At 67.7% G+C, this 55,379-nt stretch carries 55 protein-coding genes, 6 tRNA genes and 1 riboswitch (1 of these 62 running past the window's edge); of the genes, 23 read left to right on the top strand and 38 right to left on the bottom strand.

Annotated elements, in window-relative coordinates; genetic code table 11:
• From trpB to hisI, 6 genes are all read right to left on the bottom strand, one after another.
• Nucleotides 1-759, bottom strand: partial view of a tryptophan synthase subunit beta gene (trpB, locus tag AC5RU7_RS15370; RefSeq protein ID WP_494052956.1) — the 5' portion only. Its footprint begins 561 nt before the window's first position; 759 of the gene's 1,320 nt are visible here — the first part of the coding sequence; it begins with the start codon at nucleotides 757-759; the stop codon falls past the left edge of the window.
• A 122-nt stretch (nucleotides 760-881) separates the two neighbouring features.
• Nucleotides 882-1,703 (bottom strand): indole-3-glycerol phosphate synthase TrpC, encoded by an 822-nt coding sequence (gene trpC / locus AC5RU7_RS15365; protein WP_494052955.1) that lies wholly within the window; start codon nucleotides 1,701-1,703, stop codon nucleotides 882-884.
• Nucleotides 1,703-1,990 carry an HGxxPAAW family protein gene (locus AC5RU7_RS15360; protein WP_494052954.1) on the bottom strand — a complete coding sequence of 96 codons (288 nt, stop codon included), beginning with the start codon at nucleotides 1,988-1,990 and terminating at the stop codon, nucleotides 1,703-1,705. Before AC5RU7_RS15360 ends, trpC begins: the two co-directional genes overlap by 1 nt.
• Before the next feature lie 106 nt (nucleotides 1,991-2,096).
• Entirely contained in the window at nucleotides 2,097-2,735 is a 639-nt protein-coding gene (locus AC5RU7_RS15355; RefSeq protein ID WP_494052953.1) for a Trp biosynthesis-associated membrane protein, read from the bottom strand.
• On the bottom strand, nucleotides 2,735-4,297 hold the full coding sequence (locus AC5RU7_RS15350) for an anthranilate synthase component I (protein WP_494052952.1): 1,563 nt from the start codon (nucleotides 4,295-4,297) through the stop codon (nucleotides 2,735-2,737). Before AC5RU7_RS15350 ends, AC5RU7_RS15355 begins: the two co-directional genes overlap by 1 nt.
• Nucleotides 4,298-4,413: 116 nt before the next feature.
• Nucleotides 4,414-4,842 carry a phosphoribosyl-AMP cyclohydrolase gene (gene hisI / locus AC5RU7_RS15345; protein WP_494052951.1) on the bottom strand — a complete coding sequence of 143 codons (429 nt, stop codon included), beginning with the start codon at nucleotides 4,840-4,842 and terminating at the stop codon, nucleotides 4,414-4,416.
• A 111-nt stretch (nucleotides 4,843-4,953) separates the two neighbouring features.
• On the opposite strand from hisI, the gene AC5RU7_RS15340 reads away from it, so the two are divergent.
• Nucleotides 4,954-5,598 (top strand): TIGR03085 family metal-binding protein, encoded by a 645-nt coding sequence (locus AC5RU7_RS15340; protein ID WP_494052950.1) that lies wholly within the window; start codon nucleotides 4,954-4,956, stop codon nucleotides 5,596-5,598.
• Nucleotides 5,599-5,612: 14 nt separating this feature from the next.
• Here the strand turns inward: AC5RU7_RS15340 and hisF are convergent, their stop codons facing one another.
• The 14 genes from hisF to AC5RU7_RS15270 all read right to left on the bottom strand — a co-directional run bounded on the left by hisF (nucleotide 5,613) and on the right by AC5RU7_RS15270 (nucleotide 16,973).
• Entirely contained in the window at nucleotides 5,613-6,389 is a 777-nt protein-coding gene (gene hisF, locus AC5RU7_RS15335; protein ID WP_494052949.1) for an imidazole glycerol phosphate synthase subunit HisF, read from the bottom strand.
• A gap of 51 nt (nucleotides 6,390-6,440) precedes the next feature.
• Nucleotides 6,441-7,301 carry an ATP phosphoribosyltransferase gene (gene hisG / locus AC5RU7_RS15330; RefSeq protein ID WP_133350834.1) on the bottom strand — a complete coding sequence of 287 codons (861 nt, stop codon included), beginning with the start codon at nucleotides 7,299-7,301 and terminating at the stop codon, nucleotides 6,441-6,443.
• A 90-nt stretch (nucleotides 7,302-7,391) separates the two neighbouring features.
• Nucleotides 7,392-7,655, bottom strand: a complete 264-nt coding sequence (locus AC5RU7_RS15325; protein ID WP_009358176.1) for a phosphoribosyl-ATP diphosphatase — start codon at nucleotides 7,653-7,655, stop codon at nucleotides 7,392-7,394.
• Nucleotides 7,656-7,757: 102 nt separating this feature from the next.
• Nucleotides 7,758-8,246: a 6,7-dimethyl-8-ribityllumazine synthase gene (gene ribH, locus AC5RU7_RS15320; RefSeq protein WP_494052948.1), complete on the bottom strand. Its 489-nt coding sequence runs from the start codon at nucleotides 8,244-8,246 to the stop codon at nucleotides 7,758-7,760.
• Nucleotides 8,247-8,263: 17 nt separating this feature from the next.
• Entirely contained in the window at nucleotides 8,264-9,010 is a 747-nt protein-coding gene (gene ribA / locus AC5RU7_RS15315) for a GTP cyclohydrolase II (RefSeq protein WP_494052947.1), read from the bottom strand.
• Nucleotides 9,007-9,765, bottom strand: coding sequence for a 3,4-dihydroxy-2-butanone-4-phosphate synthase (gene ribB, locus AC5RU7_RS15310; RefSeq protein WP_494052946.1), 759 nt, complete (start codon nucleotides 9,763-9,765; stop codon nucleotides 9,007-9,009). Before ribB ends, ribA begins: the two co-directional genes overlap by 4 nt.
• Nucleotides 9,762-10,400 carry a riboflavin synthase gene (locus tag AC5RU7_RS15305; protein WP_494052945.1) on the bottom strand — a complete coding sequence of 213 codons (639 nt, stop codon included), beginning with the start codon at nucleotides 10,398-10,400 and terminating at the stop codon, nucleotides 9,762-9,764. The genes ribB and AC5RU7_RS15305 overlap by 4 nt, the downstream gene beginning before the upstream one ends.
• Nucleotides 10,400-11,539 carry a bifunctional diaminohydroxyphosphoribosylaminopyrimidine deaminase/5-amino-6-(5-phosphoribosylamino)uracil reductase RibD gene (ribD, locus tag AC5RU7_RS15300; RefSeq protein ID WP_494053009.1) on the bottom strand — a complete coding sequence of 380 codons (1,140 nt, stop codon included), beginning with the start codon at nucleotides 11,537-11,539 and terminating at the stop codon, nucleotides 10,400-10,402. The genes AC5RU7_RS15305 and ribD overlap by 1 nt, the downstream gene beginning before the upstream one ends.
• Before the next feature lie 260 nt (nucleotides 11,540-11,799).
• Nucleotides 11,800-11,950: riboswitch (FMN riboswitch) on the bottom strand.
• Between the two features lie 38 nt (nucleotides 11,951-11,988).
• Nucleotides 11,989-12,666: a ribulose-phosphate 3-epimerase gene (rpe, locus tag AC5RU7_RS15295; RefSeq protein WP_494052944.1), complete on the bottom strand. Its 678-nt coding sequence runs from the start codon at nucleotides 12,664-12,666 to the stop codon at nucleotides 11,989-11,991.
• Nucleotides 12,667-12,752: 86 nt separating this feature from the next.
• The gene (locus AC5RU7_RS15290; protein WP_494052943.1) at nucleotides 12,753-14,354 is read right to left on the bottom strand and encodes an RsmB/NOP family class I SAM-dependent RNA methyltransferase; all 1,602 of its coding nucleotides are present in this window, start codon (nucleotides 14,352-14,354) and stop codon (nucleotides 12,753-12,755) included.
• Entirely contained in the window at nucleotides 14,351-15,271 is a 921-nt protein-coding gene (fmt, locus tag AC5RU7_RS15285; protein WP_494052942.1) for a methionyl-tRNA formyltransferase, read from the bottom strand. The genes AC5RU7_RS15290 and fmt overlap by 4 nt, the downstream gene beginning before the upstream one ends.
• The gene (def, locus tag AC5RU7_RS15280) at nucleotides 15,268-15,870 is read right to left on the bottom strand and encodes a peptide deformylase (RefSeq protein ID WP_494052941.1); all 603 of its coding nucleotides are present in this window, start codon (nucleotides 15,868-15,870) and stop codon (nucleotides 15,268-15,270) included. The genes fmt and def overlap by 4 nt, the downstream gene beginning before the upstream one ends.
• 64 nt (nucleotides 15,871-15,934) lie before the next feature.
• Entirely contained in the window at nucleotides 15,935-16,795 is an 861-nt protein-coding gene (locus AC5RU7_RS15275; protein WP_494052940.1) for a cytochrome, read from the bottom strand.
• 103 nt (nucleotides 16,796-16,898) lie between these two features.
• A tRNA-Val gene (locus AC5RU7_RS15270) sits at nucleotides 16,899-16,973 on the bottom strand.
• 305 nt (nucleotides 16,974-17,278) lie between these two features.
• Here AC5RU7_RS15270 and AC5RU7_RS15265 point away from each other — a divergent pair.
• The 7 genes from AC5RU7_RS15265 to AC5RU7_RS15235 all read left to right on the top strand — a co-directional run bounded on the left by AC5RU7_RS15265 (nucleotide 17,279) and on the right by AC5RU7_RS15235 (nucleotide 19,642).
• Nucleotides 17,279-17,351 (top strand) — tRNA-Gly (locus AC5RU7_RS15265).
• A 47-nt stretch (nucleotides 17,352-17,398) separates the two neighbouring features.
• Nucleotides 17,399-17,469 (top strand) — tRNA-Cys (locus AC5RU7_RS15260).
• A 39-nt stretch (nucleotides 17,470-17,508) separates the two neighbouring features.
• Nucleotides 17,509-17,580 (top strand) — tRNA-Val (locus AC5RU7_RS15255).
• 52 nt (nucleotides 17,581-17,632) lie between these two features.
• Nucleotides 17,633-17,705 (top strand) — tRNA-Gly (locus tag AC5RU7_RS15250).
• Between the two features lie 42 nt (nucleotides 17,706-17,747).
• Nucleotides 17,748-17,819: transfer RNA gene (locus AC5RU7_RS15245), tRNA-Val, on the top strand.
• A gap of 174 nt (nucleotides 17,820-17,993) precedes the next feature.
• Nucleotides 17,994-18,257, top strand: coding sequence for an antitoxin (locus AC5RU7_RS15240; protein ID WP_494052939.1), 264 nt, complete (start codon nucleotides 17,994-17,996; stop codon nucleotides 18,255-18,257).
• 161 nt (nucleotides 18,258-18,418) lie between these two features.
• Nucleotides 18,419-19,642: a benzoate/H(+) symporter BenE family transporter gene (locus AC5RU7_RS15235; protein ID WP_494052938.1), complete on the top strand. Its 1,224-nt coding sequence runs from the start codon at nucleotides 18,419-18,421 to the stop codon at nucleotides 19,640-19,642.
• Between the two features lie 3 nt (nucleotides 19,643-19,645).
• Here the strand turns inward: AC5RU7_RS15235 and zapE are convergent, their stop codons facing one another.
• A complete protein-coding gene (zapE, locus tag AC5RU7_RS15230) occupies nucleotides 19,646-20,686 on the bottom strand; it encodes a cell division protein ZapE (RefSeq protein WP_494052937.1) in 1,041 nt (346 codons plus the stop codon).
• Nucleotides 20,687-20,915: 229 nt separating this feature from the next.
• Here zapE and AC5RU7_RS15225 point away from each other — a divergent pair, with 229 nt between their 5' ends.
• Genes AC5RU7_RS15225 through ybaK form a run of 3 tightly spaced genes read left to right on the top strand, consistent with a single transcriptional unit; the run spans nucleotide 20,916 to nucleotide 22,841 of the window.
• Nucleotides 20,916-21,842: a sulfurtransferase gene (locus tag AC5RU7_RS15225; protein WP_494052936.1), complete on the top strand. Its 927-nt coding sequence runs from the start codon at nucleotides 20,916-20,918 to the stop codon at nucleotides 21,840-21,842.
• Nucleotides 21,843-21,873: 31 nt separating this feature from the next.
• Complete coding sequence (locus tag AC5RU7_RS15220) at nucleotides 21,874-22,335, top strand: SufE family protein (protein WP_494052935.1); 462 nt, start codon at nucleotides 21,874-21,876, stop codon at nucleotides 22,333-22,335.
• Nucleotides 22,336-22,346: 11 nt separating this feature from the next.
• Nucleotides 22,347-22,841 (top strand): Cys-tRNA(Pro) deacylase, encoded by a 495-nt coding sequence (gene ybaK / locus AC5RU7_RS15215; protein WP_494052934.1) that lies wholly within the window; start codon nucleotides 22,347-22,349, stop codon nucleotides 22,839-22,841.
• A 34-nt stretch (nucleotides 22,842-22,875) separates the two neighbouring features.
• Here ybaK and AC5RU7_RS15210 read toward each other — a convergent pair whose 3' ends face one another.
• Nucleotides 22,876-24,135 (bottom strand): alpha/beta hydrolase family protein, encoded by a 1,260-nt coding sequence (locus tag AC5RU7_RS15210; protein WP_494052933.1) that lies wholly within the window; start codon nucleotides 24,133-24,135, stop codon nucleotides 22,876-22,878.
• 113 nt (nucleotides 24,136-24,248) lie between these two features.
• Here AC5RU7_RS15210 and AC5RU7_RS15205 point away from each other — a divergent pair, with 113 nt between their 5' ends.
• The 8 genes from AC5RU7_RS15205 to AC5RU7_RS15170 all read left to right on the top strand — a co-directional run bounded on the left by AC5RU7_RS15205 (nucleotide 24,249) and on the right by AC5RU7_RS15170 (nucleotide 33,022).
• On the top strand, nucleotides 24,249-24,740 hold the full coding sequence (locus AC5RU7_RS15205; RefSeq protein WP_494011046.1) for a hypothetical protein: 492 nt from the start codon (nucleotides 24,249-24,251) through the stop codon (nucleotides 24,738-24,740).
• 14 nt (nucleotides 24,741-24,754) lie between these two features.
• Nucleotides 24,755-25,303, top strand: a complete 549-nt coding sequence (msrB, locus tag AC5RU7_RS15200) for a peptide-methionine (R)-S-oxide reductase MsrB (protein ID WP_494052932.1) — start codon at nucleotides 24,755-24,757, stop codon at nucleotides 25,301-25,303.
• Nucleotides 25,304-25,446: 143 nt separating this feature from the next.
• Nucleotides 25,447-26,814, top strand: a complete 1,368-nt coding sequence (locus tag AC5RU7_RS15195; RefSeq protein ID WP_494052931.1) for a DUF6421 family protein — start codon at nucleotides 25,447-25,449, stop codon at nucleotides 26,812-26,814.
• A complete protein-coding gene (locus tag AC5RU7_RS15190; RefSeq protein WP_494052930.1) occupies nucleotides 26,811-27,545 on the top strand; it encodes an SDR family NAD(P)-dependent oxidoreductase in 735 nt (244 codons plus the stop codon). Before AC5RU7_RS15195 ends, AC5RU7_RS15190 begins: the two co-directional genes overlap by 4 nt.
• Before the next feature lie 31 nt (nucleotides 27,546-27,576).
• Complete coding sequence (locus tag AC5RU7_RS15185) at nucleotides 27,577-28,677, top strand: threonine aldolase family protein (RefSeq protein WP_494053008.1); 1,101 nt, start codon at nucleotides 27,577-27,579, stop codon at nucleotides 28,675-28,677.
• Nucleotides 28,678-28,735: 58 nt separating this feature from the next.
• Entirely contained in the window at nucleotides 28,736-29,386 is a 651-nt protein-coding gene (locus AC5RU7_RS15180; protein WP_494052929.1) for a DUF3000 domain-containing protein, read from the top strand.
• Nucleotides 29,387-29,455: 69 nt separating this feature from the next.
• Nucleotides 29,456-30,790 (top strand): HRDC domain-containing protein, encoded by a 1,335-nt coding sequence (locus AC5RU7_RS15175; RefSeq protein WP_494052928.1) that lies wholly within the window; start codon nucleotides 29,456-29,458, stop codon nucleotides 30,788-30,790.
• Between the two features lie 78 nt (nucleotides 30,791-30,868).
• Nucleotides 30,869-33,022 carry a 3-hydroxyacyl-CoA dehydrogenase NAD-binding domain-containing protein gene (locus AC5RU7_RS15170; RefSeq protein ID WP_494052927.1) on the top strand — a complete coding sequence of 718 codons (2,154 nt, stop codon included), beginning with the start codon at nucleotides 30,869-30,871 and terminating at the stop codon, nucleotides 33,020-33,022.
• 8 nt (nucleotides 33,023-33,030) lie between these two features.
• Here the strand turns inward: AC5RU7_RS15170 and AC5RU7_RS15165 are convergent, their stop codons facing one another.
• The 11 genes from AC5RU7_RS15165 to AC5RU7_RS15115 form a co-directional block, all read right to left on the bottom strand.
• Nucleotides 33,031-34,572: an ABC transporter ATP-binding protein gene (locus AC5RU7_RS15165; RefSeq protein WP_494052926.1), complete on the bottom strand. Its 1,542-nt coding sequence runs from the start codon at nucleotides 34,570-34,572 to the stop codon at nucleotides 33,031-33,033.
• Nucleotide 34,573: 1 nt separating this feature from the next.
• Nucleotides 34,574-35,317, bottom strand: a complete 744-nt coding sequence (locus tag AC5RU7_RS15160; protein ID WP_494052925.1) for an energy-coupling factor transporter transmembrane component T — start codon at nucleotides 35,315-35,317, stop codon at nucleotides 34,574-34,576.
• Nucleotides 35,318-35,325: 8 nt separating this feature from the next.
• Nucleotides 35,326-36,186 (bottom strand): ECF transporter S component, encoded by an 861-nt coding sequence (locus AC5RU7_RS15155; RefSeq protein WP_494011037.1) that lies wholly within the window; start codon nucleotides 36,184-36,186, stop codon nucleotides 35,326-35,328.
• Between the two features lie 211 nt (nucleotides 36,187-36,397).
• Nucleotides 36,398-37,423 carry a nucleoside hydrolase gene (locus AC5RU7_RS15150; protein ID WP_494052924.1) on the bottom strand — a complete coding sequence of 342 codons (1,026 nt, stop codon included), beginning with the start codon at nucleotides 37,421-37,423 and terminating at the stop codon, nucleotides 36,398-36,400.
• A gap of 6 nt (nucleotides 37,424-37,429) precedes the next feature.
• The gene (locus AC5RU7_RS15145) at nucleotides 37,430-38,407 is read right to left on the bottom strand and encodes an aldo/keto reductase (RefSeq protein ID WP_494052923.1); all 978 of its coding nucleotides are present in this window, start codon (nucleotides 38,405-38,407) and stop codon (nucleotides 37,430-37,432) included.
• An 8-nt stretch (nucleotides 38,408-38,415) separates the two neighbouring features.
• Entirely contained in the window at nucleotides 38,416-38,976 is a 561-nt protein-coding gene (locus AC5RU7_RS15140) for a hypothetical protein (RefSeq protein WP_494052922.1), read from the bottom strand.
• Nucleotides 38,973-39,590: a DUF402 domain-containing protein gene (locus tag AC5RU7_RS15135; protein WP_494052921.1), complete on the bottom strand. Its 618-nt coding sequence runs from the start codon at nucleotides 39,588-39,590 to the stop codon at nucleotides 38,973-38,975. The genes AC5RU7_RS15140 and AC5RU7_RS15135 overlap by 4 nt, the downstream gene beginning before the upstream one ends.
• Nucleotides 39,587-41,560, bottom strand: a complete 1,974-nt coding sequence (gene dxs, locus AC5RU7_RS15130) for a 1-deoxy-D-xylulose-5-phosphate synthase (protein ID WP_494052920.1) — start codon at nucleotides 41,558-41,560, stop codon at nucleotides 39,587-39,589. Before dxs ends, AC5RU7_RS15135 begins: the two co-directional genes overlap by 4 nt.
• A 142-nt stretch (nucleotides 41,561-41,702) precedes the next feature.
• On the bottom strand, nucleotides 41,703-44,528 hold the full coding sequence (locus tag AC5RU7_RS15125) for an aconitate hydratase (RefSeq protein ID WP_494052919.1): 2,826 nt from the start codon (nucleotides 44,526-44,528) through the stop codon (nucleotides 41,703-41,705).
• 164 nt (nucleotides 44,529-44,692) lie between these two features.
• The gene (locus AC5RU7_RS15120) at nucleotides 44,693-46,087 is read right to left on the bottom strand and encodes a class I SAM-dependent RNA methyltransferase (protein WP_494052918.1); all 1,395 of its coding nucleotides are present in this window, start codon (nucleotides 46,085-46,087) and stop codon (nucleotides 44,693-44,695) included.
• Nucleotides 46,084-48,060, bottom strand: a complete 1,977-nt coding sequence (locus tag AC5RU7_RS15115; protein ID WP_494052917.1) for an APC family permease — start codon at nucleotides 48,058-48,060, stop codon at nucleotides 46,084-46,086. The genes AC5RU7_RS15120 and AC5RU7_RS15115 overlap by 4 nt, the downstream gene beginning before the upstream one ends.
• Nucleotides 48,061-48,179: 119 nt before the next feature.
• On the opposite strand from AC5RU7_RS15115, the gene AC5RU7_RS15110 reads away from it, so the two are divergent.
• Nucleotides 48,180-48,854, top strand: coding sequence for a potassium channel family protein (locus AC5RU7_RS15110; RefSeq protein ID WP_494011028.1), 675 nt, complete (start codon nucleotides 48,180-48,182; stop codon nucleotides 48,852-48,854).
• Nucleotides 48,851-49,603, top strand: coding sequence for a potassium channel family protein (locus AC5RU7_RS15105; RefSeq protein WP_494052916.1), 753 nt, complete (start codon nucleotides 48,851-48,853; stop codon nucleotides 49,601-49,603). Before AC5RU7_RS15110 ends, AC5RU7_RS15105 begins: the two co-directional genes overlap by 4 nt.
• A 15-nt stretch (nucleotides 49,604-49,618) precedes the next feature.
• Here AC5RU7_RS15105 and AC5RU7_RS15100 read toward each other — a convergent pair whose 3' ends face one another.
• The 4 genes from AC5RU7_RS15100 to dut form a co-directional block, all read right to left on the bottom strand.
• On the bottom strand, nucleotides 49,619-50,398 hold the full coding sequence (locus tag AC5RU7_RS15100; protein ID WP_494052915.1) for a DUF3159 domain-containing protein: 780 nt from the start codon (nucleotides 50,396-50,398) through the stop codon (nucleotides 49,619-49,621).
• The gene (locus AC5RU7_RS15095; protein ID WP_494052914.1) at nucleotides 50,395-50,739 is read right to left on the bottom strand and encodes a single stranded DNA-binding domain-containing protein; all 345 of its coding nucleotides are present in this window, start codon (nucleotides 50,737-50,739) and stop codon (nucleotides 50,395-50,397) included. Before AC5RU7_RS15095 ends, AC5RU7_RS15100 begins: the two co-directional genes overlap by 4 nt.
• 4 nt (nucleotides 50,740-50,743) lie before the next feature.
• Entirely contained in the window at nucleotides 50,744-51,448 is a 705-nt protein-coding gene (locus tag AC5RU7_RS15090) for a DUF3710 domain-containing protein (RefSeq protein ID WP_494011024.1), read from the bottom strand.
• Between the two features lie 100 nt (nucleotides 51,449-51,548).
• The gene (gene dut, locus AC5RU7_RS15085) at nucleotides 51,549-52,073 is read right to left on the bottom strand and encodes a dUTP diphosphatase (protein WP_494052913.1); all 525 of its coding nucleotides are present in this window, start codon (nucleotides 52,071-52,073) and stop codon (nucleotides 51,549-51,551) included.
• A gap of 148 nt (nucleotides 52,074-52,221) precedes the next feature.
• Between dut and AC5RU7_RS15080 the strand changes: the two genes are divergently transcribed.
• Both AC5RU7_RS15080 and sepH read left to right on the top strand, forming a co-directional pair.
• Nucleotides 52,222-52,710, top strand: a complete 489-nt coding sequence (locus tag AC5RU7_RS15080) for a DUF3093 domain-containing protein (RefSeq protein WP_494052912.1) — start codon at nucleotides 52,222-52,224, stop codon at nucleotides 52,708-52,710.
• Between the two features lie 179 nt (nucleotides 52,711-52,889).
• On the top strand, nucleotides 52,890-54,287 hold the full coding sequence (sepH, locus tag AC5RU7_RS15075; RefSeq protein WP_494052911.1) for a septation protein SepH: 1,398 nt from the start codon (nucleotides 52,890-52,892) through the stop codon (nucleotides 54,285-54,287).
• Nucleotides 54,288-54,295: 8 nt separating this feature from the next.
• On the opposite strand, the gene AC5RU7_RS15070 is transcribed toward sepH, so the two are convergent.
• Nucleotides 54,296-55,379 (bottom strand): HNH endonuclease signature motif containing protein (locus tag AC5RU7_RS15070; RefSeq protein ID WP_494052910.1); only part of this gene is annotated, 1,084 nt, incomplete at its 5' end.

The raw sequence follows: 55,379 nt of genomic DNA, 5'->3' as shown, positions 1-55,379 counted from the left end.
GCAGGCACACACCGCGTCCGGGAGGCGCCCTTCCTGCTCCAGGATCTGCGCGCGCGCCTCTTCGCCGATGACCTCGTGGAAGTAGCGGACCATGGCGGGGAACGGGTGGGCCCCGGCAGCGGTGCCCAGCAGGTAGTGGGTGTTGTGCACGTTCGCCACCCAGTCGCGCAGGGCCTCGTTGATGGCGTCCTTGAGGGTCTGTGAGCCGCTGGTGACGGGAATGACGGTGGCCCCCAGCAGCTCCATCCGGGCCACGTTCAGCGCCTGGCGGCGGCAGTCCTCGGCGCCCATGTAGACCACGCACTCCAGCCCCATCAGGGCGGCGGCCGTTGCGCTGGCGACGCCGTGCTGGCCGGCGCCGGTTTCGGCGATGACGCGGGTCTTGCCCATGCGCTTGGCGAGCAGGGCCTGGCCCAGCACGTTGTTGATCTTGTGCGATCCGGTGTGGTTGAGGTCCTCGCGCTTGAGGAAAACCCGCACTCCCCCGGCGTGTTCGGAGAACCGCTTGGCTTCGGTCAGCAGCGAGGGGCGGCCCGAGTAGTTCTTGTTCAGGTCTGCGATCTGGGCCCGGAATTCGGGATCGTTCTTCGCCTTGTCGAAGGTCTCCTCGAGTTCGTCCAGGGCTGCGATCAGGGACTCGGGCATCCAGCGTCCGCCGTAGCTGCCGAAGTACGGTCCCGGGGCGTGCCGGAGGGAGCCTTCCGCCAGGAATGCGTCCGCGGCCTTGTTGTCAGCGTTTCCTGAGGGTGCGTCGGCCATCAGTCCCGTCCTGTTCGAAGTTGATCGGTCAAAAGTTTGGTCCGGCCGGGGCCGGGATGAGTGCCGGGCATCGCTGCCGTTCGTCCACGGCCGTGCAGCCGCGAGGAGGACAGCGCAGCAGGTCAGCCGCGGGCGGCGATGGCGGCCGCGCCAGCGGCCGTGAACTCCGCGATCCGCTCCCGCGGGGTGGAGTGGCTTACCAGCGCCTCCCCCACCAGCACCGCGTTGGCGCCGCTGGCGGCGTAGTGCGTGACATCGTCGGCGTCCCGGACGCCCGATTCCGCCACTACCAGCGCCCCGGACGGAATGCGTCCGGCGAGCGATGCGAACAGGGAACGGTCGACGTCGAGGGTCTTCAGGTTCCGCACGTTGACGCCGATGATGCGGGCGTTGGCCGCGGCGGCGCGGTCGATTTCCTCTTCGGTGTGCGTTTCCACCAGCACGTTCATGCCGAGCTCGGCGCTGAGGGCGCTGAAGTCGTTGAGCTGGGCGTCGGAAAGCGCCGCGACAATGAGCAGGATGAGGTCCGCGCCGTGGGCGCGGGCTTCCCAGATCTGGTACTCGTCCAGCGTGAAGTCCTTGCGCAGCAGGGGGACGTCGACGGCGGCACGAACGGCATCGAGGTCCGCCAGGGACCCGTTGAAGCGGCGCTGCTCGGTGAGGACGCTGATGACGGAAGCCCCGCCGTCGGCATACTGCCGGGCGAGGGACGCGGGATCGCCGATGCTGGCGAGGTCGCCCTTGGAGGGGCTGCGCCGTTTGATTTCCGCAATGACCTTGAGCTCTTTGCGGTCCGGCGACGGACCGCCCAGGGCGCCCCAGGCGTCGCGGGCAGGCGCAGCGGATTCGGCCAGGTCCTTTAGTTCAGCCAGCGAAACGAGGCGCTTCCTGGCCTCCATGTCCTCCCGGACACCGGCGTTGATGTCGTCGAGAACAGTTGCCATCAGTGGCCGGAGTTCTTCAGCTTGCTGCCTTCGACTCCGTAGCCTGCCTTGCGCATGACGTAACCGACGATGAGGCCAACCACCATCACGCCGGCCCCGGCGATGAAGATGGGGGTGCTGGCGATGACGAACGCGATCGATGCGATGAGCGCGCCCACCAGCATGGTGATGACACAGGTCCAGGCTGCCGGGCTGTTGCCGTGGCCGAGTTCCTGGCTGTGGTCGATGGCGCCGGGGGCTACCGTGCGGGTGCCGGACTTGGAAACGGACGCAGGTGCTTTGCTCATGGAAAATCTCCTCAGGATGAATACTGCTTACATTCTGCCATTTTTTGGGCCGTGACCGTTTATCGGCGGCTGCCCGTCCCGTCACCCGCTGCGAGGCTCGGCCGGGTCAGGTGGGATCGTCTCCGCGGGAGAGCCGGTCCCAGCTGTCGATCTCGTCCACCGGCCCCGCCGCAGGGGCGCTGCCCGCCGCCCCCGGCGCGTCATATTTGGTCCGCGTCTTCCAGTGCCGGCCTGCGGGAATGACGAGCAGGGCGGCCAGTGCCAGCAGGCAGCCGGCGGCGACGGCGAGGGTGGGGAAGGCGGTCAAGTCCACCTCAGCCTGGCTGCCGCTCACGCCTGTTGCGGCTGCGATGGAGCCCTGTGCTGCCGCAAGGGGGTCCGCGAGTACGGTAGCAGCCGCGGCGATGATGCCTGCCGAGGCAAGGACGATGATGGCGGTGATGACCCACCTGGCGATCCTGCCCGCGATCGCTGCTGCCAGTCCCCCGGCCAGCGCCACCAGGGCCAGCGCCGTCACTGTGGTGGCGGCATCACTGCCCTGGACCGTGAGCGGTTCCTGCCCGGCACCTGCCTGGCCCACCTCGTTGGGATCCAGGGTGACGGACATCCAGGTCTGGGTGGTGGTGCCGAAAACCGCTAGCGCCAGGACCGCGATGAGCAGCACCAGCGTTGACTTCCGTGCCCAGGCGGGGGCAGCCCTCTTTTCGCTGCCGGCCTGCCCGGACGCCGTTCCCTGCTGGGGCATCAGGCGTCAGTCCCGCCGGGAAGTGACTCCGCGGAAATGTTCTGCAGGGAGCCGGCCGTGTGGACTGCACGAAGCGGTGCCGCGGCCTTGTTCACGGTTTCGAGCGCCTCGGTGGGGTTCACCGAGTCGGCCACGATGCCGCCGCCGGCCTGGACGTAGGCACGGCCGTCGCGGAGCAGCGCCGAGCGGATGGCGATGGCCATGTCCATGTCACCAGCGAAATCGAGGTAACCCACCACGCCGCCGTAGATGCCGCGGCGATGGGGTTCCAGTTCATCGAGCAGGCGCAGCGCCCGGGGTTTCGGGGCACCGGACAGCGTGCCGGCAGGGAAAGTCGCCTTGAGGACGTCGTAGGCCTTGGCCTGTGGCGACAGCTGGCCCACCACCGTGGACACCAGGTGCATGATGTGGCTGAAGCGCTCCACCTCCATGAACTGCGTGACGTCCACCGTTCCGGCAACGCAAACCTTGGAGAGGTCGTTCCGGGACAGGTCAACCAGCATCAGGTGCTCGGCGCGTTCCTTCTGGTCGGCCAGCAGTTCCTCGGCGAGGGCCTTGTCCGCCTCCACGGTCTTCCCGCGGGGCCGCGAGCCGGCGATGGGGTGCGTGATGACCTCCCCGCCCGTGACGGTGACCAGGGCCTCGGGTGACGAGCCCACGATGGAGTACTCCCGGCCGTCGGCGTCCGCCAGGCTAAAGATGTACATGTAGGGGCTGGGGTTGGTGTTGCGCAGCACCCGGTAAACGTCCAGCGCGGAGGCCTTGCACTCCATCTCGAACCGGCGGGAGATGACCACCTGGAAGACCTCGCCGTCGACGATTGCTTCCTTGCCCCGGTCCAGGGCGGCCAGGTATTCGTTCTCGTCCCAGCGCTCCTGGACGCTGGAGGCAAAGTCCAGGGCAGCCGGAGCCAGGACCGATACGGGCTGCGCCACGGGGCTGCTGACCTTTGCCAGGAGGGCCTTGACCCGGGCCACGGCGTCATGCCAGGCCTCGTCAACGCGTTCGGAGCTGTTGTCGAAATTGATGGCGTTGGCGATCAGCAGCACCGTGCCGTCCACGTTGTCGTGGACCGCCATGTCGGTGACCAGGTTCAAGGCCATTTCGGGCAGGTGCAGGTCATCCTCGGGAGGGCTGACCAGCCGCTCCCAGTGCCGGACGGTTTCCCAGCCCAGGAACCCCACCAGGCCGGAGGTGAACGGCGGGAGCCCCTCGAAGCGGTCGGTGCGCAGGGCTTCGATGGTGTCGCGGATGGCGTCCACCGGGCTGCCGTCCACCGGCACTCCGGCCGGGGGCTCGCCCAGCCAGTGTGCGTTGCCGTCCTTGGTGGTCAGCGTGGCGCGAGACCTTGCGCCGATGAACGAATAGCGGGACCAGGCGCCGCCCACTGCCGCTGACTCCATGAGGAATGTCCCGGGCTGGCCCTGGGCCAGCTTGCGGTACAGGCCGATGGGGGTCTCGGCGTCGGCAAGCACCTTGAGCCGGACGGGGATAACGCGGCTGTGGCCGGCGAGTTCCCGGAACTCCTCCAGGCTCGGGCTGATGGTTCCAAGGTCCTGCATGGCTATGGTTTTCCGCCTGTTCTCGTGAGGGCCGGCAGCGCCGGACGCCTAAATTTTCCTGCATCGGGCCGTGGCTGCCGCTGTCTTGCGGGCGCCGGTAGGGCCGCCGGTGCGGTTCAGACCGCCTGGGCCGTGGTGACGTTCAGTTCCCTGCCGTCGAAGCAGGTGCGGGTGCCGGTGTGGCAGGCGGCACCCACCTGGTCCACGCGCACCAGCAGTGCGTCGCCGTCGCAATCCATGGCGACGGACTTCACCCACTGGACGTGCCCGGACGTGTCCCCCTTGCGCCAGTACTCCTGACGGGAGCGCGAGTAGAACGTGACACGGCCCGTGGTCATGGTGCGGTGGAGGGCTTCGTCGTCCATCCAGCCGAGCATCAGTACCTCGTTCGTGTCGTACTGCTGCACCACGGCGGCCACCAGGCCTGCGCTGTCCAGCTTCAGGGCGGCTGCCAGCTCGGCGGGGAGCGGGCCTGTTTCAGCGGCGGCGGGGCTTCCGGGCACGGCGGAACCGGAGGCTTGGACGGGGGCGGGCTGCTCAGACATCAGGTCAAGTCTAGTGCCTTCGGTGGAGCCGTTCCGGATGTGAACAACGGCACGCCAGCAGCGCCACGGAAGGTGCCCAACTTCGCGGCTGTCGTGCTAGTTTTCCAAGTGATGCATTTCGTCGAACCGTCCCGAGAAGTCCTGGCCGAGACCCTGCTTGCGGCCGGTCCTGATGCGCCCACGCTATGCAGGGGCTGGCGCACCAGGGATCTCGCCGCGCACCTTTACCTGCGTGAGCGGAAAGCTGCCGTGGGGCTGGGCCTGATCATCAAGCGCCTGGCCAAAGCCTCGGACCAGGCCACGGCAAAGCTCGCTGCCAAGCTGACCGCTCCCGAGGACTACGCCGGACTGGTGAACACGTTCCGCGCGGGCCCGCCGGCATTCTCGCCGATGAACATCAAGGCCCTGGACGAAAGCTCCAACCTCATCGAATACTTCGTGCACACGGAGGATGTCCGCCGGGCCGTTGACCGCTGGGCTCCCCGGGCCCTGGACGAGGCATACTCGGACGCCCTTTGGCATGAACTGGTCAAGCGTGCCGCCATCCTTTACCGCGGCGTGGACCTCGGCATCGTCCTGGTGCGCCCGTCGGGCCCCCGGCACGTCGCCAGGCGTGCTCCGGTTTCCGTGGCCATCGTCGGTGACCCGGGGGAACTGCTGATGCACGCCCACGGCCGCACGCGCCACGCCCTGGTTACGTTCGAGGGCCAGCCGGACGCCGTCGCGCTTCTCCAGTCAGCCGAAGTGGGGCTGTAACCGGCAGCATCCGGTCAGCGGACTTCGAAGCCGGCCGCCCTGATGGCGTCCTTGACCTGGTGCATCATGTCGTTCGGGCCCCAGTGGAAGATCGAGGCAGCCAATACGGCATCGGCACCCGCGGCGACTGCCGGCGGGAAATGTGCCGGCTCGCCTGCCCCGCCGGAGGCGATCAGCGGAACCTTCACGGCGGCGCGGACAGCGCGGATCATCTCCAGGTCGAAACCGTCCTTGGTGCCGTCGGCGTCGATGGAGTTGAGCAGGATCTCCCCCACGCCACGGTCGGCTGCTTCCTTGGCCCATTCAATGGCATCGATGCCAGTGCCGGTGCGGCCGCCGTGGGTGGTCACTTCGAAGCCCGACGGCGTGGGCTCTGACCCCGGGCGGGTGCGCCGGGCGTCCACGGACAGGACGAGGACCTGGGAGCCGAAGTGCCGGGTGATTTCATCGATCACGTCCGGACGGGCCACGGCCGCGGTGTTGATGGCAGCCTTGTCCGCGCCGTAGCGCAGCAGCTTGTCCACTTCAGCCACGCCGCGGACGCCGCCGCCCACGCACAGCGGGATGAACACTTCCTCGGCGGTGCGGCGCACCACGTCGAAGGTGGTTTCGCGGTTGCCGGATGAGGCGGTGACGTCAAGGAACGTCAGTTCGTCGGCACCGGCATTGTCGTAACGGTGCGCCAGCTCCACGGGGTCGCCGGCATCGCGGAGGCCCTCGAAGTTGACACCTTTGACGACGCGCCCGGCGTCCACGTCAAGGCAGGGAATGACGCGTACTGCTACTGCCATGGGAAACTCCTGGGAATCTTTGGTGGTCCTGCTGCGCTGGGGAGAAAGGGCTCAGATGCGGCAGGCGTGGATGCTGCTGACCAGGATGGCACGGGCGCCAAGGTCGTACAGCTCATCCATAATCCGGTTGGTTTCCTTCTTGGGCACCATGGACCGGACGGCAACCCAGTCCGAATCCCGCAGCGGGGACACCGTGGGCGACTCCAGGCCGGGGGTCAGCGCCGCGGCCTTCTCCACGAGTTCCTTGCGGATGTCGTAATCCATGAGGACGTACTGCCGCGCCACCAGGACGCCCTGGAGGCGGCGGATGAGTACGTCGATTTCCCGGGCGGTGCCGTTGGCGGCGCCGCCTTCACCGGTACGGCGGATCAGGACGGCCTCGGACTTGAGGATGGGTTCGCCGAAGATTTCCATTCCGGCAGCCTTCAGGGTGTTGCCCGTCTCCACGACGTCGGCGATGGCGTCGGCCACGCCCAGGCGGACGGAGGATTCCACGGCGCCGTCCAGCCGGACCACCTTGGCGTTGATGCCGCGTTCGGCCAGGTAGCCGCGGAGGAGTCCGTCATAGCTGGTGGCCAGGCGCTTGCCCTCAAGTTCCTCGGCGGCCGAAAAATCGCCCACCGGACCGGCGAAGCGGAACGTGGACGCAGCAAATCCCAGGGGAAGGAGTTCTTCGGCTTCCACCTCGGCGTCCAGCAGCAGGTCCCGGCCGGTGATGCCGACATCGAGCGTTCCCTGGCCCACGTAGACCGCGATGTCGCGGGGACGGAGGAAGAAGAATTCGATGTCGTTGTCCGGGTCCACCATGACCAGTTCGCGGGTGTCGCGGCGCTGGCGGTATCCGGCTTCGGACAGCATGGCGGAGGCGGCTTCGGACAGGGATCCCTTGTTGGGGACGGCTACTCGCAGCATGGAAAATGTCTTTCTGGATTGGAAGGTCTGGGTGTTCAGGCAGTGCAGGCCACAGCGGGCACGGCGGCGGGAAGCGCGCCGGGCCGGTGGCTACAGATGCTTGTAGACGTCTTCCAGGGTCAGGCCTTTGGCGAGCATCAGGACCTGCAGGTGGTACAGCAGCTGGGAGATTTCCTCGGCCGCGGCTTCGTCGGATTCATATTCGGCAGCCATCCATACTTCGGCTGCTTCCTCAACGACTTTCTTGCCGATGCCGTGAACACCGGACTCCAACTCAGCGACGGTGCGGGAGCCTTCCGGGCGGGTGGCTGCCTTCTCGCTGAGCTCAGCGAACAGCGTCTCGAAATTCTTCACACCCTCCAGCCTACTTGCTGCGGGCGGGAGGGCGCTTCCCGGGCCGTAGCATGACGGGCGCGATGTGAGCGAACACACACGCGCCCGCCAGCCTGCGGCGAGTTAGTTCTTGTACTGCTTGAGGACGACGGCGGTGGCCAGCGCCGCGGTGACAGCCTCATGGCCCTTGTCTTCCTTGGAGCCCGGCAGGCCGGCGCGGTCCAGGCCCTGCTGTTCGGTGTCACAGGTGAGGACGCCGAAGCCTACCGGCACGCCGGTGTTCACGCTGACGTCGGTGAGTCCCGACGTCGCGGCCTGGCAGACGTAGTCAAAGTGCGGGGTGCCGCCGCGGATGACGACGCCGAGCGCCACCACGGCGTCGAAGTGCGGCGCCAGCCGGGCGGCGGCAACGGGAAGTTCGAAGCTGCCCGGAACGCGCAGGACGGTGGGCTCGCCGATGCCGGCGTCCTTGGCGGCGCGCAGGGCCCCGTCGAGGAGTCCGTCCATGATCTGGGTGTGCCAGCTGGCTGCCACGATGGCCAGCCGCAGCTGGGAGGTTTCGGCCGGGCTGAGGGTGGTGAGGTCGATGTCGGGGGCGCCGTGTCCGCTCATAGGTACGTTGTTTCCGTTCAGTCTTGTTCGTGGATGGGGGTGGTCGGGGTGGTGACGGGCACGGGTGCCACGTGGGTGTCCAGGAGGAGGCGGTGCTCCATCCGGTCCTTCTTGGTCTGCAGGTAGCGGATGTTCTGGTCACGGGAAGGAACTTCGGTGGGAACCATTTCCACCACCTTCACGCCTGCCCGGGCGAGCCGGTTCTGCTTGTCGGGGTTGTTGCTGAGCAGGCGGACCTCGTGCAGGCCCATTTCGGCGAGGACCTGGGCGGCGGCGTTGTAGGACCGGGCGTCCACGGGCAGTCCCAGCTGCTCGTTGGCTTCGACCGTGTCGAACCCGGCCTCCTGCAGTGCGTAGGCCTTGATCTTGTTGGCCAGGCCGATGCCGCGGCCCTCCTGGCCGCGGAGGTACAGCAGGGTTCCGCCCTGTTCCTGGATCAGCTCCAGGGCGTACGCAAGCTGCTCGCCGCAGTCGCAGCGGTAGGAGCCGAACACATCGCCGGTGAGGCATTCGGAGTGCAGCCTGACCAGCGGGGCCTTGCCGTCACGGGGCGGGTTGGGGGAACTGACGGCCAGGTGTTCAACACCGGTGACCATGTCTGTCCAGGCCTGCGCCACGAAGTCGCCGAAGGCGGTGGGCAGTTGCACGATGGGGCCGCCGCTGACCGGATGGGGCACCACCCCGCTGCCGGTCCGCCCGCTGTGTTGGCCGTCCTGGTGGTGGCCGTCCTGGTGGTTGCCATTGCTGGCTGCAGATGCCGTCATCGTTCCTCCTTCTCCCCGGCCGGTGCAGGCCGTACGCCGTGCCCCGGAGCATCCCCCGCCCCGGTTGCAAGGTAACCCACCAGATCTTCGATGGAGATCAGGGGGCAGCCATGCTCCGCCGCGAACGTCCGAAGACCGTCCAGGCGCATCATCTCACCGTCGTCATACACCACTTCCGCGATGACGCCCACGGGCTCCAGGCCTGCGAGGCGGCACAGGTCCACTGCGGCCTCTGTGTGGCCGGGGCGTTCCCGCACACCTCCGTCAACTGCCCGGAGCGGAAAAATATGCCCCGGCCGGGTCACTGAGGACGGTCCGGCCTGCGGGTCGGCCAGGACCCGGGCGGTGAGGGCGCGGTCGGTGGCGGAAATTCCCGTGCTGACCCCAACAGCGGCGTCGCACGAGACAGTGTAGGCGGTGCCTTTGGCATCCTCGTTGACCGTCACCATGGGAGGCAGTGCCAGGGCGTCGGCCCGCTCGCCCGAGAGCGGGACGCAAATAACGCCGGAGCTGTACCGGATGGTCCAGCCCATCAGGGCCGGCGTGGCGTGCTGGGCCGCGAAGATGATGTCGCCTTCGTTTTCCCTGTCCTCGTTGTCCACCACGAGGACCGGTTTTCCGGCGGCGATGGCACGGACGGCGGTCTCAATGGAATTCAGGACATGCTCCTGTCCTGCTGCGGCTCCGCGGGCAGTTTCCGGTGCCACAGCCTCGGGCTGCCCTGTTTCCGGCTTCAGCCGGACCGCGGCGTTCACAGTGCACCACCGGCGGGTGCCGAGGAATCGCGGAATGCCAGCAGGCGCTCGGTGTATTTGGCCAGCACGTCCACTTCCAGGTTAACGCGGCTGCCGGTCCGCTTGGCACCCAGACCGGTCTCGGCGAGGGTGGTGGGGATGAGGCCCACTTCGAACCACGGCTCCGCTTCCCCGGCATCACTCACGGCCGTGACGGTGAGGGATACGCCGTCGATGGCAATGGAGCCCTTCTCCGCGATGTAGCGGGCGAGGTTCGCCGGCACGCCGAACCGCAGCCGTTCCCAGTTGCCAAGCGGTTCCCGCTCCAAAAGCACACCCACGCAGTCCACATGTCCCTGGACAACGTGGCCGTCCAGCCGTCCGCCGGCCGGGACGCAGCGTTCAAGGTTAACGGAGTCGCCGGGAGCCAGCTCGCCGGTGGTGCTGCGGACCAGGGTCTCCCCCATGACGTCCACGCTGAACTCCTTGCCGTCGATTTCGGTGGCCGTGAGGCAGACGCCATTGACTGCGATCGAGCCGCCCAGGGCAAGGCCCTCGGTGGTGCCGGGTGCGTGGAGCCGGATGGTGGCGCTGGTATCGCCATCCCGGTCAACGGACAGCACGTGCCCTTGTTCGGCAATAATTCCGGTAAACATCAGTGGCCTCCCTGGGCTTGCTCCGCGCTGTGGCGGGACGGTTGTGGATCGAGGGCAACAGAACGTTGCGGTCGTAGGTGAAGTCGAAGGTCCCGGCCCAGCGTGCGCACGGCGCCGCCGTCGGACGGGTCCCATTCCCACTGCTGGGCATCGGGAAGGCTGGTGATGCCCAGGCCGTTGAGGGCGGGCATTCCCGAGCCCAGCAGCGTGGGCGCCAGGTAAACGACGAGTTCGTCGACGAGTCCTGCGGTGAGGAAGGCGCTGAGGATGCGGGAGCCGCCTTCCACCATGACGTGCCGGGCGCCGGAGCCGTAGAGCAGGGACAGCGCATCGCCGGCGTCCCGGGTGGGCAGATGGACGGCGAGACCGTCCTCCCCGCGGATGGCGGCGTCGGCCGGAATCTCCCGGAGCCCCATCACGGCGCGGACGGGCTGCCGCGCGGTCGGCACCCCCTGGCGGTCCCGGGCAGTCAGCCGCGGGTTGTCCACGAGCACCGTCTGGGTGCCCACAAGGATGGCATCGATCCGGCCGCGGATCGCGTGGTTGTCGGCCAGGGATTCGGGGCTGGAGATCCACTGGCTGGTGCCGTCCTCGGCGGCGATGCGGCCGTCGAGGGTCTGCGCGATATGGAGCGTCACGAAGGGGCGTTTTGCGGCCACTGCCTCGAACCATTGCCGGTTCAGGTCCAGTGATTCCTCGGCCCCGAGGCCGCTGCGGACGCGCACGCCCGCGTTGCGCAGCGTGGCTGCCCCGCCGGCAGCGGGGTCGTGCGGATCATCCACGGCGTACACCACGTCCGTGATGCCGGCGGCGATGATGGCCTCCGTGCAGGGGCCGGTGCGGCCCACGTGGTCGCAGGGCTCCAGGGTGACCACCATGGTGCAGCCGGCCAAATCCAGCCCGGCCTCCTTCGCCTGCGCGATCGCGTCGGCTTCGGCGTGGGCCGTTCCGGCACCGCGGTGGTATCCGGTGACTAGAGGGATCCCGTCAGGACCGACGACGACGGCGCCCACCAGCGGGTTGGCCCCGCGTGGTCCCTGCAGGGCTGCTTCGAGCGCAGCCTCCATGGCCGAGGTCTCGGCGGGGCTGAAAGCGGTGACGGTCCCACTGGCCGGCCGGAGGTCCGGGTGTCCTGCCATGTGGCCGGCCCCTGCCCGGCTGGAGGCAATGGCCCGGCTGGAGGCAATGGTCCGGCTGGACGGCGGGTTGCTGACGGTCATGCGGTACCCGCTGGACCGGTGGTGGTGGCGGCTGCGGAGGCAGCAGCGGTTTCGGCATCATCAAAGAGCCATCGCATGGGGTTCATTCCTGCGTCGTTCCTTCCCTCTCGAACCGCGATGGCTCCGGGGGTATACGACAGCAGAACGCTGCGGGGCCGGACGGCCCTGCAGATACAGCTGTACGTGCTTCTCTCATCCAGACTTTAACTGTCGGTACCGGAATTTCACCGGTTCAACCGTCCGCCGGGCCTTCTCCTGGGAGAAGCACCGGCTCGCGGGTCGCGGACTGTCACCGCCGGTTCGGACTTACACCGACCCCGGAGCACGTATGTGTTTTGTTATTGTGCCACAACAGGAGGCGTGCCCTGTTATTCCGTCGCCGCGCGTAACGTCCGCGCGCCTTCTTCCCGCAGCCTGTCGATGGCGGCGGCGGGATCGCCGGCACCGTAGACGGCGGAGCCGGCCACGAAGACGTTGGCCCCGGCTTCGGCGGCGCGCGTAATGGTTTCCTCGGTGATCCCGCCATCCACCTGGATGGCCACGCCCACTCCCGAGCCGTCGATGGCTGCCCTGGCCCGGCGGATCTTGGGGAGGGTGATGTCCAGGAAAGCCTGGCCGCCGAAGCCGGGCTCCACGGTCATGATCAGCAGCATGTCCAGTTCAGGCAGCATGTCCAGGTAGGGCTCAACCGGAGTGGCGGGCCGCAGGGCCATCCCCGCCTTGGAGCCCCTGCTGCGGAGTTCGCGGGCAAGCTTCACCGGGGCGATGGACGCCTCGGCGTGGAAAGTGACCGAGGCCAGGCCGGCGTCGGCGAAACCGGGAGCCCAGCGGTCAGCATCGGCGATCATCAGGTGGGCGTCCAGCGGCACCGGGCTCACGGCCTGGATGCGCTGAACCACGGGAAGCCCGATGGTCAGGTTGGGCACGAAGTGGTTGTCCATCACGTCCACGTGCACGGCGTCCGCATTGCTGATGCGCTGCAGTTCAGCCTCAAGGTTGACGAAGTCGGCGGAGAGGATGCTCGGGTTGATGCAGCATTGCGTCACGGGGATGCCTTTCACTGGTTCTGGTGGAGGGGTCGGTCATCGGGCAGGGCTGGCCTGCGCGGCAGCCACGCTTCGACTGCGCCGGGTCAGGCCTTCTTGCGGATGAGGGCCAGGAACATGGCGTCCGTGCTGTGGATGTGCGGCCAGAGCTGCGCCGTGGATTCGTGGCCTGCACCCAGGTTTCCGGTCAGGCTGACGGCGTCGAGGGCAGCCCCGGCGTCGAGGAGCTCAAGGTCGTCCCGCTTGCGGAGGGCATCGGCCACCACGGCCTTGGTCTCGGCCGGATGCGGCGAGCACGTCACGTAGGCCACCACTCCCCCTGGCCGGACGGCAGCCAGTGCCGAGGCAAGCAGTTCACGCTGCAGGGGTGCGAGATCGGTCAGGTCCTTCGGGGACCGGCGCCAGCGGGACTCGGGCCGGCGCCGGAGCGCGCCGAGGCCACTGCAGGGAACGTCCACCAGGACCCGGTGGTAGGACTCCGGCTGCTCGGCACCGACCTCGCGGCCGTCGCCGGTGCGGACTTGCCACGTGTCCCCCGGCACTGCGGACAGTGCCTGGCTGACGAGCTTGGCACGGTGCGGGGCCGGCTCGTTGGCCAGCAGCGTGGCGCCGCGCTCCCGGGCAAGCGCGCCCAGCAGGGCGGCCTTCCCGCCGGGGCCTGCGCAGAGGTCCAGCCACGCCTCGCCGGTACCGGCGCCGCCCGGGCCGAGGTCCGCTGCCGCCATGGCCCGGGCCACGAGCTGCGAGCCCACGTCCTGGACGCGGGTGGTACCGTTGCGGACCGAGGAGAGCCGGCCCAGGTCCCCGCCGCTGGACAGGGCGGACCCCTCCACGAGTTCACCGGGGGTGGCGCCGCTCTCCAGTGCCTCGTCCAGGCTTCCCAGCCCGGGCAGGGCCACGAGGTTGACCACCGGGGCGGCGTTGTCCGCTTCCAGGAGCTCGTCGATTTCAGCCGCCGGACGGCCGTGCGCCACGAGGGACTGGCGCATGGCGCGGACAATCCAGTCAGGGTGGGCGTGCCGCAGCGCGGCGATCCGGGTCTGGTCGGTTTCGCCCTCCACCAGGAGGTCCAGCCATTCGTCCAGACTGCGGGCCGCGACTTTGCGGAGCACGGCATTGATCAAGGCCGATGGTCCTGCCCCTATCACGGCCCTGGCGAGCCCCACGGTTTGGTCCAAGGCGGCGTGGGCGGGGACCCGCATGGCGAGCAGCTGGTGCGTGCCGATGCGGAGGGCGTCGAGGACGGCGGGGTCCAGCTGGTCCAGCGGGCGGTCCACGCACCGCGCCAGGATGGCGTCGTAAGTTCCCTGGCCCCGGAGGGCGCCGTAACTGAGCTCCGTGGCGAAGCCGGCGTCACGCTTGTCCAGCCCGTAGTGCCGGATCCGTGCCGGCAGCACCAGGTTTGCGTACGCATCCTCGGCCGCGACAGCGCGCAGGACCTCGAAGGCCACCAGCCGCGCCGGATCCGCCCGCCGGGTGCGCTGGGACGGAGCGCTTTCGGTGAAGTTCCGCTGCGGTCCGCGGTTGCGCTCACGGCCCTGGGCGTTCCGCCGGCTATTGTCCCGGGGGCCACCTTGGCCGCGGCCGCCCCTCGGACCGCCCTGGCCGGAATTGCCGCCCTGCCCGCCGGCGTTGCCCCTGCCTCCCGCTTTTCCGGGTCCTCCCTGATTCCCGCCGGAACCGCTCATTCGAATACCACGCCTTCCAGTGAAGCCAGACCGCGTGCCCAATCAGCAGCGGACATCATCTTTTTCCCGGCGGGCTGGATCCGGGTCAGTTCAACGGCATGCGACCCCGTGCCCACCAGGACACTCTTGCCGTGCAGGGACACGGCGCCGGGCGCCAGCCCGTCCACGTCGGACCGAAGCCGGACGGGTTCCAGTTTCACGCGCTGCCCGTCCAGGAGTGTCCAGGCGCCGGGTTCCGGGGTGACACCGCGGGCCTGCCGGGAGATGGCGAGGGCAGGGTGGCTCCAGTTCAGGTGCCCGTCCTCGAGCGTGAGTTTCGGTGCCAGGGAAACGTCGCCGGACTGCGGGACCGGGGAAGCCTTCCCTGCCTGGATGGCCGAAAGGGTCTGCGCCAGGAGGACAGCACCGCTGTGGGAGAGCCGCTCCAGCAGCTTTCCGGCGGTGTCCTCCGGCCCCACCCTCTCGGTGAGGGTGCCGAAGACAGGCCCGGTATCCAGGCCTTCCTCAAGCTGGAACGTGACAGCCCCGGTGATATCGTCCCCGGCCATCACTGCGCGCTGCACGGGGGCTGCGCCGCGCCAGGCGGGCAGCAGGGAAAAATGCAGGTTGACCCAGCCGTGCCGGGGTATGCCAAGGGCAGCGGGCGGAACAAGGCCGCCATACGCGACGATGGCTGCGACGTCCGGTTCGGCTTCCGCGATCCTGGCCGTTGCTTCGGCGTCGACCCGGGACGCCCGGATCACGTCGATACCCAGTTCTGCCGCCCGGGCGGCAACCGGCGACGGCGTGAGCACGCGTTTACGCCCGATCGGGGCGTCCGGGCGGGTCAGCACGGCAACGACGTCGAAGCCGGCCTCCACCAGGGCATTCAGGGACGGGACGGCGACGGCGGGGGTGCCCGCGAAAAGGACCCTCACCCGGCGCTGCCGGCGGCGCCGGTTCCGAAGCTGGAGCCCCCAAAGCTCGAGCCGCCGAAACTGGACCTGACAGTCTTGGCGCGCTTGGCCGTGGTCCGTTCCGTGACGGCGTCGTAATTGGCGTTGCGGATGGAGCGCAGGGCCGCCTTCCGGTCCTCCCCCTCAAGCCGGTCGGTGTAGAGGATGCCGTCCAGGTGGTCGTTTTCGTGCTGGAAGCAGCGTGCCAGCATCCCTTCGGCGTCGACGGACACCGGGTTGCCGTGCATGTCCACGCCGGTCACGCGGGTTGCGCGGAACCGCCGCACGGGGAAGCTGAGGCCCGGAATGGAGAGGCAGCCTTCCACCTCGTCCTCCTGGTAGTCAGTGCTGTTTTCCAGCACTGGGTTGACGATATGTCCTTCCACGCCGCCGATGCGGTATGTGAAGACGCGCTGGCTGACGCCCACCTGCGGTGCGGCGAGGCCTGCGCCCTCTACGTCTTCCATGGTCTCGGTCATGTCGGCGACAAGTTTGGCAAGCTCGGGTCCGAATTCCGTCACGGGCTCGGCGACTGTGCGGAGCACGGGATCGCCGATGATGCGGATATTCAGGATAGCCATGCGCTGTTTTTCCTCACGGTTTGCGGCAAAGGGGACCAATACAGTTTAGGTGCAGTAACCGGCGTCAGGGCGTCCCGGCAGGGACCAGGGGCGGCGGGGCGATGGGAAGCAGCGCCGTTCCGGCGCTTATTGTGTCCGCGGACAACTCCCACACCCGGCGGAGTGCGCAGAACTTCCACCAGTGGTGCTTGAGGACCTCGGGGTTGGCACGCACGGGACGGACTTCGGTTTCGCCGATGGCCACTGCCAGCAGCACGGGGTTGTCACCGTACTTCCAGGGCTCCCAGGTTCCCGCGACCGGGTCCACCAGGCTTTCCTCCGCCTTCATGCCCGCCACCAGCTGCATGACCACCTTGTCATCCAGCGGTTTGACTGCGCCGTCACGGGTTGTGCCCTTGGTCTTGTAGTCGATCAGGCAGACGCGGCCGTTGATACGGGCAACGAGGTCAAGCGTTCCGGCGTACCCCACGGAGTTGTTCCACACAGTGATTTCCGGCGCGATGGGTTCCACCCGGAAGAGCTCCCACCATTCGTCGAACCGGACAGCGAACGCTTCTTCACCGTTGGCCGCCAGGGCTTCCCGGGCTTCCTTCATGGCATGGGGGCGGCCGAGTGCCCGGAGCGCCACCTGTTCACAGTAGTTATGCACCCGGTCCCCGCGCCGGGCTGCCTCATCCCGGTAGGTTTCGGCCGCCTTGGCCGCCCGGTTGATTGCCTGCTTGATCTTGGCTGGGCTGCCCAGGCAGTCCGCCAGCAGGGGATCTTTCGCCAGGCTGCTGGCCCCCATGTACCCGAACCACCCGTCCATGCCATGCGGCTGCTGGCTGATGACGGTGGTAATGGACGGCACGGAAAACTGCTCCGACGTGGACCGGGCGTACATCCGGCCGTATTCCGTGGCGTGGGCAAGAAGCGGATCAGTCATGGAAAAGACTCTTTCACAGGGGGCCGACAAAGTCTCCGGGCGATGCTCCGGGCACAAAAAAGGTCCGCTTCCCCTGCTCATTGAGCGGAAACGGACCAATCTCTGGTGGGCGATACTGGGTTCGAACCAGTGACCTCTTCGGTGTGAACGAAGCGCGCTACCACTGCGCCAATCGCCCTGATGCATTTGAATGCTAGCCCACGTTTCCGCCATTTCAAAAATCGGCGGCACCCAGGCATCGACATTCCCTGAATGTCACTCAAGAAGACCACAGGCAGGTCCCCCTTTAGGAGAACTCCGGCCCGCCGCCGTCGGGAATTACACAGCTGTAACTTGGCCACTTCCGCGCCATTGCAGGGAAGCAGGCACATCGGCGCCGGCTGCGGCGCCCCCGATTTGGAGAATCCCGGAACCTCCTATATTGTTTTTACTCGTTGGAACGCGAGGAAATGCCGGGAACGGCAGCGAATCACCCTCCAAAATGCGGACGTAGCTCAGCTGGTAGAGCACCACCTTGCCAAGGTGGATGTCGCGAGTTCGAATCTCGTCGTCCGCTCGCAGGACACTGTCACAGCAACGGTTCCCCGGAATCAGCGCTTACACGGTGGGTTGGCCGAGAGGCGAGGCAGCGGCCTGCAAAGCCGTATACACGGGTTCGAATCCCGTACCCACCTCGGTGAAAACCATGGTTTCCGGATGCCATCCGGTGCAATGGGCGATTGGCGCAGCGGTAGCGCGCTTCCCTGACACGGAAGAGGTCACTGGTTCGATCCCAGTATCGCCCACTCGGCAAGGTCACTTGCCACAACGCAGTCCGGTTTCGGCCGGAACGCACATGCGGACGTAGCTCAGCTGGTAGAGCACCACCTTGCCAAGGTGGATGTCGCGAGTTCGAATCTCGTCGTCCGCTCTCTTACCTTTTACACAACCCATACGCCGGTCTTCCGGTTCCGGGCGATTGGCGCAGCGGTAGCGCGCTTCCCTGACACGGAAGAGGTCACTGGTTCGATCCCAGTATCGCCCACACTTTGCAGCAGCTCTTCGGAGCTGCTTTTTTGTTGTCCGGAACTCTTGCACCCCCGTGATTGCGCTGCCGGCGAACGGCCAAAGCTCCCGATGTCCTTGGCAGGCCTTTCCGGCAGGTCTAGGATCGAATGCGCGAGGAGCGACCTGGCTCCGCGATTGAAGGGAGGTGCTCGTGGGACTAATTGGCGATCTAAAGGGCAAAGCTCAAGGTCTCATCCGTGGCAACGAGCAGGCCATCAAGAACGGCATCAGCAAGGCCGGTGATTTCGTCGACACCAAGACCGGAGGCAAATACTCGGGCCACGTCGACAAGATCCAGAATGGCGCTTCCAAGCTCATTGACAAAAACGGAACCCCGGGCCAGGCACCTGCCGCCGGGCAGGTTCCCCCGGTCCCTCCCGTCAATCCGGTTCCACCGGCTGACAGGACACCGTAAAGGATTTGGCCAGGGCTTTGCCCTAGTACGTCAACGGGGCGCGGGTCCCGCCGGGAGGCGGCACCCGCGCCCTTGGCGTTTAACCCGCTCCGGCCGGATCCCGCATCGGGCTTAGGCAGTCCGATTCCCGCCGTGCCGTCCGGCACCGGTAACCTGCGGGTATGGCGAAGTCCCCTGCATCCTTCAAACTGCAATCGGCCGGCGCCCCATCGGGGCTGGATTCGCGGCCTATTGTTGCGGGCATCGTCACAGCCCTGGTGGGCTTCACCTCATCCTTCGCGGTTGTCCTCACCGGCCTGAAGGCGGCGGGTGCCGACCCCGCCCAGGCAGCGTCGGGCCTGCTGGCATTGACGCTGGCCGTGGGCCTCGGCGTTGTGCTGCTGGCCTGGCGTTCCAAGGTGCCGGTCACCCTGGCGTGGTCCACGCCCGGGGCGGCGCTGCTGGCCACATCCGGAGCGGCCGACGGCGGGTGGCCGGCCGCCGTCGGCGCGTTCCTTGCCACGGGGGTACTGATAGCCCTGACCGGCCTGGTGCCGGCACTGGGCCGGCTGATGGCACGGATCCCGACGTCGCTGGCGCAGGCCATGCTCGCCGGCGTGCTCCTGCAGCTTTGCCTCGCACCGTTCAAGGCCCTGGGCACCGTCCCCCTGCTGGTGGGTCCGGTCATCATCTGCTGGCTGCTGCTAATGAGGTTCGCGCCGCGCTGGGCAGTGCCGGGTGCCCTGCTGGTTGCCCTCGGAGTGATCGCCGTTGCGCTGGCGGCCAGCGGGACAGGCATCCCGCAAACAACTTTGCTGCCCACGCTGGTCTGGACCGCCCCGTCGGTCAGCCTGCAGGCCATGGTGGGCGTAGCCCTTCCGCTGTTCGTGGTGACCATGGCTTCACAGAATGTGCCCGGGGTGGCAGTCCTGCGCTCCTTCGGATACGACACACCGTGGCGGCCGGCCATGCTGGTGACCGGCGCGGGCACTGCCCTCGGCGCGTCCTTCGGTGGCCATGCCATCAACCTCGCCGCGCTGAGCGCCGCGCTTGCCGCGGGTGAAGAGGCCGGCCACGACCGGAGCCGGCGGTGGGTTGCCGGTGTCACCTCCGGCCTTGCCTACCTGGTCCTGGCTGCATTCTCAGCGGCCCTCGTAACCCTGGTCAACGCCGCGCCCGGGGGGATGCTGGAAGCCGTGGCCGGACTGGCGCTGTTGGGAACCCTGGCCGCCGCAGTCTCCGCGGCACTGGCCGATCCCGAGGACAGGATTGCCCCGTCCGTCACCTTCCTGGCTGCGGCGTCCGGGCTGGCTTTCCTGGGCATCGGCTCGGCATTCTGGGCACTGGCTGCCGGCCTGCTGGTCCGGGCCGTCCTGAAGCCCCGCCTCCCCCGGTCTGCAGGCTAGCCGCTAGGAGGGTTCGTGGTTCTGGCCCTCGCGGGCCAGCGCGGTGAGGCGGGATACTGCGCGGAAGTACTTCTTCATGTAGCCGCCCGTCATCATTTCCTCGGTGAAGAGCTTGTCGAACGGGACACCGCTGGCAAGGATGGGGACGTCCTTGTCGTAGAGGCGGTCGGCGAGGACCACGAACCGCAGCGCCACGGCCTGCTCGGTGATGGTTTCCACGTTGCGCCACACCACGCCGTCGATGCCGTCGATCAGCTGCCGGTAACGGCTGGGGTGCACGCCCGCGAGGTGGTGGATCAGCGTGGAGAATTCGTCCTGGGCAACCGTCTTGCCGTCGAACTCCGCCTTCATGTGCGAGGAGAGTTCGCTGTTCTTCAGGGGCGCCGGCGCGGCTGGCAGCCCGCGGTGCCGGAAGTCCTCGCCGTCGATCCGGATGACGTCGAACTGGTCCGCCAACACCTGGATCTCACGCTGGAAGTCCACCGCTGCGAACCGCCCGTCACCCAGGGAGCCAGGCAGCGTATTGGACGTTGCGGCGAGTTTGACGCCGGCGTCGGCCAGTTCCCTCATCAGCCGGGACATCAGGACGGTGTCGCCCGGATCGTCCAGTTCGAACTCGTCAATGCAGACCAGCCTGTAGCTGCTGAGCGCATCCACGGTTTTCCGGAAGGACAGGGCGCCCACCAGGTTGGTGTATTCAACGAACGTGCCGAAGGCCTTGGGGCCTGGGGACGCGTGCCACAGCGAGGCCAGCAGGTGGGTCTTGCCCACGCCGAAGCCGCCGTCCAGGTAGATCCCGGCGCGGGAGTCGTCCTTCTTGCCGAACAGCTTCTTGAACAGGCCGCCGCCGCCGTTGGCCGGGCCCACGCCGTCGGCGAAACCCTGGAGTGCCCGGACTGCCGCGGCCTGGCTCGGCTGCTTGGGGTCCGGACGGTAGCTGGCGAATGACACCTGGCCGAACCGGGGCGAGGGATAGAAGCCCTGGAGGAGTTCATCCACCGAAACTGCCGGGGTGCGGGCGGCAAGCTGTTCGATCTGTACCAAGGTGGTCCGTTCTGCTGGTAGGAGGTCCCCAGAAAGGATACCGGCAATGCGGTGCCCCGCCCGGTTCCCCGGCCTGCTGCCGGCGCCGCAGTGACCAAGGCAACATTTCGTCCTGTTAACGGAATACGGACAACGTGCGGGGCGCTGGCTAGTGTGGGAACAGGTCACGACGCCGGTGCCACTCCAGGTCCAGCGGTCCTCCCGTGTCTCTAATGAAAGGCCATCACCAATGCCCTACCCCGTTGAGCAGAACGAGAAGTTCGCCGCCTACGCCCACCCCGAGCGCCTGGTCTCCACTGAATGGCTTGCTGCAGCCCTTGCAGAGGGTGCCGTGGCCAACGGCGGCCTGGTGGTCGTTGAGTCCGACGAGGACGTGCTCCTGTACGAAACAGGCCACATTCCCGGTGCCGTGAAGATTGACTGGCACACGGACCTGAACGACGAGGTGACGCGCGACTATGTGGACGGAGCCGCCTTCGCCAAGCTCGCGGCGTCGAAGGGCATTTCCCGGGACACAACAGTGGTCATCTACGGCGACAAGTCCAACTGGTGGGCCGCCTATGCCTTGTGGGTCTTCACCCTTTTCGGCCACCAGGACGTCCGGCTGCTCGACGGCGGCCGGGACAAGTGGATTGCCGAAGGCCGTGAACTGACCAAGGACAAGCCCACACCCGCCGCCGGCAACTACCCCGTGGTGGAGCGCGACGACGCCCCCATCCGTGCATTCAAGGAAGACGTCCTGGCGCATCTGGGCACCGGGCCGCTGATCGACGTCCGCTCCCCCGAGGAGTACACCGGCCAGCGCACGCACATGCCCGCCTACCCGGAGGAAGGCGCCCTGCGCGGCGGCCACATCCCCACTGCCGCCTCCGTCCCCTGGGCACGGGCCGCCGCAGCTGACGGCACCTACCGCAGCCGCGAGGAACTCGAGGCCATCTACCTGGGCGAGGCCGGCCTCACCGCGGGCGACGACGTCGTGGCCTACTGCCGCATCGGCGAGCGCTCCAGCCACACCTGGTTCGCCCTCAAGTACCTCCTGGGCTTCGAGTCCGTCCGCAACTATGACGGCTCATGGACCGAGTGGGGCAATGCTGTCCGCGTCCCGATCGTCAAGGGCGCCGAGCGCGGTTCCGTTTCCGTCCCGGCAGGAGTCTGACGCGGACACCGTCCCGCGTAAACTTGGACTGATGACTACTCAAGCCTTGCCCTCCGCCTTGGCGGCCATCGTCGACGACTTCCAGGCCCTCAGCGAACCCGAGAGGCTGCAGCTGCTGCTGGAGTTCTCCGAGGGACTGCCGCCGCTTCCGGAGCGGCTGAACGACCATCCCGAGCTCCTCGAGCAGGTGGTGGAGTGCCAGTCGCCGCTGTTCCTCACCATTGAGACGGAGAAGAACAACGGCGGGCAGGCGCCTGCCGTGCGCCTGTACTTCAAGGCCCCGGCCGAGGCTCCCACCACGCGCGGTTTCGCCGGCGTCCTGCATGAGGGGCTTGACGGGCTGTCTCCCCAAGAGATCCTCTCGGTGCCCGACGACATGCCCGAACTTCTCGGCCTCACCAGGGCCATCACGCCGCTGCGGATGCGCGGCATGACGGCAATGCTGGGAAGGATCAAGCGCAAGGTGGCCGCTGCCGGCGGCGTCCGCGCCTGATCCGCGTACCGGTGGCACGGAAGAGCGCTTTCCAGGGAACCCCGGCCACAGCGGCACTGACCGCAGCCGGGGTTCCCTTTGTGCTGCACCCCTATACCCACGATCCCGCGGTGGCCAGCTACGGGACCGAAGCCGCGGAAGTCCTGGGCATCGATCCGGCCCGCGTGTTCAAGACGCTGATGGTCGAGGTGGAGGGAAAGCTGGCGGTGGGGATCGTGCCTGTCAGCGGAAGCCTTGACCTGAAGGCCTTCGCCGCCGCCATGGGGGCGAAGAAGGCGGCAATGGCTGATCCCGCTGCTGCCCAGCGGAGGACCGGTTATGTCCTTGGCGGCATCTCCCCGCTTGGCCAGCGGCTGCCCTCCCCCACTGTGCTGGACTCCAGCGCCCTCACGCTGGAAAGCCTGCTCGTTTCCGGGGGTAAGCGGGGCCTGGATATCGAACTCGCCCCGGCGGACCTTGTCCGCCTGACCAACGCCGCCACAGCACCCATCAGCTCCCTGGCCTAGGACCGCCTGCGGCTCAACAGTTGCCGGACCGGGGCTACCTGGCGCCCGGATTGAGCCGTGGCGCAAGCTGCTGCCGCAGCCACGCTTTCACGAGACGCTCCCAGCGTTCCGGGTCCACGTTCCATTCCTTCGTGTGGCGGGCCTGGTGGAAGGGCTCGAAGGTGACCATCTCCGGATTCCGTTCCGCCAGCAGCGTGGACGGCTTGTACGGCACATACTCGTCGTCAACGCTGTGGATGATCAGCGTGGGTGTCCGCAGTTCCACGGCACGGGACACCCAATCCATCTCTTTCAGGTCCACGGGCGCGGCGAGCCCGGTCAGCCTGCGTCCCAGCGGATGCCCGAGCATCAGCTGCCCGTACCGGCCCACCAGGGACGGAATCCGGTTCATTTGCGCATGGTGCGCCAGGACGTTCACCCAGTCGATCACCGGGGCATCGAGCACCATGGCACGGATCAGGTGACGGTACCGGGACAGATCGGCGGTCTGCAGGCAGATGGCACCCCCCATCGACCAGCCAAACAGCACGATTTCCTCGGCGCCGTTGGCCAGCGCGTACTCAATGGCGCATTCAATGTCCCGCCATTCCGTGGAGCCCAGGCCATACCGCCCGTCACCGGCCGAGGGCGCGAGCCCGTCGTTGCGATAGGAGACCAGCAGGCTGGTCAGGCCGAGTTCCAGCGCCGGGCCCACGGCACGCAGCGCCTCCTGCCGGCTGGCGCCCCGGCCGTGCACCATCACCGCCCACGTCCGGGCAGTGGCACCGGCACGCACCAGCCACGCCGGCGCCTCGCCGCGGTCCACCGGGATCACCACGTCCTCCGCTGGAAGCCCGACGGCGGCCGGGTCCGGGTAGACAGCCCCGCTCCACCAGCCCCAGCGTGCAGTGGAAAGGTCGCCGGCGTACACGGCTTCCACTTCGCGCAGCACTGTCCGCTCCGACGGAGAATAAGACACGATCCGGCCGATCCGCGCGTGCCCCTGGCCGCCGTCGAAGAAGAACCCATACAAACCGTCCACGGTTGTGTCGTCGGTGGCGGCAAAGATCACCTGCTGTTTCTGGCCGTCCCGGATCACGGCCAGCACCTCCTGGTCCGCGGTCCGCTGCCGGGAAGGGGTGATGACCCGCCGGGCGAAGTAGACCGCCAGGGCCGACGAGCCGGTGGCAAGGAGTCCGGCCAGGGCCCCGCCGCCTATCGCGCCGCCGATGGCCCACTTTGCCCGCGATGACATGCCGCCGGATTCGCTGGCGGGTGATACGGGGACCGGGCCGGTGCGCTGGAAAAGAGCCATGGCACTATTCTTACCGCCCGCGGACGGTAGCCCGCATTCCTGGACCGCGGACGCACCCGGGAGCCGGGCGGTGACCGGGTGCGGCTCCCCGGGCGCAGGGCTAGGCTAAGGCCATGAGCGAACCCATCGTCATCCTGACCGAAGAACCCCTGGGCGCGGACGACCGCGTGAACATCGAACGGCTTGTGGACGGAGCAGAGACACGCCTCCTTGTCCTGGTGCCCGCCAACACCGAGCGGCACCTGCTGGTGGATTTCCTCGAGAACCTTTCCCTGCTGGACATTGCCAAGGCTTTCCGGGAACTGACAGCGGGCGCACCTGATCCGGGCACCGAGCGGGCCCACGCGGCGGAAACACTGGCGGCCTCGGTCGCTGCCCTCGAAGGACTGGGCAGCGGCGTATCAGGTGAGGTGGTGGAGGGCGGAGCGGTTGACGGCCTGGTGGCCAAAGTCCGCGAGACCGGCGCGTCCCAGGCAGTGGTGATCACCCGGCCCCATGCCGTGGCCGACACCTTCCATACGGACTGGGCCAACAAGGCGCAGGATCGGCTGGGCGTGCCCGTGCTGCACCTGTATGCGGGCTCGGGATTTATCGGCGACTCCTGAGCGTTGACAACCGTATGAACATCTTCGGAAACAGCATCTTCGGTAACCGGGCCACCCACGCCGTCGCGGATCCTGCCGCAGGGCAGGACACCACCCGGGAGGAGTCCGCCACGGAAACCGCCGACGGAACCGGCACCGTCCGGAAAAGCGATGCCGAATGGCGGCAGGAACTGACTCCGGAGGAGTTCTACGTCCTGCGGCAGGCCGGCACCGAGCGTCCCTTCACGGGAGAGTACTGGGACACTCACACGGCGGGCACCTACCAGTGCCGCGCCTGCGGGACGGAACTGTTCACCAGCAACGAGAAGTTCGACTCCCATTGCGGCTGGCCGTCCTTCTGGGCTCCGCTGGCTGAGGGGAAGGTCCGCTACATCCATGACCGCACCCTTGGCATGGACCGCGTGGAAGTCCGCTGCGGAACCTGCGACTCCCACCTTGGCCACGTCTTTGAGGGCGAAGGCTATGGCACTCCCACGGACCAGCGCTACTGCATCAATTCCGTGTCCCTGAAGCTGGTTCCGCGGGAAGAACCGCAGGTCAGCGGCGGAAGCACCGAGGCCTGATCCCCCAGCACGCGGAGGGCTCGGGCCCTGCGGTTCAGCCCTGAGCAACAGTGTTTCTTGGGCTGGACCGCTTTTCAGATTAGTTCTTCTGGCTGCTTGCTACGCTCCCCATAGACAGCAAGCAACCAGAAAGGCAGCCGACGATGACCGAAGTTCTGACCACCGCCCTGACCGGAATCTCCGCCACCAACCCGGACTGGCTCCGGCTCAAGGCCGCGGCCGCGGCACTCCAGCTCCTGCAGGCGCAGGACGGTTCAATCCCCGACACGGCAGCGCATGCCGCGGCTTCCGCTTCCGTTGACGAGATCATCGCCGCGGTCCGGGCCCTGGCCCCCGCGTTCCCGCACGACGCCGCATACCTCGATGCTGCCTGCAGCGACTTCGCAGCGTGGCAGGCCGGCGGGTTCGGCGTGCCCGATTTCCTGTCCTCCCTGCTCGCCTTCCAACCACAGGAGCAGCGCCGTGACGGCCTGCAGCACCTGGTCATCTTCCCCATGTACACGCAGAACGGCAGCAGCAGCCGCGTCGTGGAAGCAGTCCTCATCGAGGTCATCTGGCCGGAATTCATCGCCGGGCTGGAAAGCGGAGACTACTCCAACAAGCTGTTCGTCCCCATCCGATTCGTGGACTTCACGGCCGGCTATGACACCAACTCCGCCGTCCTCTTCCCCGAAACGGTTGCCGTCAGCGAAACCCCCACCTTCACGTGGGGCGCAATCTTCGCCGACCGGGAAGCAGCCCGCTTCCGCCGCGTCCTAAAGGCGGCCGCCGGGATCACCTGCCTGGACCTGCCCGAAGGTGCCGCGGACATGCTCGCCGACCAGGACCTCACGGAGGCCACCTTCGTGATGTGGGACCTGATCCACGACCGCACCCACATGCGTGGCGACCTCCCCTTCGACCCGTTCATGATCAAGCAGCGCATGCCGTTCTTCCTGTACTCCCTGGAAGAGCTCCGCTGCGACCTGACCGCCTTCCGCGAGTCCGTGCGGATCGAGCAGGACGAGGACGCGGATCCGGAGGCACGCCGGCACGCGAAGCTGGTGCAGTACGCCATCATCTTCGACCGCATCTTCCGCTTCGCCATCACTGGCAGCCGGGTCCGCAACTACGACGGCCTGGGCGGACAGCTCCTTTTCGCGTGGCTGCACCAGCACCATGTCCTCCACTGGACCGACACCCGGCTCACCATCGACTGGGATGAAGTGGCTGACGCCGTCATTGCCCTCGGCACCGCCATTGATGACCTGTACTGGCGCTCCATCGACCGGCCCAAGACCGCCCACTGGCTGGCCGCCTACGAGCTGATCTCCGCGACCGTCACGCCGAATCCGGCGTCAGTCTGGGCCAAGGGACCGGAGGCGCTGCCCCTCGCGGGTCCGCCGCGGGGCCTCACCGACCAGGTGCTGGACGACGAGTTCCCGCTGTCCATGTTCTACGAGGCATTGGAAAAGAAAATGCGCCCCGTTATCGAATCCACCGCCGGCATCACCGGAAGCTCGGCACTGTGAGCAGCCCCCGGAACGGCGAGCTACCGCTAAACGTCCTGGTCACGGGCGGCAGCGGCGCCTCCGGTGTGGCGGTGGCCCGCGCGCTCCACCAGGCCGGCTGCCGGGTCTTCACGGTCGGCTCCGACCAGCACAGGATCGAGGCAGGGGCACAGCAGGCGGGCGACGGCGTCACCCCCCTGGTGTGCGACCTTGCAAGGCTCGACGACGTCCGGCGGCTGCGGGAGGAAGTTTCCGCAGCCGCGGGGCCGGTGGACGCGGTGATCCACCTGGTGGGCGGCTGGCGTGGCGCCTCCGGCATCCCGGACCAGTCCGACGAGGACTGGGACTTCCTGCACCAGGGCGCAGTCACCACACTGCGCAATGTCTCCCGCGTGTTCTTCGATGACATCGCCGCCTCGGGCAATGGCAGGTTCGTTATGGTCTCCTCCACGGCCCTTGACCACCCCACGGCAGGTGTGGCCAGCTATGTCGCAGCCAAGGCGGCCGCCGAGGCCTGGACCATGGCGATGGCAGACGGCTTCCGCAAGGTGGACGGCGGGCAGGCTGCCGCCGTCGTGCTGGTGGTGAAAGCCCTGGTGGACGAGGGCCTGCGGCGCAGCCACCCGGAACGCTCCTTCCCGGGCGCCACGGACGTGGAGGAGCTGGCGGCCGCCGTCGTCCGGCTCTTCAAGGCGCCCGCGGACGAACTGAACGGCACGCGCCTCCGGCTGGCCGGCCCGCCGCCGCAGTGACTGTACCTAGACTGAAAGCGTGAGCAAAAGCATGACAACAACAACGGCAGAAACCGGGCACGCGGCGCGGCTGCACGATCCCGGCGTGCGCGGCTTTGCCTCGGACAACTACTCCGGCGTCCACCCCGAGATCCTCGCGGCCCTCGCCGCCGCCAACGACGGGCACCAGGTCTCCTACGGGGAGGATGACTACACGGCACGGCTGGAAGAACTGATGGCGGAGCACTTCGGGCCAGGCATCGAATGCTTTCCCGTCTTCAACGGGACCGGTGCCAATGTCCTGGCCCTGCAGTCGCTGCTGCCGCGCTGGGGCGCCGTGGTGTGCGCCTCCACCGCGCACATCAACATGGATGAGAACGGCGCCCCCGAGCGGATCGGCGGCATCAAGCTGCTGCACGTCCCCACCCCGGACGGCAAGCTGACGCCCGAACTGATCGACCGCGAGGCCTGGGGCTGGGGCGACGAACACCGCGCCCAGCCGCTCGCCGTCTCCATCACCCAGACCACCGAGCTTGGCACCTGCTACACCCCGGAGGAAGTCCGCGCCATCGCGGACCATGCCCACGCGCGGGGCATGAAGCTGCACATGGACGGCGCCCGGCTGGCCAACGCGGCCGCCCACCTGCAAGTTCCGCTGCGGGACTTCACACGGGATGCCGGCGTGGACATCCTCTCCTTCGGGGGCACCAAGAACGGCCTGCTGTTCGGCGAAGTGGTGGTGGCACTCAACCCGGAGGCCGCGCACGGGCTGGTCTACCTCCGCAAGATGAACATGCAGCTGGCCTCCAAGATGCGGTTCCTGTCCGCCCAGTTCATCGCCCTCCTCGAGGGCGGCCTCTGGCTGCGGTCGGCCTCGCATGCCAACGCCATGGCTGCCCGCCTGCGCGCCGCCGTCGACACCATCGACGGCGTCCGGCCCACCCAGAAAACCGAATCCAACGGCGTCTTTGCCATGCTGCCCCCGGGCGTGGCAGACAGGCTCCGCACGTCCTTCCGGTTCTACGACTGGAACGAGGCCGCCGGGGAAGTCCGCTGGATGTGCTCCTTCGACACCACCGAGGAGGATGTTGATGCCTTCGTTGCCGCAATCCGCCAAGAACTCCGCGATTACCGGCGCGGGCAGGGCACCTAGGCCGCCGGTGACGGCGAGCCTTCCCGTTCTGGCTTGGCCTGTTGCGTAATCTGCCAAGGTGAACGCACTTGACCAGGTTCCCCCGGATTTTCTCCACGCCTTGGGAACCCTCAGGAAAGCCCAGTGCCGCAAGGAACTCCGCCTCGCGGAAATTCCCGCGCCCGCGCGCCTTGCGCCCTTCGCCGTCGCCCTGGGAGCAGAAGTCATGGCGCCCGGTGCCGCCACTCCTGCCACTCCCCTGCACGGACCCGCCGCCATGGCCCTGGCGGCCGCGGCGGGTTCCGGGGACGACTCCGAAACGGAGCTGGCAACCGGGCGGTTCATCCTTCTCCACGACCCTGAGGGCTCGGCCGTCTGGGATGGCGAATTCCGGATCGTGACCTACATCAGGGCCGAGCTGGAGCCGGAGATGGGCAACGACGAAATGCTCGGAACGGTGGCCTGGACCTGGCTGGTGGAAGCGCTGGAGAACCACAAGGCGCCCTACCGGGCAGCGGGCGGCACGGCCACGCGGGTCCTGTCCGAAAGCTTCGGCACCCTCGCTGAACGGCCGGGGTCCATCGACATCGAGCTCCGGGCGTCTTGGACCCCGGCGTCCTCCGACGTCACTGCCCACCTTGAAGCGTGGTCCGACATGGTGTGCACGTTCGCCGGGCTGCCTCCGCTGCCCGACGGCGTGACGCCCCTGCCGCATCGGCGCCGGAACTAATGCACGCGCACCGCTGCCGGAGTGCAGGCAGGCCGCCTTTCCGGGGCTGCCCGGTAAACTAAGGGCATCATGACCCCTAACATTCCGGAAAACACCACGGCCGGCGTCCCGGCTGCTGATACCGCACCCCACATCACGGTGGAAGGCTTCGACAGCCCCATCCCCGAAATCATCGAGCTGGCAGCACCGCGGGAGGGCGTGCCGCTGGTCGTCGAAACCCAGGCCGGGCTGGAGCGGTGCGCCGCCGCCATTGCTGCCGGCACGGGCCCTGTGGGGGTTGACGCCGAACGCGCTTCCGGTTTCCGTTACGGGCAGCGGGCGTTCCTGGTCCAGATCCGCCGCGAGGGCGCCGGCACCTGGCTGATCGATCCCGAACCCTTCGAGAACCTCACCATCATCAATGACGCCCTCCGCGGCGTCGAATGGATCCTCCACGCGGCCACCCAGGACCTGCCCTGCCTCCTGGAGCTGGGCATGTGGCCGGACAAGCTCTTCGATACCGAACTCGCCGCACGCCTGGCGGGCCTGCCCCGGGTTGGCCTGGCCGCGGTCATCGAGCAGCTCCTGGGATTCAGCCTCGCCAAGGAACATTCGGCAGCGGACTGGTCCACCAGGCCCCTACCGGAACCCTGGCTCCGCTACGCCGCCCTCGACGTCGAGGTGCTCAGCGAGCTGCGTGAAGAGCTGGTGGAGCTGCTGGAAGCCGACGGGAAGCTCGGGTACGCCGAGCAGGAATTTGCCGCCATCCTCGCTGCCGGCGTGGCCCCGCCGCGGGTTGATCCCTGGCGGAAGACCTCCGGCCTGCACCAGATCCGGGACCGCCGCCAGCTCGCCGCCGTCCGGGAGCTGTGGCTGGAACGCGACTCCCTGGCACAAAAACGGGACGTGGCACCGGGACGGCTGATTCCCGACTCCGCCCTGGTGGCGGCCGCGAAGGCCATGCCCGCCACCGTGCCGCAACTGCTGGGCACCAAGGGATTCCATGGCAGGGCGGCACAGCGGGAGGCTCCACGCTGGCTGCGGTGCATTGCCGCCGCCCGGGACCTCGAGGAACTGCCTCCGCTGCACCTGGCGACGAACGCCCCGCCCCCGCCCCGCGTCTGGGCGGACCGCGACCCCGATGCCGCCGCGCGGCTGGCCACGGCCCGGCCCCTGCTGCAGGAAAAGGCCGAACAGCTGAACCTGCCGCTGGAGAACCTCCTGACTCCTGATTTCCTCCGGCGGGTGGCATGGCGGCCGCCCGCCCACATCAGCGAGGCGTCCGTGGCTGCCGAGCTGCGAGCCCTGGGCGCACGGGACTGGCAGGTGGAACTCACCGCGCCGCTAGTTGCCGGCGCCTTCCTCAATCCGCAGCCGCTGCCGCCCAAGGAACCCAAGGCCGCCGTGGCAGCAGCCGAAGAATGAGGGCGGGACGGTGGCCTTGCGGGCGAAGTTACCGGTGAGTAACATCTGGGATACATCCCCGTCCTAAGGAGCCCCGTCATGAGCGCCGCAGACTTTTCCGATTTCGCCAGCTTGTTCCCCGACGAGACCGTCACCCACTCCACCGTCCGGGACGTCGACCTGCCCGGCGCGGCCGGCACATTCGCCCTCATCACCCTGGACAACGGGCTGGAGGCCTCCAAGCCCACAACCCTGGGACCGAACACCCTGGTGGAACTCGGCACCGTGCTCGAGGGACTGCGGACACGGGCGGCGAACGGGGAGATCGCCGGCGTCGGCATCACGGGCAAGTCCTCCTACTTCGTTGCCGGCGCGGACCTCTCGGCGGTGAAATCCCTGGCGAAGCGCGAACACGGACTGTGGATGGCACAGCTTGGCCATGAGGTGTTCCGGACCCTTGCCAACCTGGGGGTTCCGAGCTTTGCGTTCGTCAACGGCCCGGCCTTGGGCGGCGGCCTCGAGGTGGCCCTGCAGTCCACGTACCGGACGGTCTCGGCGGGCGCCGGCGCGCTGGCGCTGCCGGAAGCATTCCTCGGGCTGGTGCCGGGCTGGGGCGGCGTCTACCTCCTTCCCCGCCTGATCGGCCCCGAACGCGCAGTCCAGGTCATGATCGAGAACCCGCTCAGCAACAACCGGACGCTGACCGGCGCCCAGGCCTTCGACCATGGCATGGCGGACGCCCTCTTCGGCCCGGACAACTTCCTGGAGCAGTCCCTGGCCTGGGCTGCGGGAGTCATTACCGGGGAGGTTGTTCCGGAACGCCCCAACGCCGTCGACCCTTCCGCGCCGGACACCGCCGCCCGGTGGGCCGCCGCGGTGGCGGCAGGCCGGCAGTTCGTCACCGCAAAGACCTCGGATGCGGCTCCCGCCCCGGGCAAGGTCCTTGACCTCCTCGAAGCCAACCGCACCCTGGGGCAGGGGGAATCCGCTGCGCTGGAATGCGAAACCCTGGCGGAGCTGATGCAGACGGATGAGTTCCGGGCAACGGTCTACGCTTTCCTCGACCTCGTCCAGAAGCGCTCCAAGCGCCCGGCCGGCGCCCCGGACCGGAGCCTGGCCCGGCCGGTCGCCAAGGTGGGCGTGGTGGGTGCCGGACTGATGGCCAGCCAGCTGGCGCTGCTCTTCGCCCGCCAGCTCAAGCTCCCCGTGGTCATGACGGACATCGACCAGGCCCGGGTGGACAAAGGTGTTGGCTACGTCCAAGCCGAGGTGGACAAGCTGCTGGCAAAGGAGCGCATCAGCCCTGATGCCGCTGCACGGACCAAGGCGCTGGTCACCGGTTCCGTGTCCAAGGAAGCCTTCGCCGACGCCGACTTCGTCATCGAGGCCGTCTTCGAGGAGCTGGGCGTCAAGAAGCAGGTGTTCGCCGAGCTGGAGGGCATCGTCCGGCCCGACTGCATCCTGGCCACCAACACGTCCTCGCTGTCGGTCACCGCCATGGCCGAGGACCTGCAGCACCCGGAGCGCCTGGTGGGGTTCCACTTCTTCAACCCGGTGGCCGTGATGCCGCTGCTGGAGATCGTCCGTGCCCCGCGGACCGGGGACGAGGTCCTCGCCACCGCGTTCGAGCTCGCCAGGACCCTCAAGAAAACGGGAGTGCTGGTCAAGGATGCGGCCGCCTTCGTGGTGAACCGGATCCTGCTCCGGCTGATGGGCGAAGTGACCGCGGCCTTCGACGAAGGGACGCCCGCGGAGGTGGCTGACAACGCCCTGCGCTCGATGGGCCTGCCGATGACCCCGTTCACGCTCCTCGCGATGGTGGGACTTCCGGTGGCCCAGCACGTCCAGGAGTCCCTGAACGCTGCTTTCGGCAGTCGCTTCCCCGTCTCCGCCAACCTGCAGAAACTCATAGACAACGGCGTCAAGGGCCTCTGGGAAACGGCTCCGGACGGGACCCGCGCCATCCCCGGGTCCACCATGGCACTGATGTCCTTCGGCACCGCACCGTCCTCAGGTGAAGAGGTGCTGCGGCGCACCCAGGACGCCCTTGCCGAGGAGATCGGCCTGATGCTGGACGAGGGCGTGGTGGCCGGCCCCGAAGACATCGACCTCTGCATGATCCTGGGCGCCGGCTGGCCCCTGTTCCTCGGCGGCATCACCCCCTACTTGGACCGCGTGGGGGCATCGGCGCGGGTCAACGACAGGCGCTTCCTGCCGCCGGGCGTGGCATCAAGCCCGGCCGCAGCGGCTTAGGCGGTACGTCAGGCTTCCGCCAGCCGGCCGCCGTCGAGCGCCAGGATGCGGTGCGCCACTTGCCGCGCGTATGCCAGGTCATGCGTGACAAGCACGACGGCGGCGCCCTCCTCCGCTGCGGACCGGACGGCAGCGTCGAGGACCGCCAGGCCCGCGCCGTCGAGCGCCACCGTTGGTTCGTCGAGCGCCAGGACGGCCGGCCTGCGGGCGAGGGCCGTGGCAAGGGCCAGCAGCCGTTGGCCGGATGCGGGCAATTCCGCGGGATGCGCCTGCGCCTCGCCCTCCAGCCCGACGGCGGCCAGCGCCGCCTCCGCCCGCTCCCCCGCCGCGGCCCGGCCGACATGCCGGTCCAGGCCGAACCGGACCTCGCGCAGGGCGCTCCGCTCGAACAGCTGGTCCCGTGGTTGCTGGAAGAGAATTCCAACGGATGCCGCGATGCTGCCCACGGGTCGCGGTGCAATGTCGTTGCCCCGAACCAGTACTGACCCGCTTCCCGGCCTGAGCAGGCCGTTGAAGTGCCGCAGGAGGGTTGACTTGCCCGCACCGTTGGGACCCGTAATGGCCACCACCTCACCCGGGTGGACAGCCAGGTCTATGCCCTGCAGTACCGGGGACGGGAGGCTGCCGGCAGCAAAGTCCTGGCCTGGCCTGCGCCTGAAGCCCCGTCTGCGCTCTACATCGTTCCGGTAGCCGAAGGTCACGTTCCGAAGTTCCAGGGCCGGGGCCGTGCTGCCGCTGCGGCGGGAAATCGCGGTTTCCCGCGGCGGGGCCTCGTGCGGCCGCCGGGTTCCCGCCGGCAGGGCACCGCCCGCCTGGAAATGGGCGGGCGGTCCGCTGGCGCTGACTGTCCCTTCCGCCAGGACAACCCACGTTGCGGCGTCCAGCAGCGGGGCGTCGAGCACCTGGCTCAGGATGACGACGGCGGTTCCGGCCGCGGTCAGGCGGCGCACCAGCACCTCCACTTCCCTGACACCCGGGGCGTCGAGGGAGGCGAACGGCTCGTCCATGACCAGCACCGGCGGACGGGTGATGATGGCACAGCCGATGGCCAGCCGCCGCAGCTGGCCGCCGGAGAGCCGGGCAGGATCCCGTTCCAGCAGTCCGGTGAGCCCGAGCAGGCCAGCAGTGTGTTCCACCGCCGCCCGCATGTCCTCCCGGTCCATCCCGGCGTTTTCCAGGCCGAACGCGAGTTCCTCCGCTACCGTTGCCTTGACCGTGGACAGGATGGCAGACGCATCCTGCGGGACGAACCCCGCCTGCCGGCCCCACTGCGCCGGATCGATCCGCGGATCTGCGGCGCTCCCGTCAAACTCCAGCCGCTGCCCGGCCAGTTCCAGGAATCCTGCCAGCACGCCACCCGTAGCCGGGGACAGCCAGCCGGCAAGAAGTTTGCCAAGCGTCGTCTTGCCGCTGCCGGAAGTGCCCAGGACTGCGGTGAGTGTTCCCGGGGCGAGTTCCAGATCCACGCTGGAAAGGACCGGTGCGCCGCCGCCGTGGTAGGCGAAGCTGCGGATGCCTGCTGCCAGCACCGGGCGGAGAAGGTGGTGCACGTCAGTTCCCCTCTGCGTAGTGCCACAGGCGCACGGCAACCGCGGCCGCAGCGGCAAGCACCAGCACTAGGCGCAGGACCCGTTGCGGCAGCGAATCCGGCACCACCCGGTAGCTGGTGCGGGGCCCGGTGCTGCTGAAGCCGCGGGCCTCCAGGGCAGCGGCCCGGGTTCCGGCGTCCTCCACCAGTGACAGGACCAGCGGGACGGCCTGGAGGCGGAAGGCGGCCGCCCGGTGCAGGAGCCCGCGCCGGATCACCAGACCGCGGGATTCCTGGGCCTTCCTGATCCGCCCGGTGCGGGCAGCGATGGCTGGCAGCAACGTGAGGGTGGAGGCGAGCACGAACCCGAACCGGCCACGGATGCCGCGCGCGGACAGGGCCGCCACCAGGTCCGGGACGTTGACGCTGAAGGAGTAGGCCAGCAGGACGAGGACCACCGCGGACAGCTGGGCCGCCCGCTCGAGCGCGAAGGACAGACCCTCTGCCGTGACGCGGACCGGACCCCACTGGGCAAGAACCGTCAGCCCCTCCGGAAAGGACAGCCCGTGCACAATCAGCAGGGACAACCCCAAGGGCAGCAGCACGGCGGCGGCAGCGGGCAGCATCCGGCGGGCGGTGCCCGCCACCACCGAGAGCGTCAGCGCAGCGGCGGACACGGCGACGGACAGCGGAAGGCTCGCCGCCGCCGTCGTGATCACTGCTGTGCTGCCGGCCGCTGCCAGTCCGGTCAGCGGATGAATCCGCACGGGTATGCCTAGGACGCCTGACCCGGCCCCGGCACCGTCGCTTCGGTCCGCGTTGCTTCCGACGCGGGAGCCTTGCCGGCCAGCACGCGGTGCCGGCGGACAAACGGGAACTGCTGGCTGGCGCGGCGCGGCAGTGCGTAGACCAGCACAGCCACCACGGTAAAGACGATGGCCTTGTCCATGGGATCCGAAATGAGTGCCTGCTTGGTGATGGCGGCCAGGAGGGTATCGCCCATCGAGCGGAAGGCGCTGACGATCGCACCCGTGGCCACCCCGGAGGTGCCGCCGAACACGAAGGCCGCAACCGGGGCGGACACTACGCCACCGATGATCCCGGTGGCGAAGCCGGCAACGGGCGCGAGGTAGAAGCGGCGGAACAGGCCGTACCGCGCGGCCAGCCCGGCGAGGCAGCCGATCAGTGCGGCCCCGGCGGCGAAGGGAAGCACTGTGGGGTTGAAGAAGGACCAGACGATGCTGCTGAGGGCGCCGGTGGCGGCACCGGCTGCCGGTCCTGCCAGGACGGCGATCAGGACGGTGCCGATCGCGTCCAGGTAGAACGGGACCAGGGTGCTGCCCACGAACTGGCCGAGGACGATGTTCAGGACCAGGGCCACCGGGATCAGCACCACCGTGGAGGCCGGAAGTGTGGGGAGGATGGCGACGATCAGCAGGACAGCCCCGGCCAGAAAGCCGGACAGGGCGACCAGGGCCGCTGCGCTGCCGGGGCCGCCGGTGATGTCGGCAGGCTGGTTGAGCACCAGGTAGATGTAGGTGGCGGCGATGGCCAGGCCGCCGAGGATTTCCAGCAGCCGGCGCCTGCGGGCGGCAGCGGGGGCTGGAGACGGCAACGTCAGGGAGGGCGATGACATGGGGTTCCTTCTGGGGTGCGGCACTTCAGGGCCCGGAAAATGCCGGGCCGTGCGGGACGCCGCCTATGTCACCTCGGCAGCAGCTGCGCCGGATGAATCAACCGGCGGGCCGGGGACCATTCTACCGGTGGTGGAGTATCTTGGGGCGGACCGATGCACCTCCACCAGGACCAGCCCGGTTCAGCGGACCCCGGGCGTTTCCCACGGACTTTCAGCCCAGCCGGGCTGCGAGGCCGCCAACGGTGGATACCAGTTCGCGGAAGGCCTGCTCCGGGTTGTTGCCGGAGACGATCCTGGCGTTGGGTTCGATGCCCCACAGGCCGCGGAAATCGGCAACCGTTGTTCCGGCGAAAAGCGGCGATTCCGCCTCAACGTCCACGGTAGCCGGCCGGGCCGTGTACTCCAGCGTTCCCGCGGCCACCCCGGCGGCGAAGAAGTCATGGACGTGGGCAAGGTAGCCCTGGTCGTAGCGCCGGTGGAACTCGAAGTAGAACCGCAACGCATCGGACAAGTGCCTGATGATCCTGTTGTCCGAGGTGCTGGGCTGCCCTTCCGGCTGGTCCGGGAGCACCAGTTCGGGGACGGCGGCGCCTGCCGCTTCCGCCAGCCGCCGGACATGCTCCGGCCGCATCTCGATGCGTTCTGTCGTGTCCAGCGAGCACACCACGGGAAGCTTCTCCATGGCCCGCCCACGGTACGCGGCGTAGACCTCCTTTGCGGCGTGCGGGTCCACGTGGGTGTTCCATTCCGCGGTAGGCGTGGTGTTGCCCTGGTAGTAGAAGCAGCCGCCCATGATCACCACGCCGGCCAGGAGCTCCGGCAGGCCCGGCTCCTTGCGGAGTGCCAGCGCAAAGTTGGTCAGCGGTGCAGTGACCAGGGCCGTCAGCTCCCCCGGCCGTGCCTTGGCATGTTCAATCCAAAGGTCGACGGCGTGGCGCGGCGACACGCGCCCTTCCGGTTCCGGCAGGACGGCGTGGCCGATGCCCTGGGGTCCGTGAGTCTCAGGGGTGGTCAGCAGCGGTACGGACAGAGGCCTGCGCGCACCGATGGCCACTTCCACCCCGTGCCGGCCGCACAATTCGAGGAGCGCGAGGGTATTGCGCGCCACCTGGTCCGCATCGACGTTGCCGGGTGTTGCCGTAACCGAGACGAACTCCGTGTCCGGCAGGGCCGCGAGGTAGGCAACGGCCAGTGCGTCGTCGATGCCGGTATCGACGTCCAGGAGGTAGGCGGGCATGGCGGCCTAGAAGAGTGCCACTTTGGGGACTGCGGGGAAGATCCCGTCCAGTTCCTGCAGGTCGGCTTCAGTGGGGATCCAGTCGGCAGCCGCGGCGTTCTGCCGGACCTGGTCCGGCCGGGTGGCGCCGGCGATGACGCTGGCCACCGACGGCTGTGCGGCAAGCCAGGAGAATGCGACGTCGATTTCGGTGAGCCCGCGTTCCTTGGCGAAGCGGCTGAAGCGTCCCAGCTGCTCCCAGTCGGCGTCGTGCACCATGTGTGTCCGCGTGTGGCTGAGCCGGGAGCCTTCGGGCGCGTGCCCGGGCGAGTACTTGCCGGTGAGCAGGCCGTTGGCCAGCGGGAAATACGGCAGGACCCCCAGGCCGAATTCCTCGGCAGCCGGTGTCACTTCCAGTTCCGCCCGCCGGTCCAGGAGGTTGTAGTGGTTCTGGGTGGAAATGAAGCGGGCGCCGCCCAGCTCCCGCGCCACGTACTCGGCCTGCGCGATCTGCCAGCCGGCTCGGTTCGAGTGGCCGAGGTACCGGACCTTGCCGCTGATGACCAGCGCATCGAGGGCGGACAGTGTCTCGTCGATGGGGGTCAGCGGGTCCGGGGTGTGGAACTGGTAGAGGTCGATCCAGTCCGTGCCGAGCCGCCGCAGCGAAGCCTCCACCGCCTGGATGATGTAGCGCCGTGAGCCGCGTGCGCCGAAGTCGGGGCCGTTGGCGCCCTTCATGTCCATGCCGAACTTGGTGGCCACCACCACGTCGGCGCGGCGGCTGCCAAGGGCCTTGCCCAGCATTATCTCGCTGAGCCCCGGCTCCCGGCCGTAGGTGTCGGCGACGTCGAACAGGGTGATCCCGGCGTCGAGCGCAGCGGAGACCACGGCGTCGGTGGCTTCCTGCGATTCGGTGGCGGTGTTGGCGCGGCCGAGGTTGTTGCAGCCCAGGCCGACCGTGGAGACCGTCAGCCCTGATTTTCCGACGCGGCGGTAGGTGGTCAAGGAAACTCCTAGAGGCTGAACGTGGTGGCGGACCTGGCGGAGTGCTTCATTCTGAACTTGTCCGGTTCCTTGAACGGGGCCGCGGCGATGGTGAGCTTGGTGAAGTCCAGGTCCTCGCCGCGGGCGCAGACCTTGATGGCGTTGGCGGCCTTGTTGGCGTCCGGGCAGAGGCAGAAGATGTTGAGCTTGAAGTCCGTGAATTCGGACCGGTCCACGGTGCCGAGGCCGCGCCACGCGAGGTGGCTGACCAGGGCATCCTTCGCCTTCTCCTCCAGGAACCGGTCGCGTTCGGTGCCTTCCCTGGTCTTCAAGGCAAACTGCGCCACCACCCAGAACTGCTCCTCATCCGGAATCTCCGCGTAGCCGTCCTCGGCGCACTGCACGGCGAAGGCGTCCAGCAGCGCATCGGCGGCCGCGGCGTCTGCGACGTCCGTCTCTTCGGTCTTGCTCTGGTGCCCCACCACGCCGAAGTTCATCACGAACTGGCTGTACTCCTCGTCGAACCAGGCCTCCCGGAAGTGGAGCACGCCCTCGTCGTCGCGCTTGTAGACCCTGACAATCCCGCTCATTTGCGTCCCTCCGTGAACCATTCGACGTCGGTGCCGTCAAAGGGTGCCTGCTGTGCCTTGACGGCCCGGTATAGTTCGTCCGCTGCGGCCTGGATGTCTCCGATGAGCCGTTCGGGGTAGTTCATGGACATACTGTGGTCGGCGAACTCGTCCTGGTCGTCGATGAAAACGCCCCGGTCCGCGGTCCGGATGACGTCCAGATCCATGTCTATGACGTGGAACTCGGTGACGGCCGGCCGGATGTCCGTCCATTCGTGGCCTACTGCCAGGTCCACGTAGACCCGTACCCCGTTCGGATGGGCCGAGTCGTAGAACGTGGCAACCCAGTCCCCCTGTCGCGGGACCAGCAGGACGGCGTCGGACCGGGTGTAGAACGCGGCGCCCGGACGCGAGCAGAACTCGTTGGTGCCCTGGAAGATCCACCAGCCGTGCCGGTCCTCGCCAAGGTAGCGCCCCGGCACCACCCAGTGGGCCTTGCCATTCCATTTCCGGTTCCGGGACACCACCAGCTGGCCGGGCTGGAGGCCGCTGGGGACCCTCGTTGTAGTGGTGTGCATGACCGGTCCGGACTCCCCCGTTGCGCCCGGAATCTTCAGCGCATCCTCTTCCCTCACAGGATTGGAAGGCTGCCGGTGGTGGGGTGTTGTTGCCCCGGCAGCGGGCGCGCGAACGGGACCTTCGTCCCCAAAACCTGCGCTACGACGTCGTGCGTAATCTGCTGGGCAGTGAGCCCCACACGCTCCAGGACCTGGCTGCGGCTGCCGTGGTCCAGGAACTCGACCGGCAGGCCGACCTCGTTCAGGGCAGTGTCCACCCCGGCCGCGCGCATCTCCTGGCGGATGCGCGAGCCCACGCCGCCGGCGCGTACGCCGTCCTCGATGCAGACCACCAGCCGGTGGTGGGAGGCAAGCGCGATGATGGAGCGGCGGACGGGAAGGGCCCAGCGCGGATCCACCACCGTGGTGCTGATGCCCTGCGCGCCAAGCCTGTTGGCGACGTCGAGGGCCAGCTCGGCCATGGCGCCGACGCTGACGATCAGCACATCGTTCTCGGTGGACCCCGAAGGACGGCGGGCCAGGATGTCCACACCGTCGCTGAGGCGTTCCAGTGCTTCAACCTCGGCCCCCACAGAGCCCTTGGAGAAACGGACAACGCTGGGCGCGTCGCTGATGGCGATGGCCTCGCGGAGTTCCTCCCGCAGCCGGGTGGCGTCGCGGGGAGCAGCCAGGTGGAGTCCGGGTACCACTTGGACCATGGCCATGTCCCACATCCCGTGGTGGCTGGCGCCGTCCGGACCAGTGACGCCGGCGCGGTCCAGGACGATGGTGACCCCTGCCTTGTGCAGGGCAACGTCCATGAGCAGCTGGTCGAAAGCGCGGTTGAGGAAGGTGGCATAGACAGCCACCACGGGGTGCAGGCCGCCGTAGGCCATGCCCGCCGCGGAGGTGAGGGCATGCTGCTCGGCGATGCCGACGTCGATGACGCGGTCCGGGTGCTTGGCGGCGAACTTGTGCAGGCCTACCGGGATGAGCATGGCTCCGGTGATGCCCACCACGTCCTGCCGTTCGTCGGCGATGGCAGCGATTTCGTCAGCGAAGACCGAGGTCCAGGACTTGGCGCCGGCTTTCCCGGTGGGTTCGCCGGTTTCCGGGTCGATGATGCCGACGGCGTGGAACTGGTCCGCCTCATGCGCGCGGGCAGGGGCGTAACCGTGCCCCTTTTCCGTCATCGCGTGCACGATGACCGGGCCGTTGTAGTGCTTGGCGGTGGCGAGGGCATGCTCCATCGCCTGGAGGTTGTGGCCGTCCACGGGGCCGATGTACTTCATGCCGAGGTCCTCGAACATGCCCTGCGGAGCCCACCAGTCCTTGATGCCCTTCTTCATGGCATGCAGGCTCTTGTAGGTGAACTGGCCCACCGGGCCGCCGTTCTGGAGCTTTTTCTTCCACCAGTCCAGCGCCACCTCATAGGCGGGGGCGGTGCGGAACGAGTCGATGGTGGGCCGCAGCGAGGCCAGGTAGTCCGCGAAACCGCCCACCGTGGGGGCGTAGGACCGGCCGTTGTCATTGACGACGATGACCACCCGGCGCTTCTTGTCCGCGGCGATGTTGTTGATGGCCTCCCAGGCCATCCCACCGGTCAGGGCCCCGTCACCGACGACGGCGACGACGTGCCGGTCGCCTTCCCCGGTCAGCTGGCGGGCACGGGAGATTCCGTCCGCCCAGGACAGCGAGGAGGAAGCATGCGAGCTTTCCACGATGTCGTGCTCGGACTCGGCACGGGACGGGTAGCCGGACAGCCCGCCTTCCTGGCGGAGGGTGGTGAAGTCCTGGCGTCCGGTGAGCAGTTTGTGGACATACGACTGGTGGCCGGTGTCAAAGACGATGCTGTCACGCGGCGAGTCGAAGATGCGGTGCACGGCGAGGGTCAGCTCCACCACGCCAAGGTTTGGCCCGAGGTGACCGCCCGTCTGGGAAACGTTTGTGATCAGGAATTCCCTGACCTCCGAAGCCAGCTGCTTGAGCTGTTCTTCGGTCAACTCGTTCAGGTCCTGCGGATTCCGGATGGTGTCCAAGATTCCCAATGACCCCTCCTTCAGGTGGTAGACGTGCCGTTTAACTCTAACGCCTTGGTCCACGGGACCGGACGCGCCTGCACAGCCGAAGCCCCGGCTGGTCGGTGACCGGCCGGGGCTTCGGGAGATGCTGCCTGCTGGGCAGTTCCCGCTAGTTCGCGGAAATCTGGCGCAGCACGTACTGCAGGATGCCGCCGTTGCGGTAGTAATCCGCTTCACCCGGGGTGTCGATGCGCAGCACGGCATCGAACGTGGTGGCGGAACCGTCTTCGGCGGTTGCCGTGACCTTGAGGGTCTTGGGCGTGGTGCCTTCGTTCAGGGCGGTGACGCCCTCAACGGAGAACGTCTCCGTGCCCGTCAGGCCCAGCGACGCAGCTGACTCGCCGGCCGGGAACTGCAGGGGCAGGACACCCATGCCGATGAGGTTGGAGCGGTGGATGCGCTCGTAGCTCTCGGCGATGACGGCCTTGACGCCCAGCAGGGCGGTACCCTTAGCTGCCCAGTCGCGGGAGGAGCCGGAACCGTACTCCTTGCCGGCCAGGACCACCAGCGGGGTGCCGGCTGCCTGGTAGTTCTGCGCTGCGTCGTAGACGAACGCCTGCGGGCCGCCTTCCTGGGTGAAGTCGCGGGTGTAGCCACCTTCGACGCCGTCCAGGATCTGGTTCTTGATGCGGATGTTCGCGAACGTTCCGCGGATCATCACCTCGTGGTTACCGCGGCGGGAACCGTAGGAGTTGAAGTCCTTGCGCTCCACGCCGTTGGCCAGCAGGTACTGGCCGGCCGGGGTGTCGGACTTGAAGGAACCGGCCGGGGAGATGTGGTCGGTGGTGACCGAGTCGCCCAGCTTCAGCAGGACGCGCGCGCCCGTGATGTCCTTGACCGGCTCCGGCTGCGCCTGCATGCCCTCGAAGTACGGGGGCTTCCGGACGTAGGTGGAGTTCGGATCCCAGGCGAAGGTGTCGCCTGCCGGGGTGTCCAGTGCTTTCCAGCGATCGTCGCCGTCGAAGACGCCTTCGTAGCCCTTGGCGAACATTTCCTTGTCGATCGAGGAATCGATGACCTGCTGGACCTCAACCGGGTTGGGCCAGATGTCCTTCAGGAAGACGTCGTTGCCGTCGGTGTCCTTGCCCAGGGCATCGGTTTCGAAGTCGAAGTCCATGGAACCGGCCAGGGCGTAGGCGATGACCAGCGGCGGGGAGGCCAGGTAGTTCATCTTGACGTCCGGGTTGATGCGGCCTTCGAAGTTGCGGTTGCCCGAGAGCACCGCGGCGACGGCGAGGTCATTGGCCTGGACAGCCTCGGAAATCTCGGCTTCCAGCGGGCCGGAGTTGCCGATGCAGGTAGCGCAGCCGTAGCCCACGATGTAGAAGCCGAGCTTCTCCAGGTAGGGGGTCAGGCCGGACTTCTCGTAGTAGTCGGTGACCACCTTGGAGCCGGGGGCGACGGAGGTCTTGACCCACGGCTTGGCGGTCAGGCCCTTTTCGACGGCGTTGCGTGCCAGCACGGCGGCGGCGAGCATGACCGACGGGTTGGACGTGTTGGTGCAGGACGTGATGGAGGCGATGGTGACAGCACCGTGGTCCAGCTCGAACTCGCGTCCGTCAGCCATCTTGACCGGCACCGGGCTGGAGATGCGTCCGGCGCCGCCGTGCGCTGCCGAGTACTTCGGCGGTTCGCGGTCGGTGTCGGAGACGTGGGTCGCTCCGGCGGTGAAGGACGGGGCGTCGGAGGCCGGGAAGCTTTCCTCAAGGGACTCGTCCAGGGTGCCGGCATCGGCGTCGTGGGAAACGTAGTTCTTGAGGTCGTGGCGGAACTCGTCCTTGGCCTCGGTGAGCTCGATGCGGTCCTGCGGGCGCTTGGGGCCTGCGATGGACGGAACAACGGTGGAGAGGTCCAGTTCCAGGTACTCGGAGAACTTGATGTCGCGGGACGGATCGTGCCAGAGGCCCTGCTCCTTGGAGTAAGCCTCCACGAGGGCAACGTTCTGCTCGGAGCGGCCGGTGAGGCGCAGGTAGTCCAGGGTGACGTCGTCGATGGGGAACATCGCGGCGGTGGAACCGAATTCCGGGCTCATGTTGCCGATGGTGGCGCGGTTTGCCAGCGGCACAGCGGCGACGCCCTCACCGTAGAACTCGACGAACTTGCCCACAACACCGTGCTTGCGCAGCATTTCGGTAATGGTGAGCACCACGTCGGTGGCGGTGGCGCCGGCCGGGATGCTGCCGCTGAGCTTGAAGCCGACGACGCGCGGGATGAGCATGGAGACGGGCTGGCCGAGCATGGCTGCCTCGGCTTCAATGCCGCCGACGCCCCAGCCGAGCACGCCCAGGCCGTTGACCATGGTGGTGTGCGAGTCGGTTCCGACGCAGGTGTCGGGGTAGGCGCGGAGGGCGCCGTCAACTTCGCGGGTCATGACGGTGCGGGCCAGGTATTCGATGTTGACCTGGTGCACGATGCCGGTTCCCGGCGGGACCACCTTGAAGTCGTCGAACGCGGTCTGGCCCCAGCGCAGGAACTGGTAACGCTCACCATTGCGCTGGTATTCGATCTCCATGTTGCGCTCCAGCGCACCGGAGTTGCCGAAGGCGTCGATCTGGACCGAGTGGTCGATGACCATTTCGGCCGGTGCCAGCGGGTTGACCCGCTTGGGGTCGCCGCCCAGTTCCTTGACCGCTTCGCGCATCGTCGCCAGGTCAACCACGCAGGGAACGCCGGTGAAGTCCTGCATGATCACGCGTGCCGGCGTGAATTGGATTTCTGTATCAGGCTGGGCATTCGGGTCCCAGCCGGCCAAGGCGCGGACGTGATCGGCAGTGATATTCGCGCCGTCCTCGGTCCTCAGCAGGTTTTCAAGCAATACCTTGAGGCTGAACGGAAGGTTTTCTGCACCTTCAACGGAGTTCAACCGGAAAATTTCGTACTCGGTTCCGGCTACATTAAGTTTGCCTTTTGAACCGAAGCTGTCCACAGTGCTCATCGCAGGACTCCTCTCGCAACAGTTTCATCTTTGTCGCGCGGTTGACCGCCTGCTAGTTAGGACGCCCTAATTACTTTCGGGCCCGAAAATTGCACACGGCCGGCCGTGAATACGGGCGCGACGTGGGACTACTACGGTCATCGTAGTCGATAACCGCGGCGGCATCACGGGCGGGGAGCAAGCAGCGCCACTGTTTCAAGGTGGTGGGTGTGGGGGTAGAGGTCGAACGCGCGCAGGCCGGCCAGGTCCCAGCCGGACTGGCGGAAGTAACCCACGTCACGGGCGAACGACGCCGGGTCGCAGGACACGTAGGCAATGGCGCGCGGGTGCGCCGCGACGAGCTGTCCCACCACGGACTTGCCGGCACCGGCCCGGGGAGGGTCCAGGATGAGGGCGTCAAAGTCCCGCGGTTTCTGGCGCAATACCCGCTCCACGCGGCCCTGGATGATCTCCACCTGAGGGGCGGCGTGGAGGTTTTTGCGGGCGTCCCGGCTGGTCCCGGGGGCGCCCTCCACGGACAGGACTGAGCCGGTCTCCCCCACGGCGTCGGCCAGCACGGCGGTGAACAGGCCCGCCCCGGCGTAGAGGTCAGCCACCACGGCACCGGCATGAAGGAACCCGCCGCCGTGCAGGAAATCTGTGACAGCCCCCACAAGGGCGTCGGGCGCGTCGCGGTGGATCTGCCAGAACCCCGCGCCTGTGACGCGGTAGTCGTGGCCCGCCGCCGATTCCTGCACCCAGGTCCGGCCGCGGAGCTGAGTGACGTCCTCCGTGACCGGATCGAAGGACGCGACGGACACGTCCGCGGGCAGTCGGGCCGCCACGGCGGCCAGCCGCTTTGCCTTCGTCCCCGGCGCCGGGGCGAGAAGCACCAGCGGCCGTGACCCGTTGGCCGGCGCGGCCACCTCCACCCGTTCGATCCCCTGCAGGTCCAGGTTCCACAGCTGCAGGGCGTTGATGGCGTCGGTGGCCAGCGGCATGTCCCGCACTGGAACAATGTGCGTAGACCGGTGTGCATGCATCCCGAGCTTGCCGCCGGGGGTGACCGAAAAGCTGGCCCGCGTCCGCCACGCGAGGCCCGTGCCGCCGTCGGACGCTGCTTCCCCATCGCCGGCGCCGGCACCCACCGGCTCCACTGCCGGGGAAAGTTCGACGCCGGCCAGCCGGCGAAGCTGCTCGGCCAGCACGTCGGCCTTGAGGCTGCGCTGCCGCTGGAGGGTGATGTGCCCGAACTCAGCACCGCCCACTGGCGGACGGCCCTGCTGCCAGGCACGGCCTGAATCCGCAGGGCGCCAGAAGTGCTCCACCCGGTCAGGTGACGCTTCCAGTACTTCGATGACATCGGCCCGCCAGAACTTGGCTTTGTCCTCCGCATCCGTCAGGCGCACGCGGACCTTTTCGCCGGGGATGGCGTGCCGGACAAAGATGACCCGCCCCTCGTGGCGGGCCACGCAGTGCCCGCCGTGGGCCACCGGTCCGACGTCGAGGACGGCTTCTTCGCCGCTGTGCCCGCCGGCCTCCGGCGTAGCGGCAGGGGTGGTGGAGGTTTTGGCGGTCATTGGACGTCCTGGAGGTTCTTTGCTTCTTCGGATGATTTGAGCTGCCAGGGAACGCTGGCCACCATGACCCCGGGTTCGAAGTGCAGCCGGGTCTTGATGCGCAGTGCGGTCTGGTTGTGCACCAGCTGCTCCCACCACTTGCCCACGACATATTCGGGGATATACACCACGATAAGGTCGCGCGGGGAGTCCAGCCGCATCTGCTTGATGTACTCCATGATCGGGGTGACGGTTTCGCGGTAGGGACTGGCCAGCACGGTCAGCGGCACGGGGATTTCGAGTTTTTCCCAGTCGGCGACGGTCTGGGCCGTTTCCTCCGGATCTATGTCCACGGTGATGGCGTCAAGGCGGGAGGGCCGTGACGCCCGTGCATACGCCAGAGCCCGCAGGACCGGCTTGCGCACATGCGAGACCAGGAGCACCGCATGCACCCTGGTAGGCAGGGCCCGCGGGGACGCGTCCTCGTCCACCGCCAGCTCCCGCGCCACGTTGTCGTAGTGGGCTTTGATGCTCCACATGATCAGGTACAGGATGAACATGGCCAGCAGGGCAAGCCAGGCGCCCTGCTCAAATTTGGTGACCAGCACAATGCCAAGGACGGTGGCGGTCATGCCGAAGCCGACGGTGTTGATCGCACGGGACTTGGCCATCCGTCGTCGGACTGTCTTGTTCCTCGTTACCTTCAGCTGCCGCCCCCAGTGCCGGACCATTCCCAGCTGGCTGGCGGTGAAGGAAATGAAGACCCCCACGATATAAAGCTGGATGAGCTTGGTGACGTCGGCATTGAACGCCAGGATGAGCACCAAAGCCCCAGCCGCCAGGGCCACGACACCGTTGCTGAAAGCCAGGCGGTCGCCCCTGGTCCGGAGTTGGCGCGGAAGGTAGCCGTCCTGGGCAAGGATTGAGCCAAGGACGGGAAACGCGTTGAACGCAGTGTTGGCGGCGAACACCAGGATGACGCCGGTCGCTGCGACCACAATGTAGAACAGGATGGAACCGGGGCCAAAGATGGTCTGGGCGATCTGGCTGATGACAGGGTTCTGGATGTAACCCTCAGGCAGCGGGCTGCCGTTCAACAGGAGTTCGGTGGCGGGGTCCAGGACGACGTGGACCTTGGTGGCATTGGCGAGGTAGATGATGCCTGCCAGCATGGAGGCGCCGATGACGCCCAGCAGAAGCAGGGTTGTAGCGGCGTTCTTGCTCTTCGGCGGCCGGAAACTGGGTACACCGCTGCTGATCGTTTCGATTCCGGTGAGCGCTGCGGCGCCGGAGGAGAACGCGCGAAGCAGCAGGAAGGCACCGGCCAACCCCACCAGCCCTTCATCGAAACCGGCTGCGGGCACGATCGTGAAGGCCGCTGACGGCGCCTCCCCTAATTGGCCGGTGGCCGCCTGGTATATCCCCACGGCCGTCATGCCGAAAATTGATGCGATGAAGATGTAGGTGGGTAATGCGAAAAGGGTGCCGCCTTTGCTAGCACCCCGCAGGTTGAGCAGTGCCAGGATGACAATCCCGACGGCGGCGATCAGCGCCTGCTGCCCATACAGTGAAGGGATGGCGGTGGCCAGGTACGCCGCGGCGGAGGACATTGACACGGCCACGGTCAGGACATAGTCCACCAGCAGGGCAGACGCCACCGTAATGCCCGCGTTCTTCCCGAGGTTTTCACCGGCGATCTGGTAGTCCCCACCTCCGGAAGGATACGCGTGGACGTTCTGCCGGTAGGAGGCAACCACGGTCAGGAGCACCACCATCACGGCCAGCCCAACCCAGGGGGAGAAGGCCACTGCACTGACGCCGGCCAGGGCGAGCGTCAGCAGGATTTCGTCCGGTGCGTAGGCTACGGAGGACAGGGCATCGGACGCGAAAACCGGCAGTGCAATCTTCTTTGGAAGCAGGGTGTGGGAAAGCCGGTCGTTCCGGAACGGCCTGCCCACCAGCACGCGTTTGACGGCGTTCAGTATTGTCAGCACCCCACAAAGCTAGTCTGATTCCCTGGGGTTGTCATGACGGCCCCTTGACAGGGGCAACGCCGGATGCTGGCGGTAGAGTTCTAGCTGCACAACCTGCACAGGATTACAGAGGAGATACGGTGGCGCATTTCGTGATCATGGGATGTGGCCGGGTGGGGGCGACGCTGGCTCATACGCTGGAGGACGCCGGGCATTCCGTGGCCATCATCGACCAGGACGACCGCGCCTTCCGCCGGCTCCGCCAGGGGTTTACCGGCCGCAAGGTCACCGGTGTCGGCTTTGACCGTGACACCCTCAAGCAGGCCGGCGTCGCCGAAGCCTACGCATTCGCGGCCGTGTCCAGCGGCGACAACTCCAATATCCTCGCCACCCGGGTGGCCCGCGAAACGTTCCACGTCCCGCACGTGGTGGCCCGGATCTACGACCCCGGGCGGGCGGAAATCTACCAGCGGCTGGGCATCCCCACCGTGGCCGCGGTGCGCTGGAGCGCAGACCAGGTCCTGCGGCGCATCCTTCCCGAGCAGCACCTGGCGGGTGATTTCCGTGAGCCCTCCGGACGCCTGGTCCTGGCTGAACTGGACCTGGACACCGGCTGGATCGGACACCGGATCAGCAGCATCGAAAAAGCGGCGGACGTCCGGGTGGCATACCTTACGCGCTTCGGCGAGGGCATGCTCCCCGATGCGGGAACCGCCTACCAGGACGGCGACACGGTGCACGCCATGTTGCAGGTGGACCGCAGCGCGCACGTCGCCCAGATCCTGGCCAAAGCCCCCGCCAAGGAGTTGCAGTGAAAGTCGTTATTGTCGGCGCGGGAAGCGTCGGGTCATCCATCGCAAGGGAACTGCTGGCCCATAAGCACGAAATTTTGCTGATCGACCTGAAGCCGGAAGTGATCGGCCGGAGCGGACTGCGCGGCGCACACTGGCTGGTGGGCGACGCCTGCGAGCTGAGCACACTGCAGGGCGCGAAAGTGGAAGAGGCGGACGTGGTGGTGTCAGCCACCGGCGACGACAAGGTCAACCTTGTGGTGTCCCTGCTCGCCAAGACCGAATTCGGCGTCGGCCGCACCGTGGGCCGCGTGAACAACCCGAAGAACGACTGGATGTTCAACGATTCCTGGGGCGTGGACGTGGCCGTCAACACGCCGCAGCTCATGACAGCGCTGGTGGAGGAGGCCGTGGAAATCGGCGACCTGGTCCGGCTCCTGACCCTCCAGACCGGAGTGTCGTCCCTGGTCGAATTTACCGTGCCGCACGATTCGCACGTGATTGGCCGGACGGTGGGGCAGATTGACTGGCCGGAGGATGCCACCCTGGTGGCAATCCTGCGCGACCACGCCCCCATCACGCCCAGCCGCGACGACGTTATTGACGGCGGCGACGAGCTGTTCTTCGTGACAACCATTGCCGCCGAGGACCAGCTGCGCGCCCTGCTTTCACCCGAGGCGGCCGACTCGATGGAGGAAGAGCATCAGGAAGAAGGGGTGCCGGCAGGCCGCGCGGAACAGCAGGCCCTCGAGGACGACGGCTTCGACGGCTAATGGCCGCGGGGCCCGTCAGGCTTTCGGCGCCGGTTCCCCGCCCGTCAGGTCCTTTGCCGGCGCAGGACGGGTCACCAGCCAGGCCACCCAGACGCCCAGGATGTACAGCGGGGCCCCCATCAGGAGGCGGGTGGTGGCAAGTGCGGCAAGGCCTTCCGGGCCCATCAGGTACAGCGGCACCTGGACGAGAAGCCGGAGCGCCAGGACCGCCACGATGATCCAGGTCCCCAGCCGGTAGGCCTTGAGCCGGCCCGGGTCCTTGCGCCAGTCGAGGCCTTCGTTCCGGATGAACCCGAACAGCAGTCCGGCCACCGGCCACTTGACCAGGATGGAGATCACCATTGCGATGATGTACGCCGCGTTGGTGAAGAACCCCGGGAGGTAGAAGTCCTCGGCCTTTCCGGTGGTGTTGGCCAGCCAGGCGGAAATTCCGACGCCGACAACGCCGGCGAGTGCCTGGGTCAGGGGCCGGCGCTGGATGAGGCGGACCACGGTGAACACGGCAGCGGTGCCTAGCGCGGCAACCAGCGACGGCGGAAGGTCCTGCGTGATGGTGAACGCAACCAGGAACACCAGTCCCGGCATGATGCTTTCCGCGATGCCCTGGACTCCACCGGCACTGCGCAGGACATCCACCCGGCCGTCGTGCGTCCTGTGCAGTCCTGCCTTGGCCGCGTATTCCGCGGCGAGGCCAGCCACAGGCGAGGACTCCTGCGCTGTCCCCGGCTCCTGCTCCGGGCCGTTGTTCCCGGAACGGGATCCTCCGGAGGACGGGTCGGGCTGGGGCGAGGTCATTCGTTCTCCTGACGGGACAATATCTCGTAGCGGGGGTTGAACATGGTGGGCAGGCCCTCGCTCCGGGACAGCATTCCCTCGAGGCGGAGCTCGGTGCCGGCTTCGATGCCGGGCACCCGCCTGCGTCCGAGCCACACCACCCGCAGCCGGGGATGCCGCCCCGCTGCAGGTCGCTGCCGGCCGGGCCCGGACTCGGAGACGATAGCGCTGAAAGCGGCGCTCCGGTCCGCCGGGACGTAGGTGATGGACTCGATCCGTCCCTGGCAGAGCACCCGGCCCTTGACGGGCAACTGGCTGAGGGGGGTGGTGCGGCCACCGTCCCTGGATGCTCCGTCCTGCACGGAATCAGCCAATCTGGGTGATTTCGGGGCCACGCTCCGGTTCCTGCAGGCCGGGAGCAGCAGGCGGGGGCGTGGCAGTGGCATCCTTCGGCAGGCGCAGCTGGAGGAGGTCACGGGGCGGCATGGGGCTGTCGCCCCGGACTACCACTACCTTCTTGAACAGGGCTTCGAGGGGTCCGGCCGCCTCACGGTCCAGTGCTGCGGCGCCGCCCAGGACGCCGCGGAGGAACCAGCGGGGACCGTCGACGCCGATGAAGCGGGCCACGCGGTAGCCCTGGCTGCCGTCGGGCAGGCCGGCGGGAAGCTTGGCGACGAGTTCCGTCCCGAACTCACCCTGCACCTCCTCGACCTGGCCGCCTTGGGCGCCCACTGACTGGCCGATCTGGCCGCGGATTTCCTCCCACAGCTCTTCGGTCTTGGGCGCGGCAAACGCCTGCAGCTGAAGGCTCGAACCGTTGAGATCCATGGTGACGGCCACCACCCGCTGGGTGGCTTCCTCAACTTCCAAACGCAACTGGAGGCCCTCGCTGGGCGTGATCAGGAGCGCCCCGAGGTCAACGTAGCCGTCGCGGCTGCTGATTTCGGATGCATCGAAAGGGCCGCTGGCACGGCGTCCGGTGCTGCCCGCTTCGGCGTCCGCGAGCGTCAGCGGTTCGTCCGGTTCGGCCGCCTGTTCCTTCTTGGCTTTCCTGCCGAGCCCAAAGACCATCAGGGTGTCTCCTTAGTTGTGAAGTTCCGGTCCGGCCTGGGGAGGCCCCGCCGTCGTGCTTGTGCCGGCCGCCGGCGTCTGCGCCGGCACGAAACCGGCGTTAGGGAAAGGTGAATCCGCCGGTTGACCCGAACCCTCCGGTGCCGCGTACGGATTCGCTCAATTCTGCGACCGGGACGAACTGCGCGTGCTCGACGCGCTGGATGACCATCTGGGCAATTCTATCGCCGCGCCGCAGTTCGATGGGCTGGCTTGCGTCGGTGTTGAGCAGGGTGACGGAAATTTCGCCGCGGTAGCCGGCGTCCACCGTGCCGGGAGAATTGACGATAGTGAGACCGTGTTTGGTGGCCAGACCGGAGCGCGGATGGATCAGGGCCACGAAGCCATAGGGAAGCGAGATGGCCACTCCGGTGGGAACGAGCTTGCGCTCACCCGGCTGCAGGACTACATCCTCCCGCGCCCGGAGGTCAGCGCCGGCGTCGCCCGGGTGCGCGTAGGAAGGTGCTGCCAAACCGGGGTCCAGCATCTTCAGCTGGACCTGCAGGGTGGGTGCCGGGTAGTCCGCGCCCGGGGCTGCGGGTGCTTCGTGGAGGGCAGTGTCGAGTGTGGCGGGATGATCAGTCACAGTCACTCACTCTAACCCCCGCGCCCGCGCCGAACCTAGGCGTCCCGCTTATGGCACGGGAAGGGGCAGCATGACCCCCGGTGCAGTGCCGACCCGGGACACCCGGCGCCAAGATGAAATAGCGGGGCAAAGGTGGAAAGCTTGGCGTATGCCCGAATCAAGCTCCCCTTCGCCCGTGCCCAATTCTTCGTCCACGGGAGCGTCGGTGACCTACAAGGAAAAGCTTTGGCCCAACCTGTGGATCTGGATCATCGCGGCGGGTGTTTCGGGCGCCGGAATCCTGGTTTTTGCCCCCATCAGCGCGGCCGCCGGTTTTACTGCGGCAGCGGTGCTCTTTGTCATCATCGCGGTGCTCCTGTTGCTGTCCACTCCCACCATCCTGGTGACCGGGGACACGCTGACGGTGGGCCGAGCCACCATCGAGCGCAAGTTCGTGGGTGACGTGAAGGAATTCCGCGGCGAGGAAGCAACGGCAGAGCGCGGGACGCGGCTCAATGGCCTTGCCTACCTTTGCATACGGGGCTGGATTGATCCCGTGGTGAAAATCGACATCACGGACCCCGCGGACAGCACACCCTACTGGCTCACCTCCACCCGGCACCCGGCCCAGCTCACGGCAGCCCTGACCCGCAGGTAGGGCTGCCGCTCCGGCAACCACTTCCCGGCCCCTCTGCCGCCGCCGGCCCTGATCCACAGTTGCGGCCCCCGGTCCCCTGATACGGCGGAAAATCGCGGCACGCCCGGCCCCTTGAGGCAAAACACGTACACCGGGTGGCAGAGTTTCGATTGATAGTAATGCCAGGGTGGAGGATTTGGATGCAGGATCTACGGCTTGTGGGCGTGCACGACGACGGGACGCACCTCCTGTTGAGCGGAGCCGGCGGCGAGATGTTCCAGCTGCCGATCGATGAAGCCCTGAGGACGGCAAGCAGATCAGCGGCAAAGCGGCCCGCCGACCGGCCTGCCATCCCCATGTCCCCCCGGGACATCCAGGCGCGGATCCGTGCCGGTGCCACGGCCGCCGAGGTTGCGGAATTGTCCGGGCTGCCGCTCGCCAAGGTGGAGCGCTATGAGGGGCCGGTCCTGGCGGAGCGCGAGTACGTGGCCCAGCAGGCCCGCAAGGTGGAAGTTGCCACGCCCTCCCCCGGCCACGACGTGTACCGCGCGGCGTTCGGCGACAGCCCGGCCACCCTGGACGATATGGTGGCCCACCGGCTGTCCGCGCATGGAATCGATCCTTCAACAGTGGAGTGGGACTCCTGGCGCCGGCAGGACGGGACCTGGACCGTCTCGGCCAGCTTCGAACCCCAGACCGGCGGTACGGCCGGCATCGGCGAGGAACCACCGGCGTTGTGGACCTTCAACCCAGTCCGGAAATCCCTGCAAAACACCAACCGGTGGGCGCAGCAGCTGAGTGAACTGGAGCCGCTTGACGGTCCCGTTCCCGCGCGGCGGCTCTCAGCCGTCTCGGACAGGCCCTTCGACTTCGAGGCCGATGCGGACAACGTCCGTTCCGGCCACGGCAACCAGGCCGGACCTGCCCAAGGTCCGGGCAAGGACCCTGACGGGCTGCTCGACATGCTGCGCTCCCGCCGCGGACAGCGCCTGGGCGTGGACGAGGATTCCGACGACGCCCTCGCGCTGCTGCTGACCCATGGCGTACCGGCAGCCCACCCCCGTCCGTCGGAGGTCATCCCGGAACCGGAGGAGCCGGAGACCGGGCCGCAGGACGATATGGAGGACGCACCCGCCGCCAAGGGGGATTCCTTTATCCGCCGGCGCGACGCCCGTCCCTCCATGATGTCCAGGCTCAGCCTCATCCCGCCGCACCGCGATCCGGTGGAGGAGGCCCTGCGGCTGCACGACGGCGTCAGCACAGACACCCGCGAAGTCACCATCGTCGCCTCCCCCACCCGTCCTTCGGGCACTGCTTCGGCCGGAGCGTCCCCAACCGGTACCGACGAGAGTGGCACCGACCAAACGGGCGACGATTCGGAGCCTGCAGCAGCCAGTGGGGCCGCTGCATCTCCTAATGTCGGCCTGAACGAATTGCTGGGCGGAAATCCTCGGCGCAGGGCACCGCGGCACGACGACTCCACACCCGCCACGGGCCAACTGCCCGAGACGGAGGCACCTGAACGCCAGCCGTCCAGGCCGAAGCGGTCCAGTGTCCCGTCCTGGGACGAGATCGTTTTCGGCACCCGCGGCGACTGAGGACCTAACTAGGACAGGCTCTCCACCAGCACGTGTTCGAGATAGCTCCACTCCGCCGGCAGCTCTGCAGGCAGCTGACCTTTTGAGCGTTTTTCCCCAGGCAGGACTTGCCCGGCCAGGAGTCCGGCTGGCAGGTGTGGTGGTTCCCAGTCCTGGGGTTCGCTGTTGTAGGTGCGGCCTGCCGGGGAGGTCCAGCCCGGCGGGCGGTCCTTGCTTGCGGGGGTGGGTTCCCAGCCGCTGCCGTGTTTCATCCGGTGATGTTTTGGGCAGAGCTGTCCCAGGTTCCTGAGGCCGGTGGTCCCGCCGTGATGCCAGGCGAGCAGGTGGTCGGCTTCGTTGTCGAGCGAGGCGTTGCTGCAGCCGGGGAACGGGCACTTGCCGTCCCGCAGCCGCAGCCACCGCCGCATTGCAGCCGGTATCCGGTAGTTCTTTCGGCCGATCTCCAGCGGCGCCCCGTCCCGCGGGTCCACCAGTACCCGATAGAACGACGCCGCCCCCTCGGCCACGAGTTGCCGGGCCATCGACGCCGGAACCGGGCCATGACCATCCAGCACCGCGGGCTCGTCAGTGACCCCCAGCAGCGACAACACCGGCACGGTGACGAGCACCTGCGCCGCCGGGGACGGGACCTCTGCCAGGCCGGCCGCTGCCCCGGCGCCCGGCGCAACACTGCTCCCGGCGCCCAGGAGCGCCGCAGCCCCGATATCCGCCATCAGTTGGGAAAGGGTGCGCGGCTCATCCGGGCCCTGGAGGCCGCGGGCCAATGCCCTGGTCCGGTTCCATGCCGCGTTGGCCTGCTCGGCGGGCAGCAACAGCGAGACCCAGCCCATCCCGTCGCGGTCCGGAGAATACTCCATCCGCCGCTGGGCCACACCCCGGGTATGCCGGGTTTCGATCGATTCCGGGTGGTGGCGTTCCCGCCAAGACCGCACCTTCCGCCGCAACCTCGCCGGCGGCAACTCCCCCGCCACACCCCCGGGCCCGGCCCCAAGTGCGTCAGGACCAGCCGCGCCGGGGGTGAGGAAGTGAGCTTCCAGGGCCGCCGCGCCGGCGGCGTTCAGGCCCGTGGCCTCGTCCACCAGGACCTGGGCG

This window comes from Arthrobacter sp. K410C, assembly GCF_059090105.1.
Note: the sequence above shows the minus strand (reverse complement) of the source record. Positions and strands in the feature narration are given on the sequence as shown.

Excerpts from the sequence above, each read along its gene's own strand:
- trpC (WP_494052955.1), bottom strand. The coding sequence starts at position 1,703 with ATGGCAACTGTTCTCGACGACATCAACGCCGGTGTCCGGGAGGACATG.
- AC5RU7_RS15360 (WP_494052954.1), bottom strand. The coding sequence starts at position 1,990 with ATGAGCAAAGCACCTGCGTCCGTTTCCAAGTCCGGCACCCGCACGGTA.
- AC5RU7_RS15355 (WP_494052953.1), bottom strand. The coding sequence starts at position 2,735 with ATGCCCCAGCAGGGAACGGCGTCCGGGCAGGCCGGCAGCGAAAAGAGG.
- AC5RU7_RS15350 (WP_494052952.1), bottom strand. The coding sequence starts at position 4,297 with ATGCAGGACCTTGGAACCATCAGCCCGAGCCTGGAGGAGTTCCGGGAA.
- hisI (WP_494052951.1), bottom strand. The coding sequence starts at position 4,842 with ATGTCTGAGCAGCCCGCCCCCGTCCAAGCCTCCGGTTCCGCCGTGCCC.
- AC5RU7_RS15340 (WP_494052950.1), top strand. The coding sequence starts at position 4,954 with ATGCATTTCGTCGAACCGTCCCGAGAAGTCCTGGCCGAGACCCTGCTT.
- hisF (WP_494052949.1), bottom strand. The coding sequence starts at position 6,389 with ATGGCAGTAGCAGTACGCGTCATTCCCTGCCTTGACGTGGACGCCGGG.
- hisG (WP_133350834.1), bottom strand. The coding sequence starts at position 7,301 with ATGCTGCGAGTAGCCGTCCCCAACAAGGGATCCCTGTCCGAAGCCGCC.
- ribH (WP_494052948.1), bottom strand. The coding sequence starts at position 8,246 with ATGAGCGGACACGGCGCCCCCGACATCGACCTCACCACCCTCAGCCCG.
- ribA (WP_494052947.1), bottom strand. The coding sequence starts at position 9,010 with ATGACGGCATCTGCAGCCAGCAATGGCAACCACCAGGACGGCCACCAC.
- AC5RU7_RS15305 (WP_494052945.1), bottom strand. The coding sequence starts at position 10,400 with ATGTTTACCGGAATTATTGCCGAACAAGGGCACGTGCTGTCCGTTGAC.
- ribD (WP_494053009.1), bottom strand. The coding sequence starts at position 11,539 with ATGGCAGGACACCCGGACCTCCGGCCGGCCAGTGGGACCGTCACCGCT.
- AC5RU7_RS15290 (WP_494052943.1), bottom strand. The coding sequence starts at position 14,354 with ATGAGCGGTTCCGGCGGGAATCAGGGAGGACCCGGAAAAGCGGGAGGC.
- def (WP_494052941.1), bottom strand. The coding sequence starts at position 15,870 with ATGGCTATCCTGAATATCCGCATCATCGGCGATCCCGTGCTCCGCACA.
- AC5RU7_RS15275 (WP_494052940.1), bottom strand. The coding sequence starts at position 16,795 with ATGACTGATCCGCTTCTTGCCCACGCCACGGAATACGGCCGGATGTAC.
- AC5RU7_RS15235 (WP_494052938.1), top strand. The coding sequence starts at position 18,419 with ATGGCGAAGTCCCCTGCATCCTTCAAACTGCAATCGGCCGGCGCCCCA.
- AC5RU7_RS15225 (WP_494052936.1), top strand. The coding sequence starts at position 20,916 with ATGCCCTACCCCGTTGAGCAGAACGAGAAGTTCGCCGCCTACGCCCAC.
- AC5RU7_RS15220 (WP_494052935.1), top strand. The coding sequence starts at position 21,874 with ATGACTACTCAAGCCTTGCCCTCCGCCTTGGCGGCCATCGTCGACGAC.
- AC5RU7_RS15210 (WP_494052933.1), bottom strand. The coding sequence starts at position 24,135 with ATGGCTCTTTTCCAGCGCACCGGCCCGGTCCCCGTATCACCCGCCAGC.
- AC5RU7_RS15205 (WP_494011046.1), top strand. The coding sequence starts at position 24,249 with ATGAGCGAACCCATCGTCATCCTGACCGAAGAACCCCTGGGCGCGGAC.
- msrB (WP_494052932.1), top strand. The coding sequence starts at position 24,755 with ATGAACATCTTCGGAAACAGCATCTTCGGTAACCGGGCCACCCACGCC.
- AC5RU7_RS15195 (WP_494052931.1), top strand. The coding sequence starts at position 25,447 with ATGACCGAAGTTCTGACCACCGCCCTGACCGGAATCTCCGCCACCAAC.
- AC5RU7_RS15185 (WP_494053008.1), top strand. The coding sequence starts at position 27,577 with ATGACAACAACAACGGCAGAAACCGGGCACGCGGCGCGGCTGCACGAT.
- AC5RU7_RS15175 (WP_494052928.1), top strand. The coding sequence starts at position 29,456 with ATGACCCCTAACATTCCGGAAAACACCACGGCCGGCGTCCCGGCTGCT.
- AC5RU7_RS15170 (WP_494052927.1), top strand. The coding sequence starts at position 30,869 with ATGAGCGCCGCAGACTTTTCCGATTTCGCCAGCTTGTTCCCCGACGAG.
- AC5RU7_RS15155 (WP_494011037.1), bottom strand. The coding sequence starts at position 36,186 with ATGTCATCGCCCTCCCTGACGTTGCCGTCTCCAGCCCCCGCTGCCGCC.
- AC5RU7_RS15150 (WP_494052924.1), bottom strand. The coding sequence starts at position 37,423 with ATGCCCGCCTACCTCCTGGACGTCGATACCGGCATCGACGACGCACTG.
- AC5RU7_RS15140 (WP_494052922.1), bottom strand. The coding sequence starts at position 38,976 with ATGAGCGGGATTGTCAGGGTCTACAAGCGCGACGACGAGGGCGTGCTC.
- AC5RU7_RS15125 (WP_494052919.1), bottom strand. The coding sequence starts at position 44,528 with ATGAGCACTGTGGACAGCTTCGGTTCAAAAGGCAAACTTAATGTAGCC.
- AC5RU7_RS15120 (WP_494052918.1), bottom strand. The coding sequence starts at position 46,087 with ATGACCGCCAAAACCTCCACCACCCCTGCCGCTACGCCGGAGGCCGGC.
- AC5RU7_RS15100 (WP_494052915.1), bottom strand. The coding sequence starts at position 50,398 with ATGACCTCGCCCCAGCCCGACCCGTCCTCCGGAGGATCCCGTTCCGGG.
- AC5RU7_RS15090 (WP_494011024.1), bottom strand. The coding sequence starts at position 51,448 with ATGGTCTTTGGGCTCGGCAGGAAAGCCAAGAAGGAACAGGCGGCCGAA.
- AC5RU7_RS15080 (WP_494052912.1), top strand. The coding sequence starts at position 52,222 with ATGCCCGAATCAAGCTCCCCTTCGCCCGTGCCCAATTCTTCGTCCACG.
- sepH (WP_494052911.1), top strand. The coding sequence starts at position 52,890 with ATGCAGGATCTACGGCTTGTGGGCGTGCACGACGACGGGACGCACCTC.